This is a genomic window from Proteus faecis (genome assembly GCF_030286765.1).
In the GTDB taxonomy this organism is placed as follows: domain Bacteria; phylum Pseudomonadota; class Gammaproteobacteria; order Enterobacterales; family Enterobacteriaceae; genus Proteus; species Proteus faecis.
Window position 1 is genome coordinate 115,344 of sequence record NZ_JASVWV010000009.1, and the last position, 57,671, is coordinate 173,014.

At 37.9% G+C, this 57,671-nt stretch carries 53 protein-coding genes, 1 tRNA gene and 1 riboswitch (1 of these 55 only partly in view); of the genes, 36 read left to right on the top strand and 18 right to left on the bottom strand.

Going from position 1 to position 57,671, the window contains the following annotated elements:
* Positions 1-82: 82 nt before the first annotated feature.
* Positions 83-242: riboswitch (FMN riboswitch) on the bottom strand.
* A gap of 201 nt (positions 243-443) precedes the next feature.
* The gene (gene ubiK, locus QSH13_RS12595) at positions 444-764 is read left to right on the top strand and encodes a ubiquinone biosynthesis accessory factor UbiK (protein WP_286039231.1); all 321 of its coding nucleotides are present in this window, start codon (positions 444-446) and stop codon (positions 762-764) included.
* A 98-nt stretch (positions 765-862) separates the two neighbouring features.
* On the opposite strand, the gene QSH13_RS12600 is transcribed toward ubiK, so the two are convergent.
* Both QSH13_RS12600 and QSH13_RS12605 read right to left on the bottom strand, forming a co-directional pair.
* Positions 863-2,185, bottom strand: a complete 1,323-nt coding sequence (locus QSH13_RS12600; RefSeq protein ID WP_185901226.1) for a 6-phospho-alpha-glucosidase — start codon at positions 2,183-2,185, stop codon at positions 863-865.
* The gene (locus QSH13_RS12605; protein ID WP_286039232.1) at positions 2,185-3,813 is read right to left on the bottom strand and encodes an alpha-glucoside-specific PTS transporter subunit IIBC; all 1,629 of its coding nucleotides are present in this window, start codon (positions 3,811-3,813) and stop codon (positions 2,185-2,187) included. Before QSH13_RS12605 ends, QSH13_RS12600 begins: the two co-directional genes overlap by 1 nt.
* A 301-nt stretch (positions 3,814-4,114) precedes the next feature.
* On the opposite strand from QSH13_RS12605, the gene QSH13_RS12610 reads away from it, so the two are divergent.
* Positions 4,115-4,819: a GntR family transcriptional regulator gene (locus tag QSH13_RS12610; protein WP_109396231.1), complete on the top strand. Its 705-nt coding sequence runs from the start codon at positions 4,115-4,117 to the stop codon at positions 4,817-4,819.
* Positions 4,820-4,911: 92 nt separating this feature from the next.
* Here QSH13_RS12610 and hldE read toward each other — a convergent pair whose 3' ends face one another.
* The 3 genes from hldE to QSH13_RS12625 form a co-directional block, all read right to left on the bottom strand.
* Entirely contained in the window at positions 4,912-6,336 is a 1,425-nt protein-coding gene (gene hldE, locus QSH13_RS12615) for a bifunctional D-glycero-beta-D-manno-heptose-7-phosphate kinase/D-glycero-beta-D-manno-heptose 1-phosphate adenylyltransferase HldE (protein WP_109396232.1), read from the bottom strand.
* A gap of 96 nt (positions 6,337-6,432) precedes the next feature.
* Positions 6,433-9,273, bottom strand: a complete 2,841-nt coding sequence (glnE, locus tag QSH13_RS12620; protein WP_286039233.1) for a bifunctional [glutamate--ammonia ligase]-adenylyl-L-tyrosine phosphorylase/[glutamate--ammonia-ligase] adenylyltransferase — start codon at positions 9,271-9,273, stop codon at positions 6,433-6,435.
* A 26-nt stretch (positions 9,274-9,299) separates the two neighbouring features.
* Entirely contained in the window at positions 9,300-10,223 is a 924-nt protein-coding gene (locus QSH13_RS12625; RefSeq protein ID WP_109406921.1) for a CYTH domain-containing protein, read from the bottom strand.
* Positions 10,224-10,442: 219 nt separating this feature from the next.
* Here QSH13_RS12625 and QSH13_RS12630 point away from each other — a divergent pair, with 219 nt between their 5' ends.
* Positions 10,443-11,063, top strand: coding sequence for a TIGR04211 family SH3 domain-containing protein (locus QSH13_RS12630; RefSeq protein ID WP_109396235.1), 621 nt, complete (start codon positions 10,443-10,445; stop codon positions 11,061-11,063).
* 26 nt (positions 11,064-11,089) lie between these two features.
* A complete protein-coding gene (locus QSH13_RS12635; protein ID WP_109396236.1) occupies positions 11,090-12,328 on the top strand; it encodes a multifunctional CCA addition/repair protein in 1,239 nt (412 codons plus the stop codon).
* Here QSH13_RS12635 and folB read toward each other — a convergent pair whose 3' ends face one another.
* Positions 12,329-12,679 carry a bifunctional dihydroneopterin aldolase/7,8-dihydroneopterin epimerase gene (folB, locus tag QSH13_RS12640; RefSeq protein ID WP_109396237.1) on the bottom strand — a complete coding sequence of 117 codons (351 nt, stop codon included), beginning with the start codon at positions 12,677-12,679 and terminating at the stop codon, positions 12,329-12,331.
* A 104-nt stretch (positions 12,680-12,783) separates the two neighbouring features.
* Between folB and plsY the strand changes: the two genes are divergently transcribed.
* Entirely contained in the window at positions 12,784-13,440 is a 657-nt protein-coding gene (gene plsY / locus QSH13_RS12645; RefSeq protein ID WP_006536028.1) for a glycerol-3-phosphate 1-O-acyltransferase PlsY, read from the top strand.
* A gap of 93 nt (positions 13,441-13,533) precedes the next feature.
* On the opposite strand, the gene tsaD is transcribed toward plsY, so the two are convergent.
* Positions 13,534-14,556: a tRNA (adenosine(37)-N6)-threonylcarbamoyltransferase complex transferase subunit TsaD gene (gene tsaD, locus QSH13_RS12650; protein ID WP_109396238.1), complete on the bottom strand. Its 1,023-nt coding sequence runs from the start codon at positions 14,554-14,556 to the stop codon at positions 13,534-13,536.
* A 340-nt stretch (positions 14,557-14,896) separates the two neighbouring features.
* Between tsaD and rpsU the strand changes: the two genes are divergently transcribed.
* From rpsU to QSH13_RS12705, 11 genes are all read left to right on the top strand, one after another.
* Positions 14,897-15,112 (top strand): 30S ribosomal protein S21, encoded by a 216-nt coding sequence (rpsU, locus tag QSH13_RS12655; protein WP_001144069.1) that lies wholly within the window; start codon positions 14,897-14,899, stop codon positions 15,110-15,112.
* A 112-nt stretch (positions 15,113-15,224) separates the two neighbouring features.
* Entirely contained in the window at positions 15,225-16,973 is a 1,749-nt protein-coding gene (gene dnaG / locus QSH13_RS12660; protein WP_109396239.1) for a DNA primase, read from the top strand.
* A gap of 186 nt (positions 16,974-17,159) precedes the next feature.
* Positions 17,160-19,016 (top strand): RNA polymerase sigma factor RpoD, encoded by a 1,857-nt coding sequence (gene rpoD, locus QSH13_RS12665; protein WP_109396240.1) that lies wholly within the window; start codon positions 17,160-17,162, stop codon positions 19,014-19,016.
* Between the two features lie 318 nt (positions 19,017-19,334).
* Positions 19,335-19,411 (top strand) — tRNA-Ile (locus QSH13_RS12670).
* A gap of 1,522 nt (positions 19,412-20,933) precedes the next feature.
* Entirely contained in the window at positions 20,934-21,485 is a 552-nt protein-coding gene (locus tag QSH13_RS12675) for a fimbrial protein (protein WP_196544800.1), read from the top strand.
* Between the two features lie 60 nt (positions 21,486-21,545).
* Entirely contained in the window at positions 21,546-22,070 is a 525-nt protein-coding gene (locus tag QSH13_RS12680; RefSeq protein ID WP_196544799.1) for a fimbrial protein, read from the top strand.
* Between the two features lie 23 nt (positions 22,071-22,093).
* A complete protein-coding gene (locus QSH13_RS12685) occupies positions 22,094-24,604 on the top strand; it encodes an outer membrane usher protein (RefSeq protein ID WP_286039234.1) in 2,511 nt (836 codons plus the stop codon).
* A 27-nt stretch (positions 24,605-24,631) separates the two neighbouring features.
* Positions 24,632-25,372, top strand: a complete 741-nt coding sequence (locus QSH13_RS12690; protein WP_196544797.1) for a fimbria/pilus periplasmic chaperone — start codon at positions 24,632-24,634, stop codon at positions 25,370-25,372.
* A 2-nt stretch (positions 25,373-25,374) separates the two neighbouring features.
* Positions 25,375-26,001, top strand: coding sequence for a fimbrial protein (locus QSH13_RS12695; RefSeq protein WP_196544796.1), 627 nt, complete (start codon positions 25,375-25,377; stop codon positions 25,999-26,001).
* Between the two features lie 11 nt (positions 26,002-26,012).
* Positions 26,013-26,561 carry a fimbrial protein gene (locus tag QSH13_RS12700; protein WP_286039236.1) on the top strand — a complete coding sequence of 183 codons (549 nt, stop codon included), beginning with the start codon at positions 26,013-26,015 and terminating at the stop codon, positions 26,559-26,561.
* An 11-nt stretch (positions 26,562-26,572) separates the two neighbouring features.
* Complete coding sequence (locus QSH13_RS12705; protein ID WP_196544794.1) at positions 26,573-27,439, top strand: MrpH family fimbial adhesin; 867 nt, start codon at positions 26,573-26,575, stop codon at positions 27,437-27,439.
* 229 nt (positions 27,440-27,668) lie between these two features.
* On the opposite strand, the gene QSH13_RS12710 is transcribed toward QSH13_RS12705, so the two are convergent.
* Positions 27,669-29,198 carry a methyl-accepting chemotaxis protein gene (locus QSH13_RS12710; RefSeq protein ID WP_109396248.1) on the bottom strand — a complete coding sequence of 510 codons (1,530 nt, stop codon included), beginning with the start codon at positions 29,196-29,198 and terminating at the stop codon, positions 27,669-27,671.
* Between the two features lie 788 nt (positions 29,199-29,986).
* On the opposite strand from QSH13_RS12710, the gene QSH13_RS12715 reads away from it, so the two are divergent.
* Positions 29,987-30,667, top strand: coding sequence for an HAD family hydrolase (locus QSH13_RS12715; protein WP_109396249.1), 681 nt, complete (start codon positions 29,987-29,989; stop codon positions 30,665-30,667).
* 67 nt (positions 30,668-30,734) lie between these two features.
* Here QSH13_RS12715 and QSH13_RS12720 read toward each other — a convergent pair whose 3' ends face one another.
* The 6 genes from QSH13_RS12720 to QSH13_RS12745 form a co-directional block, all read right to left on the bottom strand.
* The gene (locus QSH13_RS12720) at positions 30,735-31,310 is read right to left on the bottom strand and encodes a TerD family protein (protein WP_098941942.1); all 576 of its coding nucleotides are present in this window, start codon (positions 31,308-31,310) and stop codon (positions 30,735-30,737) included.
* A 79-nt stretch (positions 31,311-31,389) separates the two neighbouring features.
* Positions 31,390-31,968 carry a TerD family protein gene (locus QSH13_RS12725; RefSeq protein ID WP_006536043.1) on the bottom strand — a complete coding sequence of 193 codons (579 nt, stop codon included), beginning with the start codon at positions 31,966-31,968 and terminating at the stop codon, positions 31,390-31,392.
* A gap of 53 nt (positions 31,969-32,021) precedes the next feature.
* Positions 32,022-33,062, bottom strand: coding sequence for a TerC/Alx family metal homeostasis membrane protein (locus tag QSH13_RS12730; RefSeq protein WP_109396250.1), 1,041 nt, complete (start codon positions 33,060-33,062; stop codon positions 32,022-32,024).
* 34 nt (positions 33,063-33,096) lie between these two features.
* Positions 33,097-33,552: a tellurite resistance TerB family protein gene (locus QSH13_RS12735; protein ID WP_072064327.1), complete on the bottom strand. Its 456-nt coding sequence runs from the start codon at positions 33,550-33,552 to the stop codon at positions 33,097-33,099.
* Between the two features lie 25 nt (positions 33,553-33,577).
* The gene (locus tag QSH13_RS12740) at positions 33,578-34,744 is read right to left on the bottom strand and encodes a TerD family protein (protein ID WP_286039237.1); all 1,167 of its coding nucleotides are present in this window, start codon (positions 34,742-34,744) and stop codon (positions 33,578-33,580) included.
* Entirely contained in the window at positions 34,745-35,329 is a 585-nt protein-coding gene (locus QSH13_RS12745; RefSeq protein WP_109396252.1) for a TerD family protein, read from the bottom strand.
* Between the two features lie 323 nt (positions 35,330-35,652).
* On the opposite strand from QSH13_RS12745, the gene QSH13_RS12750 reads away from it, so the two are divergent.
* The 13 genes from QSH13_RS12750 (at position 35,653) to aes (ending at position 49,320) form a co-directional block, all read left to right on the top strand.
* Positions 35,653-36,720 carry an ATP-grasp domain-containing protein gene (locus QSH13_RS12750; protein WP_109396253.1) on the top strand — a complete coding sequence of 356 codons (1,068 nt, stop codon included), beginning with the start codon at positions 35,653-35,655 and terminating at the stop codon, positions 36,718-36,720.
* Between the two features lie 14 nt (positions 36,721-36,734).
* Positions 36,735-37,871, top strand: coding sequence for a phosphoribosyltransferase domain-containing protein (locus QSH13_RS12755; protein ID WP_286039238.1), 1,137 nt, complete (start codon positions 36,735-36,737; stop codon positions 37,869-37,871).
* Entirely contained in the window at positions 37,864-38,634 is a 771-nt protein-coding gene (locus QSH13_RS12760) for an HAD family hydrolase (protein ID WP_196544790.1), read from the top strand. The genes QSH13_RS12755 and QSH13_RS12760 overlap by 8 nt, the downstream gene beginning before the upstream one ends.
* A gap of 2 nt (positions 38,635-38,636) precedes the next feature.
* On the top strand, positions 38,637-39,713 hold the full coding sequence (locus tag QSH13_RS12765; protein WP_109396256.1) for a cysteine protease StiP family protein: 1,077 nt from the start codon (positions 38,637-38,639) through the stop codon (positions 39,711-39,713).
* Entirely contained in the window at positions 39,713-40,657 is a 945-nt protein-coding gene (locus QSH13_RS12770) for an HpcH/HpaI aldolase/citrate lyase family protein (RefSeq protein ID WP_006536055.1), read from the top strand. The genes QSH13_RS12765 and QSH13_RS12770 overlap by 1 nt, the downstream gene beginning before the upstream one ends.
* Before the next feature lie 282 nt (positions 40,658-40,939).
* Entirely contained in the window at positions 40,940-41,428 is a 489-nt protein-coding gene (locus QSH13_RS12775) for a tellurium resistance protein TerW (RefSeq protein ID WP_109396257.1), read from the top strand.
* 507 nt (positions 41,429-41,935) lie between these two features.
* The gene (locus QSH13_RS12780) at positions 41,936-42,574 is read left to right on the top strand and encodes a vWA domain-containing protein (protein WP_072064334.1); all 639 of its coding nucleotides are present in this window, start codon (positions 41,936-41,938) and stop codon (positions 42,572-42,574) included.
* A 17-nt stretch (positions 42,575-42,591) separates the two neighbouring features.
* Positions 42,592-43,233, top strand: a complete 642-nt coding sequence (locus tag QSH13_RS12785) for a TerD family protein (protein WP_036913867.1) — start codon at positions 42,592-42,594, stop codon at positions 43,231-43,233.
* Positions 43,233-43,871 carry a vWA domain-containing protein gene (locus QSH13_RS12790; RefSeq protein ID WP_072064336.1) on the top strand — a complete coding sequence of 213 codons (639 nt, stop codon included), beginning with the start codon at positions 43,233-43,235 and terminating at the stop codon, positions 43,869-43,871. The genes QSH13_RS12785 and QSH13_RS12790 overlap by 1 nt, the downstream gene beginning before the upstream one ends.
* A 105-nt stretch (positions 43,872-43,976) precedes the next feature.
* Positions 43,977-45,017: a TerY-C metal binding domain-containing protein gene (locus QSH13_RS12795; RefSeq protein ID WP_109396258.1), complete on the top strand. Its 1,041-nt coding sequence runs from the start codon at positions 43,977-43,979 to the stop codon at positions 45,015-45,017.
* Positions 45,017-46,513, top strand: coding sequence for a PP2C family serine/threonine-protein phosphatase (locus QSH13_RS12800; protein WP_286039240.1), 1,497 nt, complete (start codon positions 45,017-45,019; stop codon positions 46,511-46,513). Before QSH13_RS12795 ends, QSH13_RS12800 begins: the two co-directional genes overlap by 1 nt.
* A gap of 27 nt (positions 46,514-46,540) precedes the next feature.
* Positions 46,541-48,040 carry a helix-hairpin-helix domain-containing protein gene (locus QSH13_RS12805; protein WP_109406912.1) on the top strand — a complete coding sequence of 500 codons (1,500 nt, stop codon included), beginning with the start codon at positions 46,541-46,543 and terminating at the stop codon, positions 48,038-48,040.
* A 311-nt stretch (positions 48,041-48,351) separates the two neighbouring features.
* Positions 48,352-49,320, top strand: coding sequence for an acetyl esterase (gene aes / locus QSH13_RS12810; RefSeq protein ID WP_109396261.1), 969 nt, complete (start codon positions 48,352-48,354; stop codon positions 49,318-49,320).
* On the opposite strand, the gene QSH13_RS12815 is transcribed toward aes, so the two are convergent.
* Entirely contained in the window at positions 49,317-50,030 is a 714-nt protein-coding gene (locus QSH13_RS12815) for an NUDIX hydrolase (RefSeq protein ID WP_109396300.1), read from the bottom strand. The genes aes and QSH13_RS12815 overlap by 4 nt on opposite strands.
* Positions 50,031-50,183: 153 nt before the next feature.
* Here QSH13_RS12815 and QSH13_RS12820 point away from each other — a divergent pair, with 153 nt between their 5' ends.
* Positions 50,184-51,203 (top strand): SPFH domain-containing protein, encoded by a 1,020-nt coding sequence (locus QSH13_RS12820; protein WP_109396262.1) that lies wholly within the window; start codon positions 50,184-50,186, stop codon positions 51,201-51,203.
* Entirely contained in the window at positions 51,203-52,147 is a 945-nt protein-coding gene (locus tag QSH13_RS12825) for a diacylglycerol kinase catalytic domain-containing protein (RefSeq protein WP_109396263.1), read from the top strand. Before QSH13_RS12820 ends, QSH13_RS12825 begins: the two co-directional genes overlap by 1 nt.
* Before the next feature lie 8 nt (positions 52,148-52,155).
* Here the strand turns inward: QSH13_RS12825 and QSH13_RS12830 are convergent, their stop codons facing one another.
* Complete coding sequence (locus QSH13_RS12830; protein ID WP_162556451.1) at positions 52,156-52,329, bottom strand: hypothetical protein; 174 nt, start codon at positions 52,327-52,329, stop codon at positions 52,156-52,158.
* Positions 52,330-52,403: 74 nt separating this feature from the next.
* On the bottom strand, positions 52,404-52,706 hold the full coding sequence (locus tag QSH13_RS12835; protein ID WP_072064343.1) for a phage holin family protein: 303 nt from the start codon (positions 52,704-52,706) through the stop codon (positions 52,404-52,406).
* Positions 52,707-53,284: 578 nt separating this feature from the next.
* Here QSH13_RS12835 and QSH13_RS12840 point away from each other — a divergent pair.
* From QSH13_RS12840 to dhaM, 4 genes are all read left to right on the top strand, one after another.
* The gene (locus QSH13_RS12840; protein WP_109396264.1) at positions 53,285-53,545 is read left to right on the top strand and encodes an Ogr/Delta-like zinc finger protein; all 261 of its coding nucleotides are present in this window, start codon (positions 53,285-53,287) and stop codon (positions 53,543-53,545) included.
* Between the two features lie 270 nt (positions 53,546-53,815).
* Positions 53,816-54,880, top strand: a complete 1,065-nt coding sequence (dhaK, locus tag QSH13_RS12845) for a dihydroxyacetone kinase subunit DhaK (protein WP_109396265.1) — start codon at positions 53,816-53,818, stop codon at positions 54,878-54,880.
* A gap of 29 nt (positions 54,881-54,909) precedes the next feature.
* Complete coding sequence (gene dhaL, locus QSH13_RS12850; protein WP_286039241.1) at positions 54,910-55,542, top strand: dihydroxyacetone kinase subunit DhaL; 633 nt, start codon at positions 54,910-54,912, stop codon at positions 55,540-55,542.
* Positions 55,543-55,570: 28 nt separating this feature from the next.
* Positions 55,571-57,019, top strand: a complete 1,449-nt coding sequence (gene dhaM, locus QSH13_RS12855) for a dihydroxyacetone kinase phosphoryl donor subunit DhaM (protein WP_109396267.1) — start codon at positions 55,571-55,573, stop codon at positions 57,017-57,019.
* Positions 57,020-57,122: 103 nt separating this feature from the next.
* On the opposite strand, the gene QSH13_RS12860 is transcribed toward dhaM, so the two are convergent.
* On the bottom strand, positions 57,123-57,671 hold the 3' portion of the coding sequence (locus tag QSH13_RS12860) for an MrpH family fimbial adhesin (protein WP_109396268.1). It continues 303 nt past the right edge of the window; only the last 549 of its 852 coding nucleotides appear in the window; its start codon lies off the right edge, out of view; it ends in the stop codon at positions 57,123-57,125.

Here is a 57,671-nt window from a genome sequence, read left to right on the forward strand (position 1 = left end):
GGCAGTCTTAGGAGTGGATCTCTGCTTAGTAAAAACACAAGCAGAAACAACAGGAATGGATACAATGATCCTACTGATGCTATTTTATTCTCTCCCATCCAGACTTTAACTGTCGGCTCCAGAATTACACTGGATCTGCTGACCTTTGCACTACAATAGCAATACAAAGCGCTCGCGGGCTTTACCTAACTATTTAGGTATCTACCGCCGGTGGGGACTTTCACCCCGCCCTGAGATTAACGGTGAAACTATACGCTTTAAAATTATAAGAGGCAATCATCAATCGGTGACAATCTTTGTTTCATCACATAATCATTTTATGACATACGGTTATTTAACGATTTATAATAAAAAATAACAATAATCTTGATATCTGGTTTTATTCCCTCTGTCCTCATATTACACTTAGCCTCAGCTTTCTATTTTATTTGTGAGGATTTCCCATGTTGGACCCGAAAAAACTTGAACAAGTTGCGCGCCAAATCCAAAACGTACTGCCACAAGGCATTAAAGATTTTGGTGATGATATCGATAAAAAAATCCGCACTGTTCTGCAATCTCAATTAAACAAATTGGATTTAGTCAATCGCGAAGAGTTTGATGTACAAACTCAAGTCTTATTGCGTACTCGTGAAAAACTTAATCGTTTAGAACAACGTTTAAATGAGCTAGAAGCGGGTCTGCAAGCAAAACCTCAAGCTGAAGTTATCCAAGTTGAAGACGTTGAAATTGTGGTAGAAACTCAAGCAGAAAATAAAGCTTAATCTATTACTTTATTGCTTATTTAAGTCATAAAGCAAAAACCCTGTATCTCACAAAGACACAGGGTTATTTTTTATCTACTCACTATACTTATTAGCAACTATTTTAATTCTGGCCAATACTCTTTATTCGCTTCAATTAAATCATCTAAAATTGCTTTTGCAACAGTCGCACTAGGGACTGTTTTAGACATCGTAATCGCCTGCCAAAGTTTCAAATATGATTTTTCAATCCATGCTTCTACCACTAATTTTTCAACTGCAACTTGTTGGCTCATCATCCCTTTTTGGAATAATGGAATTTTACCCATAACTAAAGGCTCTGGCCCATGACTTCCAACAATACAAGGGATCTCAACCATTGCCTCTGGATCAAAGTTTATAATTGAACCATTGTTAGGAACGATCAATAACATTCTTTCTTGAGTATTAAACGCAATAGCAGTTGCCAGATCAACAATGTAAGAAGCGTGCTCATCAATCTCAAGATGCCCTGCTGATGATTTACCCGCACTCGTAATGGCACGACAAGCGCTAAATACATTCTTTTCTCTGTGCTCCATCACTTCATTTGCACGAGTATGATGAGGATCAGAATGCGCAACGACATAATCTGGAAATAAATAATATTTCAAGTAAGTGTTTGGCATTGTTGATGGATCTAACGCCCAGACATCTTTTGCTTTACCGAATGTATCATTCCAACTCGCTTCAACCGGCTCACCAGCCACTTTTGGAATATATCCATGTTCAGCAACATGTTTACGAATAACAGGCAATAAATCATTACCCTGCAGATCTTCAACCTGAGTCCACCAGCCAAAGTGATTTAAACCGTAGTAACGAACCCGCATCTCTTTGCGTGATTTTAATCCTGCAATTTGCGCCATACGTGACTCAATGCCAATTGGCATATCGCAAATATTTAAGATCTTCGCATTAGGTTTTAAACGACGAGTAGCTTCAGCGACAATAGCCGCAGGGTTAGAATAATTTAGCATCCAAGCATTTGGTGAATATTTTTCCATATATTCAACTAATTCTAAAACACCACCAATAGAGCGCATACCATAAGCAATACCACCAGGCCCACAAGTTTCTTGTCCTAATACACCATGACGCAAAGGAATTTTTTCATCTTTTTCACGCATTGGATATTTACCAACACGGATATGTGCCATAACAAAATCAACATCCGTAAAGGCAGTCTTAGGATCTGTGGTATAGCAAAACTCAATTTCAGGTGCTTTTTCAGTCAGAATTATTTCACACGCTTTAGCAATGATTTCTTGCCGCTCGGCATCGTTGTCATAAAATTTGATGGCTCTTAGTGGAAAACGTTTTAAATTCTCCAGTAGCATCAAAATAATACCGGGTGTAAATGTACTACCGCCACCTGCAATTACGACTGAGAACTTCTTCATTATATAGCCTCCGACAAGGTGATATTTTGTGAATCGTCTTTCATTAGTTGTTCAATCTTGTCTCTCACTTGAGAAACGTGTAGCCCGATAATAATTTGTAATGCATGACCTTTACGCACTACACCATGTACACCGAGCCCTTTAAAATAAGCATCCGTTTCAACTATCTCGTTATCTATTACTTCAATACGTAAACGTGTTGCACAGTTATTTAAGGATTTGATATTTCTGCTTCCCCCCAAGCCTTCGAGAATACCTTTAGGCAATGCAAGTTTGCGGTCTTCTTTTGCTGTTTTTGCACTATCTGAATTTTGTGATTTTTTATTTTTATAATCTTGTTTGCTATAAAGTTTTATCTCTTCGTCATCTTCTTCTCGGCCTGGTGTTTTTAAATTAAGTTTTATAATTAATGTTCTAAACACCACAAACCAAATCATCGTAAAAATTAAACCTATGACTATTTGTGTGATAATCATTCCGTAATGGTTATGGAACATTGGGATCCAATTCATAGGAAGGAAATTATCGATGATCCCCCCACCCATATTTCCAACAACGCCAAAGTGATAAAGCGTTGTCGCTAATGTGGCGGCTAACACGGCATGAATCGCAAACAATAACGGTGAGATAAATAAGAATGTAAACTCTAAAGGCTCTGTTATTCCCACAAATACCGCGGTCAATGCAGAAGGTATAAGTAAACCTGCAATTTTGGCTCTATTTTTAGGTGCAGCAGTAAAATAGAGAGCCAACGCTATACCAATAGAACCAAAGACCTTGCTATTACCATGTAGCGCAAAGCCACCTTCAGGAAATAACTCTTTTAAAGATTGAGTGCTTTGGCTGAAATATTGCATATTTTGAGCCCAATCAACTTGAATACCATGTTCAGTGACTGCTGGGCCAAAAATAAAAGGTCCGTAAATAAAATGGTGTAAACCAGTAGGAATTAAAATACGCTCAAGAAAAGTATATATCCAAACACCCAAAGAGCCTGATTCAACCATAAATACTTGCAAAGATTGAATACCAATTTGCACTTTAGGCCAGAAAAATAACGTTAGCCATGCTAAGGGCAACATGACAAAAAAACTAATTAATACAACATAGGATGTACCTTGAAATATACCTAGAAATACAGGAAGCTGTTTCTCGAAATAACGATTGTGTATACCTGTTACAATACCAGCAATAATAATTGCACCAATAATACTGGTATCTAATGTTTTAATACCTGCAATCATGGTAAGGCCACTATTTCCACCGACTTCATTTGTAAAGTCCACACCAAAATAATTGCCCCAAACAATCCCCATTGCATTAATAAAATAATTCCAAGTGAGAAAACTCACCATAACAGCAAGGCAGGCTCTTGCTTGTGCTGTTTTTGCTAAACCTATGGGTAAACCAATTGCAAAAATAAGAGGCATATTACGAAAAACAGTCCATCCTCCCTCTTCAATAATATGAACAATTTGAGAAAATAAACTATCGGGTCTTAATAAATCTTCACTAATAAATAATGGATTCTGTAATAGAATTGCAATGCCTACAACAATACCTGCAAAAGGAAATAGCAGGACAGGGGTAAACATGGCTCCACCAAATCTTTGTATTTGACTGAGCATAAAAATATCCTCTTATTTACTGCTACTGAGATAACATGCTATTTAATTTATTTTTATTCTGTAAATTTAGATTAGATTCTTTTCTCTTTATTCTCTCACTAGAAATGAGGTATTCGTGATCTGATTCATATTAATCTTTTAAGCAAAGTGATCTATCTTTTAGTAAAAAAGCAGATCACTTTTTATTTCTTGATAACGTTCACATTTTCAACCTATAAATTATTTTTCTATATATCAAAAGATTAGACTCAGATATTCTAAATATAGAAAGCCGTTTTTTAGAATAAAAAGAGGTATAAAAGTGATCTATAAAGACATTGCAAAAAGCCTAAGAATTCAAATAAATTCGGCTGGATATCAAATTGGTGACACATTACCGTCTGAAAAGTTATTAGCAGAACAATATGATGTTTCAAGAATGACTATCCGTAAAGCAATAGACTTACTGGTTATCGCAGGTTTATTAGAACGAAAACAAGGCTCAGGAACTTATATTAAAGAGAAAGATGTTCATCATGAAAATGCAAGCTTAAAAGGTTTTGTCGAATTAATGGCAAATACAGGCCACAATGTAAGAAGTGAAGTTATAGAGTTTAGTGTTATTCCCTGTCCTTTATCTATCGCCAGTAAACTACGAATTAATTCAAATGAACGTATTTTTTATTCAAGGCGAATACGTTACGTTGATAATAAACCACTTATTGTTGAAGATAGTTATATGCCTGTTAAATATTTTGGTAATTTAACATTAACACATTTAGAAGGTTCTAAATTTGATTTTATTGAAAATATTTGCCAAATAAAAATAGCAGGAAGTTACGAGACATTTCATCCTATAATGCCAGAAAACAATATTTGTCAATTATTAAAAATAGAGAATAACATACCAATATTAAGACTCAGCACATTATCATACAGCACCCATGGTGATTATATAAACTATTCAATAATGTATAGAAATACCCAAGATTATATTGTTGAGTATCATTTAAAACGAGAGCAATAGTTATTAATAAATAATATTAAAAAATAACAAATAATCACCATAGCAAAAAAGCACCCCGTAGAGTGCTTTTTAAACTTAATAAAGGCGCTTAATTATTTCTTTTTAATCGCATTAATAATATTTGTTGTAGAAATGCCGTCTTCAAAATTCAGCACTTTTACTTCACCACCTGCGGCCCAAACTTCTTTGCTACCAGCAATATCTTCAGGCTTATAATCACCACCTTTAACTAAGATATCTGGTAATACAGAAGCAATTAAACGCTGCGGGGTATCTTCTTCAAATGCAACAACCCAGTCTACTGCACCTAAAGCGCCGAGCACGGTCATACGTTGCTCTAATGGATTAACAGGACGAGTTTCACCTTTTAAACGCTTCGTTGAAGCATCGCTATTTACAGCAACAATCAAACGATCACCTAATTTGCGTGCATTTGCTAAATAGCTAACATGACCAGCATGCAGAATATCAAAACAACCATTCGTCATAACAATACGCTCACCGCGCTGACGCGCTAATTCGACGGCTTGTTTTAATTGCTCTTCTTCCATGATACCAAAACCGTTGTCAGAACGGCCACGAATAGCATTTTCAAGCTCAATAGGTGACACTGTTGATGTTCCTAATTTACCGACAACAACGCCAGCTGCTGCGTTAGCAAGGAAACAGGCTTCACTTAAAGGTTTGCCAGCAGCTAAAGAGGTTGCCAATACACCAATTACCGTATCACCAGCCCCAGTAACGTCATAGACTTCTTGTGCTTGAGTTGGTAAATGCAATGGTGCTTCATTTGCTCGAAGTAAACTCATTCCGCGTTCTGAACGAGTGATCAACAACGCTTCAAGATCTAAATCTCGAACTAATTGAGTTCCTTTTTCTACCAGCTCTTCATCGGTTTTACAGGCACCAACCACTTGTTCAAATTCAGACATATTTGGCGTTAATAGTGTCGCACCACGATAACGCTCAAAATCTGATCCCTTAGGATCGATTAATACAGGTACACCCGCTTTTTTCGCCAGTTGGATCATCTCTTGAACATGAGAAAGCGCCCCTTTGGCATAATCTGATAAAACCAATGCGCCAATAGAAGGTAATGCTTGCTGAATACGTTCATAAATAGGTTGAGGATCAACGTTGCTAAACCCTTCTTCAAAATCAAGACGAATTAATTGCTGATTACGAGAAAGAACACGTAATTTTGTGATTGTTGGGTGTGTCGCAACAGAGACAAAATCACAACGCACATTGACCTGATTTAATGTATTACTCAATGCTTTTGCGGCTTCATCAATACCTGTTAAACCCACTAAACGCGAATTAGCACCAAGAGACGCAATATTCATTGCAACGTTTGCTGCACCACCTGGTCGCTCTTCTGTGGTATCGACCTTAACCACTGGCACTGGGGCTTCTGGTGAAATTCGACTTGTTGGTCCATACCAATAGCGATCTAACATGACGTCACCGACAACCAACACATTGGCCTTATTAAAATCCGGCAGCGTTACTTTCATCCCATACTCCACATTTATTTTCAAAATAAGCCGAAATAATACCATAACTTGTTAGGCAAAAAGAGATACACATAAAGACTTCATGCCAACAAACTATTACTCTTGTTCACCAAGCCACTTCAGTTTGCTTTTTAATACACACTCTCGCTCTGCGATAAAACAATGATTATCCACAATGGCAGGCAATGCTTGTAACGCCAGATGATGCAATTCATTACGCAATGTGACATAAGCATGTGTTAAAGCGAGAGCTTCATCTTCATCCATCACTTGATGCTTTGCCATTAGCTCAAAAATACGCACATTATCAGACCAACGAGTTAAAACAGGGTATTGATGAGAAAAACGCAATACTAAATATTGCGCGATAAATTCAATATCGGTAATACCACCAGATGAGGTTTTTAAATCAAACTTGTCCGCTTGTGTTGGTGCAAGGTGTTGCACCATTTTTTTACGCATATCGCGGACTTCATTTTGTAATACAGTAGCATCACGAGAAAGACACAGCGTTTCATGACGAATACGTGAAAACATCTGTTGTAATTCATCATCACCATAAATCATTCGAGCGCGAATTAAAGCTTGATGCTCCCAAGTCCAAGCTTCATTTTTCTGATATTCATCAAAAGCTTGAATAGTACTCACCAACATACCCGACTCACCCGAAGGGCGTAAACGCGCATCGACTTCATACAACACGCCAGAAGATGTTCTGGTACTAAACAAATGGATAATACGCTGTGCTAAACGCAGATAAAATTGGCGAGCATCGATCTGTTTTGCCCCAGTTGTGAGCGTATTTATTGGACAATCCAATAAAAAAACCAAGTCCAAATCAGAGCTATATCCTAACTCCCATCCTCCCAATTTACCGTATCCAATCACCGCAAAGCCCAATCCATCACGATGAGCTAAATGTTCAGGCTCACCATAACGTTTCACCATATATGACCAAGCCTGATGAACAACAGCATGAATAATAGCTTCAGCTAAATAGGTTAAGTGATCGCTAACCTTCATCACTGGCAATACCCCAGTAATATCTTCAGCGGCGATACGCAGTAATTGAGCTTGCTTAAACTGGCGTAATGCTTCTAATCGCTGTTCTTCATCTTCTTCTGGTACACGTAATAAATATTGACGTAATTCATCACGATAAGCATCTAACGGTAGCGGTTGATAGAGTGAATTAGGATCGAGTAATTCATCTAATAACAAAGGGTGAAGTGCTAATTGTTCCGCGATCATCGGAGATGCTGCACAGAGTCGTATAACATGGGTTAAAACTTCATCCGACTCTTGCATCAACTCCAAATACGTTGTGCGACTTACAATGCTTAATAGCAACGGAGTGATCCGTTTTAACGTGACTAATGTTTGAGGTTGCTGACAAATTTTAGCCAATAGTTTTGGCATTAAGGTATCAAGAACATCGCGTCCTCTCGGTCCTATTGTTCGCTTGCCAATATCTTGGCGAAAATTCTGCAACGTCTGATTTATTGCCTCAAGCACCTCAATGGTTAATGTTTCATGAAATAATGACGACGTTTCAGGTAAGCGTCCAAGTAACCAAAGACGCTTAAATTCAGAGATATCATCTTCATCATCATTTTCATCTTCTTCACCAATTAATTGCGTGAAAATCACAGAAACAGCCTGCATCTTGTGATTAATTTCTTGATAAAGCGTTTCCCAATCCTCAAATCCCATTGCAACAGTTAACCGTGCTTTATCTTCTTCATTTTCAGGTAAGGTTTGAGTTTGTTGATCGTCAATAGATTGCAGTAAATTTTCTAATCGACGAAGGAAAAGATAACTTTCAGAGAGTTGAGCCGTTTCTTGTGACGTTAATAACTCAAGTTTAGTGATGACATTGAGTACTGTTAACAATGAATTACTTTGTAACTCAGGCTCTCTTCCCCCACGAATTAGCTGGAACACCTGAGTAATAAATTCAATTTCACGAATACCACCAGAGCCTAATTTTATATTATCAATCATGCCACGACGACGAACTTCTCGACTTATCATGGATTTCATATTTCTAAGTGATTGAATAACACTAAAATCAATATAACGACGGTAAACAAAAGGACGCAACATTTGTCGTAAAACTTGGCAATACTCTTTCTTCTCTGCACCTAAAACACGCGCTTTGATCATCGCATAGCGTTCCCAATCACGCCCTTGCTCTTGATAGTAATCTTCCAGAGCGGCAAAGCTCATGACCAAAGGCCCACTTTCGCCAAAAGGGCGTAGTCGCATATCTACACGATAGACAAAACCATCAATGGTGTGCTGATCCAAAGCCTTAATAAGCTTTTGGCCTAAGCGAGTAAAAAACTGTGCATTATCTAATTCTCGGCGTCCACCCTGTGTAAATCCATTTTCAGGATAGGCAAAAATCAAATCGATATCAGAAGAAAAGTTAAGTTCAAATCCACCTAATTTTCCCATTCCTAAAATCAGTAATGGCTGGGGTTTTCCCTCATTATCACAAGGTGTACCCCATTGTTGGCAACACTGCTGATAAAGCGTATCTTTCGCGACACAAATTAATGTTTCAGCCAATACGCTCAAATGTTTTAGCACACAAGGAATATCGCCTAATTGAAAAAATTGTAGCCATGCAATACGCACTAATTGTTGATGACGAAATTGGCGTAAAATCCTCATCACATCATCTTCATTATCAATATTGGCTAATTTTGCCGTTAATTGAGACTCGTAACTCTGCCATTCAATACAGGTTGGTGGATTTTGCCTGATATCAATCAACCATTGAGGATTAACACGTAAATGCTCTGTTGCAAAAGGGCTAAAAGCAAAAAACTGTTGCTCTTGTTGATTAAAAGGCGCTAGCGCATTTAATTGAGAAGAGAACCCGCACTGTGCTTTATTCCACAATTGTTGAAATACACCGATAACAGACATAAATAGACTCTCAAGTTGTCAGGAAATTAAGCAATAGATAGTAACCACGCCATAGAAGATAACTTAAAGTTCAACCATAAAACATGATAATAGTCGGTTGCTGTTGTAAATGTTAACGGCGAAATGCCATTGAGCGACTGTTGCATAGATTCAGGTAAATCAGACTGTTTTTTACACCAATCTGAAAATAACGCCAACATTGCAGGCATAGTAATTGTCGGTGGTGTTGGGTTAGCAAAGATAGCTTCTTCTAATGCTTGTATTGCACTTAACCATTTTGTGAGTTGCTGAGCGGTTGTGTCACTCGGAGAAAGATTTACCACACTTAACGATAAATCTGGTTTATCTTTCGCCAGATAATAACCTCTAGCTGCTTTACTGCGAGAAGCAAGACGTAATCCCCCCTTTTCCCCCAAATAAGCCGCTAATGCGATAACATCTGATACATGACCTTTTTTAAGTTCTAACTCGAACTCTTCAATCGGCAACTCATATTGATGAGTGCGAATAGCACCTTTATCTAACACCACTTCAATTTGGCTATCTTGAAAATCCACCAGCCAGATTTCGCGATAAAAATCAGTATTAAACAGCACATCAAGTTGCGTTTCTAATTGAGCAAGATCGGTATTTTCAGGCCAGATTTCTGCAGGAAAGCGGGCCAGCTCTAGTTTGGGCTGTGCTAATTCCACGTTATATTCTGGACGTTGATGCAAACCTGCAACGACTTTACCCGCTGTTTTAATTGTCATTTCATAACGTTCATCAACACCACGAATACGCAGCCCCATATTCCAACGACGAATTTGATTATCTGTCGTCTCAAAGTAAAGATTAGTCAGCTTTTTGGGTGCAGAGTGCTGATGAGGTAGGCTCAGAATGCGCTGAATAATATGAGGAATAGCGGCAGGTATGGCACTCATTTTGAGTTCAGTTTCTAATTGGCTCATTCTATTTCCCTTAAGTAAATCAATTGATTAGTAAAATATTTGACGCATTTTCATTTTGCAAGTGATAGCCTAATAACAATAATGAATAAAAGGCAGATTATCCCTATATTCTACCAGTTAAGAGTGTTCTCATTCTGGTTTACTATTTGCTTACGCAAACTTTACTCTTTAGTATCAGTAAAAATATTCTCTTGTATAGATAAAAAAGTTGAAAACATAATGCGAAAATTACCCTTACTTTTTCTTTCCTTACTTGGCTTAGGCGTTTCTCTGAGCTCACACGCAGAAACTCGTTATGTTTCCGATGAATTATCCACTTATGTACACAGTGGACCTGGAAATCAGTATCGAATTGTTGGCTCTTTAAATTCGGGCTCAACTGTGACTGTACTTTCTCGTAATGCAGCAACGGGTTATGTACAGATTAAAGACGATAAAGATCGTACCGTTTGGTTACCAGAAAACCAACTTAGCACACAGCCAAGTATGCGTACTCGTATTCCTGCTATGGAAAAAGAGATCCAAACACTGCGTGATAAATTGGCGAATATCGACCAAAGCTGGAACCAACGCACCATTGATATGCAAAATAAAGTTTCAAACAGCGATGACATCATCAATGGCTTGAAAAAAGAAAATGAACAAATGAGAACAAAGCTCGCTGTCGCAGAGAAAAAACTCGATTTTGCTAATCAACAATTAGATGATAGACAACGCGATATTATCTTACAGTGGTTTATGTATGGTGGTGGAGTGGCTGGTGCAGGTCTTATCTTTGGTCTGATCCTTCCACATATTATTCCTCGTCGTCGTAAACGCAATGATCGTTGGATGAATTAAGATCCACACAAAGGAATAGAGATCCCGTGAAAATATATCTTGTTGGTGGCGCAGTGCGTGACCAACTATTACAGATCCCAGTAAAAGACAGAGATTGGGTCGTTGTAGGTGCAACACCTCAAATGCTGTTGCAACAAGGCTATCAACAAGTAGGTAAAGATTTTCCCGTTTTTCTTCATCCTGATACACATGAAGAATATGCACTTGCACGTACGGAACGAAAATCTGGATCAGGTTACACGGGATTTACTTGTTATGCAGCTCCTGATGTCACATTAGAAGACGATCTTGCACGCCGTGATCTCACTATAAATGCCATTGCGTATTCTACAAATGGTGAATACATTGACCCTTACCATGGTATAGATGACATTAATGCACGATTGCTTCGCCACGTCTCTGATGCCTTTTCAGAAGATCCTTTAAGAGTTTTGCGGGTTGCACGTTTTGCTGCACGGTTTGCACCTTTAGGATTTAATGTTGCACCAGAAACACTGCAATTAATGAAGACAATGGCACAAAGTGGCGAGTTAAATGCACTGACTGCAGAACGCGTTTGGAAAGAGACTGAAAAAGCTCTTGAGAGTCCCGCTCCTCAAGTCTATTTTGACGTTTTACGTCAATGTGGTGCTTTAAGCGTTCTTTTTCCTGAAATTGATGCTTTATTTGGTGTACCGGCTCCTGAAAAATGGCACCCAGAAATCGATACAGGTATTCATGCCATGATGGTACTGAATATCGCCAGTCAATTAACAGATGATATTGCGGTACGCTTTAGTGCCTTATGTCATGATCTAGGAAAAGGATTAACACCTCCAGAGAATTGGCCACATCACCATGGACATGGTCCAGCGGGCGTTCCTTTAGTTGAAGCTTTGTGCCAACGCTATCGTATTCCTAATCATATCCGTGATTTAGCTCGTTTAACGGCAAGATTTCATGATCATATCCACCGTATTGATAGAATGCGCCCTTCTAAAATAATCCGCTTATTTGATGCTATTGATGCATGGAGAAAACCTGAACGCGTTGAACAATTAGCTATAGTAAGTGAAGCTGATGCCAGAGGACGTCTAGGGCTAGAAAATCTGGTGTATCCACAACGCACATTTTTTTGCCAAGCTTTCACTATTGCAAATAATGTGGATATTAAGCCAATTATTGAAAGTGGATTAAAAGGAAGTGCAATACGAGAAGCATTAACAAAACAGCGAGAAGTTGCGATTATTAAATGGAAATCGCAACTTAATCAAGAAAGCAAGTAATTAAGCGCAACGCTCAATAATCACACCCACATTTGTAGCTTGCGCAACGGCTCCTGGCTTCGCTAATTTAATTTTTACTTTAGGTACAGCAAATTGAGTTATCAATAGCTGTGCCACTTCTTCCGCAACACGCTCAACTAATTCAAAACGTCGACTCTCTACATAATCAATGATTGCATTGCTCACACTGGCATAATCTAAACAATGAACAACATCATCAGTTTGGGATGCGCGTTTGTTATCCCATTCCATTTCGATATCGAACACTAATTTTTGTTTTATGGTTTTTTCCCAATCATAAACACCGATTGTGGTTATTACTGATAATTGCTCAATAAATACGATATCCATCACGTCATCTCTTATTTTTTCTGTTCATCGGATACCACTTCCGATGAAATATGCGTATTATCCATACATGCCTAACGAACTTACATAAACATTGGAGAATACAAATGAGTGCTAACGCACTTGGAATGATCATCTTCGCCTACTTGTGCGGCTCAATCTCCAGCGCGATATTGATTTGCCGACTGGCAAGATTACCTGATCCAAGAAAATTTGGCTCTGGCAATCCCGGAGCGACCAACGTCCTACGCATTGGTGGAAAAGTCGCCGCAGCAGCCGTTCTTATCTGTGACGTCCTAAAAGGGATGATCCCTGTTTGGCTCGCCTATTACTTAAATGTGCCTCCTTTTTACCTCGGCATTGTTGCCATCGCCGCATGTCTTGGGCATATCTACCCTGTTTTTTTCCACTTTAAAGGGGGAAAAGGGGTTGCAACCGCCTTTGGTGCCATTGCCGCGATTGGCTGGGATTTAAGTGGCCTTATTGCTGGAACATGGTTACTCACCGTATTACTTAGTGGTTATTCATCACTTGGCGCGATTATCAGTGCATTACTCGCCCCTTTTTATGTTTGGTGGTTTAAACCAGAATTCACTTATCCCGTTGCGTTATTATCATGCCTTGTACTTTACCGCCATCATGACAATATTCAACGTTTATGGCGCGGTCAAGAGAGTCGAATTTGGCAAAAATTGAAGAAAAAAACGGAAAAAACAGAAAAAGAGATCATTCAAGAAGCTAAAGAGCAAGAAAAAGAAGATTAATTACATTGCGATTCAAATATCCCCAAAAACAAAAAGCCACTTATAAAAAAGTGGCTTTTTAACAAAGAGATGGAGTCTAAATACTCAAATAAATTATTGCTTATCAAGCGCAGGTAATTCAGCTAAAGGCCAACGTGGTCTTACTGTCACACTTAATGGGCCTTCTGTACCGCCTTTAAAACGGATCATACCGGCCAACGCAATCATTGCACCATTATCTGTACAAAGCTCAGGGCGAGCATAAAAGACTTCTCCACCGATTTGCTTCATAACAGCTTCCATTTTTGCTCGTAATGTACGGTTTGCACTCACTCCGCCGGCCATCACTAAACGCTTAAAACCCGTTTGTTCTAAGGCTCGACGACATTTTATTGCTAACGTATCAACAACCGCATCTTCAAACGCGCGTGCAATATCCGCACGCGTTTGGTCTGTATCATCATTTTGACGGATAGTATTAGCTGCGAAGGTTTTTAAACCGGAGAAACTAAAATCAAGTCCTGGTCTGTCTGTCATTGGGCGAGGAAACACAAAGCGGCCTTCTGTACCTTGTTGCGCCATTTTCGATAATACTGGGCCACCAGGATAATCTAATCCCAACAATTTTGCCGTTTTATCAAAAGCCTCACCAGCAGCATCATCAATAGATTCACCTAATAAGGTGTATTCGCCAATTCCTGTCACACTAATTAACTGTGTATGACCACCAGAAACCAGAAGTGCCACAAATGGAAACTCGGGCGTTTTTTCTTCAAGCATTGGTGCTAATAAATGGCCTTCCATATGATGAACAGGAATAGCAGGAACATCCCACGCAAATGCTAATGAGCGCCCAATTGTTGCGCCAACAAGCAATGCGCCGACAAGACCTGGACCGGCAGTATAAGCAACCGCATCAATATCTTTTGCTGTAAGATTGGCTTCTTTAAGCGCAGCTTGAATAAGTGGCACTGTTTTACGGATATGATCTCGTGAAGCCAACTCAGGAACTACACCACCATAATCGGCGTGCAATTTAATTTGGCTATAAAGTTGATTTGCTAATAGACCGGCTTTATCATCGTAAATTGCGATACCGGTTTCATCGCAAGATGTTTCAATACCTAAAACTCGCATGACGCTTCCAAATTCTTCATCGCTGATCTGCGTAATAAATCAATTGTATCATTATTTCGGTGATTTTATACGCCTCCACAACATCTTTTACATACCAGCATGTGACAAATTCCTTTTTCTGGTCTATAATTATCCACCTATTTTAAGTGATTTAAATGTGTGGTTAGCGACTTTCGCTTTTTGTGCTTATTAAAAAGACACAAAAGTGAGAGTTTGCGTTTCAATTTTGTGCATCTCTTTACAAAGTGCCCTGCTTTGAAGTAAAATTCCGCACCATTTTAAATGTCGGCTGGCTTAAATAATGCCAGCGCAAACCGATTTCTATTGAGGTGAGAGGCACATGCCGGTAATCAAAGTACGTGAAAACGAGCCATTTGACGTTGCTCTTCGTCGTTTCAAACGCTCTTGTGAAAAAGCAGGCGTATTAGCAGAAGTTCGTCGTCGTGAGTTTTATGAAAAACCAACGACTGAACGTAAACGTGCTAAAGCATCAGCAGTAAAACGTCACGCTAAAAAATTAGCTCGCGAAAACGCACGTCGTACTCGTCTGTACTAATATATTGCGGCTTATACCGCAACATATGCAGACACAGTAGTCGCAGTTAAAGGCCGTGCTTTCTTCCGAGAGCGCGGCTTATTCTCGTTCAACAACAGGCGTAAAAGGGCTTATGGCTGGACGAATTCCACGTTCATTTATCAATGATTTGCTAGCTCGAACCGATATCATCGATCTTATCGACGCTCGCGTGCCGTTAAAAAAACAAGGCAAAAATCATTCAGCGTGTTGTCCGTTTCATAATGAAAAAACGCCCTCTTTTACAGTAAATAGCGACAAACAGTTTTACCACTGTTTTGGTTGTGGCGCGCATGGCAATGCTATTGATTTTTTGATGAATTACGACAGGCTCGATTTTGTCGAAACCATTGAAGAGTTAGCAGCAATGCATGGGTTAGAAGTTCCTTATGAATCAGGAACAGGCAGTAGCCCTATTGAACGACATATAAGACAAAATCTCTATCAAGTGATGGAGAAATTGAATCAGTATTATAGTAGCGCTCTCAATAAACCTGATGCACAGGAAGCAAGAAACTACCTTGCGCATCGTGGGCTTAGTGAAGATATTATTACCCGTTTTTCTATTGGATTTGTGCCAACCGGTTGGGATAATGTCCTAAAACGTTTTGGTCAAAGTGCCGATAATAGAGCCTTACTTCTTGAAGCGGGTATGGTAATCACTAACGATAATGGTCGCACTTATGATCGTTTTCGCCAACGAGTCATGTTTCCTATCCGAGATAGACGTGGCCGAGTTATTGCCTTTGGTGGGCGTGTTTTAGGTGATGATTTACCTAAATACTTAAACTCACCAGAAACAGAGATTTTCCATAAAGGTCGTCAACTTTACGGGCTTTATGAAGCACAACAATCTAATAATAACGTCACAAAGCTATTAGTTGTTGAAGGTTATATGGATGTTGTGGCATTAGCGCAGTTTGGTATTGATTATGCCGTTGCCTCATTAGGAACCTCCACCACTGCAGAACATATCCAGTTGCTTTTTCGAACAACGGATAACATTATCTGCTGCTATGATGGAGATAGAGCTGGACGTGATGCTGCATGGCGAGCATTAGAAACCGCCCTTCCTTTTTTAAATGATGGCCGCTCTTTACGTTTTATGTTTTTACCCGAAGGTGATGATCCCGATTCTCTGGTTCGTCGTGAAGGTAAAGAATCTTTTGAAAAACGTATGGAACAAGCACATTCATTATCAGAATTTTTATTTGATTCACTCGTTCCACAAGTGGATCTGAGTACTCAAGAAGGCAATGGTAAGCTATATAGTTTAGCCAGACCATTAATAGATAAGATCCCAAGTGAAACTTTACGTCTATATTTATTAAGAGAGCTTGGTAGCTTAACGGGCAATCCCGATATTGAGCAGATGGATCGTTTATTTGGCAGAACGCCGGTTAATCACGAATTATCGTATCAACCGACAAAATTACGCACAACACCGATGCGTATATTGATTGCCCTATTGATACAAAACCCAGAATTCTCTAAATTAGTGCCCCCTCTCGAGGGATTAAGTACAGAAAAAATCGCAGGTTTATCGCTTTTTATTGAATTAGTTTCTGTTTGCCAAGCACAACCAGGCCTGAATACAGGACAGATTATCGAACTCTATAGAGAGAATAAATTCGGTAAACAGCTTGAAAAATTGGCAATGTGGAACGATATAGATATAGATGAGATTGCAGAAAAAACCTTTACAGACACGTTAGATCATATTTTTTTAACCGCAATGGACGAACGTTTAAACGCGCTTATTGCGAAAGAGAGAACAGAAGGTCTAACGCAAGATGAACGCGAAGAAGTCCAATTGATAATACAGGCACGCGTTAAAAAGTAAATACAAAATTAAGATTAAAAACACGGCTTAATTGCCGCTATCGGTAGGTACTAAAAACCTACATTTGCTACGCTGAGGGGACCGTAGCAATCGACAATGAAAATGCCCCTCCGTAGTTATTGTTGGCTAAACAGTTATCGCCGACCGACACCAACCCAAATTACTTTGAAGTGTGGATACCGTCTTATGGAGCAAAACCCGCAGTCACAGCTGAAGCTACTTGTTACTAAAGGTAAGGAGCAAGGCTACCTGACCTATGCTGAGGTCAATGACCATCTGCCGGAAGATATCGTCGATTCAGATCAAATCGAAGACATCATCCAGATGATTAACGACATGGGCATTCAGGTTATGGAAGAAGCACCTGACGCCGATGATCTGATGCTGGCAGAAAATTCAAATGATACTGATGATGATGCTGCAGAGGCCGCAGCTCAGGTACTTTCTAGTGTAGAATCTGAGATTGGCCGTACAACCGACCCTGTGCGTATGTATATGCGCGAAATGGGTACAGTTGAACTGCTCACCCGGGAAGGTGAAATTGATATCGCAAAACGCATTGAAGATGGCATTAATCAAGTTCAATGTTCCGTTGCAGAATATCCTGAAGCAATTACTTATCTTCTTGAACAGTATGATCGTGTTGAAGCAGGCGAAGCACGTCTTTCAGACTTAATTACTGCGTTTATTGACCCTAATGCCGAAGAAGTGGCAGAAAGTGAAGATGTCAATTTAGGCAAAGAAGATGATGAAGTTGCCAATGACGCTGAAGACGAAGATGAAGATGAAGACGAAGATGGCGACAATGACAGCGATAGCGATGACGATAACAGCATCGATCCTGAATTAGCACGCCAGAAGTTTACTGAGCTTCGTGAGCAATACGAAAAAACTCGCCAAACTATCAAGGCGAAAGGTCGCAACCACAAAGATACAGAGCTTGAAATCTTATTGTTATCTGAAATTTTCAAACAGTTCCGTTTAGTACCGAAACAGTTTGATTATCTGGTTAACAATATGCGCGAAATGATGGACAGAGTCCGTGCTCAAGAACGTCACATCATGCGTCTTTGTGTTGATCAAGTTAAGATGCCAAAGAAAAACTTCATTACACTGTTTACAGGTAACGAAACCAATGACACATGGTTTACTGCTGCTCGAGCAATGAATAAGCCTTGGTCTGAAAAGCTGGCAGGTATTGAAGAAGAAGTACAACGCAGCTTACAAAAACTGCAACAAATTGAAGTTGAAACTGGACTGACAATCGAACAGGTTAAAGATATTAACCGTCGCATGTCTATCGGTGAAGCAAAAGCACGTCGTGCGAAAAAAGAGATGGTCGAAGCGAACTTACGTCTCGTTATCTCTATCGCGAAAAAATATACCAACCGTGGCTTACAGTTCCTTGACTTAATTCAGGAAGGGAATATCGGTTTGATGAAAGCGGTTGATAAATTTGAATACCGTCGTGGTTATAAGTTCTCAACTTATGCAACATGGTGGATCCGTCAAGCAATTACTCGTTCAATCGCTGATCAGGCGCGTACAATCCGTATCCCTGTTCATATGATCGAAACGATTAATAAACTGAACCGTATCTCTCGTCAAATGTTGCAAGAGATGGGACGTGAGCCTTCACCTGAAGAGCTTGCAGAACGTATGTTAATGCCTGAAGACAAGATCCGTAAGGTACTAAAAATCGCTAAAGAACCTATCTCCATGGAAACCCCAATCGGTGACGATGAAGATTCACATTTAGGTGATTTTATCGAGGATACGACTCTCGAATTGCCACTGGATTCTGCGACATCAGAAAGCTTACGTTCAGCAACTCACGAAGTGTTAGCTGGCTTAACACTGCGTGAAGCGAAAGTCCTGCGTATGCGTTTTGGTATTGATATGAATACCGACCATACCTTGGAAGAAGTGGGTAAACAGTTTGATGTTACCCGTGAACGTATCCGTCAGATTGAAGCGAAGGCACTGCGTAAATTACGCCACCCAAGCCGTTCTGAAGTATTACGTAGCTTCCTTGATGAGTAATCAACTTACTTTTCAATAAAAGTTATAATGAACGCCTGTGATATCACAGGCGTTTTTTTATGGGGATTTAGCTACGATATCTACAATCTCTTTAAACTACGAGAGATTTCACCTACACCTATTTATAAAAAATAGCCTTATTATTTATATTTTTGTATCTGCACGCATGCCTATTAATGGATCGTTACGCTATCCTATTGATATCATAGTTATTCTCTGTTTTATCTTTTTATTGTTTAGATTGAACAGAATTTGCGCATACAGTCATCCAAAGGCTAGACCTAGTGCAAAATGGCACGTATAATCACACTCCATTAAGGCCCCTTAGCTCAGTTGGTTAGAGCAGGCGACTCATAATCGCTTGGTCACTGGTTCAAGTCCAGTAGGGGCCACCAAATTTAGCTGTTAAATCAGCGCATGAAGCCACTTCTTAGCAAGTGGCTTTTTTGTTTCTATGGACAAAACTGAGTGTTGCACTATTTTTTCTAATTATCCGCTATAACCTTCTATAAAACCCCTACTCCACATTTTGATATCACTCATCCATCTTTGTTGTTCAATATCCTCAATGTCAATTCCTAGAGAATGATAGCTGTATTTAAGGTGTCTGTATTTAAGGTGTCTGTATCGAATTCACTCTTTACAAGAAAAGTGATATCTCTTTTTATATTTATACTTTTATAACTATATTCGAATATCTGAATTAGAATATCTGGATCTTTTTTTGATTTATTCAACTCTGAGATGATAAAGCGAAATGGTAAATAACAGCTGAAATACCCCCCCTTATTTTATCAATTCTAAATTTTCATGAATTTATTTTAGATAAAAAATCGAGTTTTGAGTTATGGATAATATCTAATAATTCCTAGTATCATAAAAAACGCCTCAATATAAAATAAATCATAAAAAGAACATTTCATAAAAAGTTAATTGTTAAATTAAACTGTTTTTTATTTAAAATAAATCTCACTTACTACTTTATAGTGTAAATAATTAAAATAAACTTATTTTTTTACAAAAATAAACAACAATTTAATTGTGTATTATTCATAATATTTGATCATTGTTATATATTTATAAAAAAATAAAAAAACAAACAAAACGAGTATTTTAATATTTTTAAAATAACGCAACCACATGTTATATTTATAAAATATAAAAACATACTTATACGACAATCTAATAGAGAACAACTATTAATGACTTAAATAGAAAAACAATAAATTAACATACACTTATTGAGTGTTTTGTTTTTTATGGAATATTACAATTACCTACTTTTCACTGTCTTGATTTTATAAAACATCTCGAGTAACTTATTTAGTCGAGAACATAATGAAGTGAATTATTTTATTATTTCCATTAAAAATGACTAGGCAATTAATAAAATAATATGAATAGGTAAATAGGCTATGTGATTGTTATAATAAATGTGACATTAGACTTTTTCATAAAAATAGTTGGAAAATAAACAAATAGAGTTCGCAAAAACATGTTTAATGGATTAATAACGGGTAAAAAACGGGCCAAGCTATTAAACACCAAAAAACAAGCACTTAAATTTAGATATAAATGTAATGTTTGTAATATTACAGCCAATACATTCATTATTATACTTATATCCTAAACGTCTCTATTAATAATGAACTCTTGAAACGAAGAGTTTCTTTAATATTTTTATTTTAATTAATAGTTAATGAACATTGCACACTAAACAAGTGTTATTTTATTTTCACATCAAGCTAAAAATTTAGTCTATTGGTATTACCTTAATGAGTAAACATAATATTCCTTAAAACTAAAAGGAATATTATGTTTGTATTGTTATGGAGATAAGATGCTTATATCCATCATTATTTAAAGTGTTCATCCGATAAAGTTAATAAGATGTTACTTATATTATAGAGGAAAAGTATGAAAAAGGTTATTGTTGCTACTTTAATTACTACTGCCGTAGCTTTAAGTTCATCAGCATTTGCTGCTGGTGGACAAGGTCAAGGTTCTGGTGAAGTTAAGTTCCACGGTTATATTATTGATGCTCCATGCTCAATAGAATCAAAAAACCCAATCGAAGTTGATTTTAATCAAATATCTCGTAAGGTACTGGCAGCTAATGAAAACACCGGTGAAAGTCATATTGAAACATTTAACATTGAATTAGCTGACTGTGATATCTCTGACTTAGTTGATAAACAAGTTACTACTACATTTAGCTTCACTGATGCTGGTCAAAATACCAACTTAATTGGATTTGCTGGCAAAGATAATATGGGTGCTGGGATTGTAATTACTTCTGGTGGCAGCAAAGTATTGAACAACGTTGCCACTAAACCACACAAATTAAGTACTGGTCCTAACACTCTACAATTCGCTTCTTATGTGAAAGGTCTAGGCGGTACAGGTGATGATGCTATTAAAGTCGGTGAATTCTACGCAACCGCTAACTTTACTTTAGCATACCAATAAGAAATAGCAGGTCAGTTTTATTTAAATAAAACTGACCTGTTCTACTAATTGGAACTATTAATGAAAAAATTGATATCTCTTTTATCATTATTATTAGTCACTTCATATACGTATTCGTCCACAGAACAAGGACATGGTCGAGTTGATATGAGGGGAACTATAGTTGAGACACCTTGCTTAATTGATACGGGAAGTGCGGATCAATCTATAGATTTAGGTATTATTCCTATTTCATATATATCCCAATATGGTGCATCTCCAGAAAAAGCATTTTCAATTAAATTGATAGATTGCCAGTTGGTGTCAACAACAAAAGAAAACTTTCAATGGGAAAGTTTCGATGTGACTTTTGATGGAGCTAATAATGGTAATTATTATACCGTTAATGGAGACGCAAAAGGTGTTGTTTTGCAAATAAAAGATACCAGTGAGCAGTTAGCTATACCAGGGAAGAGTATGGATAAAATACAGATCTCGCCTGGGGATATGTTTTTAAATTATAAATTAAGACTTATTGCTGATGGTTCTGATATAAAAGCTGGTGATTTTCATACTATTATTATTTATAGAATCAGTTATTACTGATTCTAATTATTCGGATAATTATAATGTTATTATTGAAAATAAAAAATGTATTAGTAAAGAAACTGATCATAATAAGTGCTTTTTTTATTTTTAATCCGGCATATTCAAACACATTTGAATTTAGTTCGAATATGTTTAATTTAGAAGATGGCGAAAATATTGATGTCACCCAGTTTTCTAAATCAGGGTATATCCTACCTGGAACCTACACATTAAAAATTCAGCTTAACCAAAATGTTATTGCTGAACAACCAATCACCTTTTATGCTGATGAATCTCGAGAAACAGGTAGTTCAGTCTGTTTATCACCAGAACAAGTGTCATTATTAGCCCTAAAACCAGAAATACTAAAACAAATCACTTGGCTAAATGATGGAAGTTGCCTTGATTGGAGTTCACTTTCTGGTGCAAGTTATACTGGTGATCTCGGTACATTGACATTACATATTAGTATGCCTCAAGCCTATATTGAATATTCAGATTCAACATGGGAGCCTGCTTCACGTTGGGATGAAGGTATATCTGGACTTATATTTGACTACAATTTAAATGCTAAAACAAATAGACCCCATAAGTCAGGAAATAATACATATTCATTAAATAGTAATGGTGTTGCTGGTATTAACTTAGGTGTTTGGCGTGTTCGTGGTGATTGGCAAGGACGTTTAAACCATGGTACGGGATCTCAAGATGCTGTAAATACAGATTTTAAGTGGAGCCGATTTTATGCTTATCGTGCAATCTCCCAGCTAAAAGCTAAATTAACGTTGGGAGAAGTTTATTTAGAATCTGATCTATTTGATACATTTAGATTTATTGGTGCGGTATTAGGTTCTGACTTATCTATGTTACCACCGAATTTACGTGGATATGCTCCAGAGGTTAATGGTGTCGCACAGACCAGTGCTCAAGTCATTATTTCGCAACAAGGACGAATTATTTATCAGACCCAAGTTGCTGCCGGACCTTTTAGTATTCAAGATTTAAGTAGTGCAGTTAGTGGTACTTTAGACGTTAGAGTTGAAGAACAAGATGGACGAGTTCAAGAGTATCAAGTTAATACTGCAACAATCCCTTATCTAACTCGCCCTGGACAAGTGAGATATAAAGTCGCTTTTGGACGCCCAGCAGATATGGATCACCGAGTTAATGGGGATGTGTTTGCCTCAGGTGAGTTCTCATGGGGTGTAACAAACGGTTGGTCATTATTTGCAGGTAGTATTAATAGCCAAAATTATAATGCGTTTTCTGTTGGTTTTGGACGTGATTTACTTGCCTTTGGTGCACTATCATTTGATGTAACTCAATCTATTGCTAAGCTTTATAATGGTGGTGACAAAGATAAGTACCAAGGTCGTTCATATCGAATCAGTTATTCGAAAAGATTTGATGATATAGATAGCCAAATACAATTTGCTGGATACCGTTTTTCTGAACGTGATTTTATGAGCATGTCTCAATTTTTAGATGCTCAACATAATAATGGTATTCGGGAAAATCACCAAAAAGAATTATATACCATTACACTAAGTAAAAACTTTAGAGATTATCGACTTTCAACAGGTTTAAATTATCGTTACCAAACATATTGGAATCAGCCAGACCAAAACCGTTATGATTTCACTGCAATAAAATATTTTGATATCGGTAATTATAAAAATTTATCTTTATCATTAAGTCTCTTTAAAAATAAAAGTAATTGGGGTAATGACCAAGGTGCTTATGTAAGTATGACCATGCCTTGGGGAACTGGTGGTAATTTAAATTACAGTTCAAATATTGATAATGATAATAATATTTCAAATAGCGTTGGTTTCTTTAATCGCATTGATGAAAATACTTCATATAGAATAAGCGCGGGTAATCAACGTAAAGGTAGTCTTGCTAATGCTTATATTTATCATGAAATGAATAATGCTAAGTTAAGCGCGTCAGCAGATTATGTTCATAATCAATATACTGCATTTGGTTTGAATGTTCAGGGTGGTTTGACTATGACAATGAATGGTGGGGCCATGCATAGAAGTAGTTTACCTGGTGGTACACGTCTGTTAATTGATACCGACGGTGTTGCAAATATCCCTGTTCAAGGATATAGCACTCCTGTCTATACAAATGTTTTCGGCAAGGCTGTCTTACCTGAAGTAAATAGTTATTATAAAAATAAAATTAAAATTGATATTAATAACCTTCCTGAGGATGCTGAGGTTAATGACAACGTATTATTAGCAACGTTGACTGAAGGTGCTATTGGTTATCGTAAATTTGAAGTTAATTCAGGTATGAAATTAATGGTTGTTATTAGATTAAGTGATGGAAGTTATCCTCCTTTTGCAGCTCAAATAACGAATTCGAAAGATAGAAATACCGGCATAGTAGGTGAATTCGGTAATGCTTATATAACAGGTATTAATCCAAGTGAATCAATGACTGTTAGCTGGGGTGGAAATAAAAAATGCCAAATTAATTTCCCTGATAAAATAGAAAACAATGGCCAATCTTTAATACTAGCATGTTCCAATGTTGTGGAATAAAAAATTAATTTTAATAGAGCTGACGTTATGACTATTCTAAATAAAAATTTTTGTATCGGGTTATTATGTGTTATTTCCACGAGTGCACAAGCAGCACTTTCCTTAGACCGTACACGAGTGATATTTGAAGGAGATAAAAAATCTGTTTCTTTGAATGTTGCAAATACAAGTGAAAAACTACCTTATCTTGCTCAAGCGTGGATTGAAAATGATAAGGGCGTTAAAATCCAGTCACCCTTTGTTGTTGTTCCTCCTGTACAGCGAGTTGAACCTGGAAAACCGACACAAGTTAAAATAGAAGCTATTAATGTCTTACAAACATTACCACAAGACAGAGAAAGTATTTTTTATTTTAACCTAAGAGAGATTCCACCTAAGAGTGAAAAAGCTAATGTTTTACAACTAGCGTTACAAACTAAAATTAAGCTTTTCTATAGACCAGAAAAGTTAATTATGAGTGGAACGGATATTATTAATAATCCATGGCAAGAAAAAGTAGTGCTACAAGAAAATAGTAGTAACTACACTATTGAAAATCCAACGCCGTATTATGTTACTATTGTTAATATAGCAAAGGATGAAAAAAGCAAAACAGACCCTAATTTTAATCCAGTTATGCTAGCGCCATTTGGTAAAGATACTATAAGTGTTAATCCATCAGTATTAGGTTCTAAACCTGTGATTACGTATATTAATGATTATGGTGGACGTTCTCAGGTATCTTTTTCTTGTGTAAGCAATAAATGCGCTGTAAAAGAAAAAGGCTGATAATGAAACTATCAAATTTTATTTTGTATAAAGTTGTTGGATTAGTTGTTTTTTCTTTATCTTTAAATGCAATGGCACAAAAAGATCCAAATCAAACACTATTCCGACCGTACACTAGTACTGAAGGTATTGATGGTGCTAAAGGGCAACTTTATGTTTATGGCTCTCTTGTTGAAAGTTCTTGCAAGTTAGCAATGACATCTAAATATCAAGAAATTGATTTAGGTGTTATTGGTACTGCTGAACTTCAAAGTATTGGGAAGATCGGTAAATCAATACCTTTTTCTATTGAATTAATAGATTGTATTAGAACACCAGCAAGTGCAACAAATGAAAAGTCGGGTACTTCTTTTTGGAGTCATATTCAACCATCTGTTAAAATTAAATTTTATGCCAAAACAGTTCCTTTTTACCCTAATCTAGTTTCTGTTACTGGTGCAGAAGGTTTTGGTTTAGCTATTCTTGATAAAGATAAGAAAACAATATCATTGAATGAATATGCAACACCTGAGATTTTGCAGCCTGGGCAAAATATTTTAACTTACAATTTAGCACCAGTACGAATCTCTCAAGATTTAAAAGCGAGCAGCTATACAGCGATTATTTACTTTTTACTATCTTATGAATAGAGATATTTATTATGAAAATGATAAAAGAAATAATTTTAGTAATATTTGCTCTTATTTTTATACCTAATATTTCCTATTCTGCTTCTTCAGAAAATAATCAGACTAATATTTATGTTCATGGTTCAATATTAAATGCTCCTTGTAAAGTAAGAAATAAGATTATAAATGTAGAATTTGGCGATATTATTGGCAAATATCTTTATATACACGATAGAACACGTAGTATTCCTTTTTCTATTGAATTAGATGATTGTAAAACTAATATAGCCAATTCTGTTATTGTTACTTTTACTGGAAGATCTTCTTCCGGTGAGGGACTAGATGGTTTTCTTGCATTAGATAGCAGTAGTGTCGCCACTGGGGTTGGGATTGGGATAGAAACAGATAATGGAAAATTTTTACCCCTAAACCAAAGTACAAAGGCTATGAATTTAATTAGTGGCTATAACGCTTTAGCTTTTAAAGCCTTTGTTAAAGGTGATGATAGAGTGTTAAGGAATAAGTCGCTAGGTTTTGGTGAGTTTTTGGCGACAGCGACATTCGTATTGGAATATCCATAAGGTCATGTATTATGAGAAAGTTATTTGTATTGCTATTATTTTTCCCCATGCTGTCTTTTGCTAATAATGCTTGGTATGTAAGTATTCCTAATTATAGAATTAATCCCGGTGCTGAGTGGGGTAAACAGTTCGAATATACTGCGGTGTTGTATCTAAGTGAGGAGGGTTTAAATTCGAAAGAACCCTTAAATGCTAATTGTTTGAACGGATGTTGGATAGGCGTAAATACACAAACTTTATCTCATGGCATTGAAGATAAGCGTTATCTCGATGTTGGACAAACAAAGACTTTTTTTAAAGGTACAACTGTTGGTGACGCTTTAACAGCACTCTATAAGAATATCGGGACCTACTATTATGTACATCAGTCATCAGCACCAAATAGAACAGCCGAAGGTACCGTATGGTGTGGTGCAATTGGTATATCTGACTCGGGTAGTGGTGATGGTATGTCATATAAAATAATGGCTGGAGGGGAATGTGGTAGACTACCTAATCCACCTGATGTGGAATGTTCTTTAGAAACCGCGGGTATTGATTTGGATCACGGTGAACTTGTTGTAGATGAAGTGGCAGGAAATACTGTGTCTGGTGAATTTGTCATTCGCTGTAACTATGAAGCCAAGATGTATTTATCGTTAATGAGTCCTAATGAAGAAAATAGCAATCCTTATATAGGCACTAGATTAAAATTAAGACAAAATGAACTATATAGCATACTCACTATTAATGATAAACCAGCTGTAGATAGGACTCCATTTAATCTATCTGCCAATGATAACAGATTTACAGTTACCTCCACTCTTTTCACTCCTACCGGTCAAGTAGAGCCTGGACCATTCTCAGGTTTTGCTTTTGTTATTATGTCGTATATGTAAAAAATTTTAATACATTTCATTTCGAGTGAGTTATTGTATAAAAGTTGTTTGTTTAAACTTTTATACAAAACTCACTTTTTAAAAACCGACCTTTTTATTTGATATATTTTTATTTCTCACTATCAACAGATCTCCCATACTGATAGAACAAAAAGGAAAAAGCTCACTCTACTACCTCGCTCAAAGTGAGCTTATTTTACATACGATATTAACTAACTAATTTAACCTATTAGTCTTGTTCTTTAACCTTAAAGACCGACACTTTATCTGTTAAATTTTGTGCTTTCTCATCTAGAATCATCGTAGAAGTCGCGCCTTGTTCAACTAAAGCGGCATTTTGCTGAACAACAGAATCCATTTGGTTAATAGCGACTGCGATCTGTTCAATACCCACTTTTTGCTCTTCTGATGCAATACTAATACCTTGCATAATATCGCTGACTTTAGTAATAGAAGAAACGATATCTTGCATATGCTCACCCGTTCTATTCACTAATTCACGACCATGAGCCACATCCGCAACGGATTCTCTAATTATCTGGTTAATTTCACGTGCCGCATCTGCACTTCTTGCTGCTAAGTTTCTCACTTCTGTTGCAACAACCGTAAATCCACGGCCTTGTTCACCTGCTCGAGCAGCTTCAACAGCAGCATTTAATGCCAGAATATTCGTTTGGCTTGCTATGTTATTAACCACATCATTGATTTCAGCGACTTTTAATGTTCCTACCTCAATCTTCTTCATTGAGTTAATGGCATCATTCATAATGTTAGAGCCATCAATTGCTAAATCGCGGGTTTCTGCGGTAATCGAGTTTGCTAAAATCGCATTATCAGTATTATTTACTACTGCGATTTTTATCTCTTCCATACTTGCTGCTGTTTGTTGCAGAGCACTTGCTTGCTCCTCTGTACGTGAAGAGAGATCTTGGTTGCCCGAAGCAATTTCAGCCGAACCTTTTTTGATCTCTAGTGCTTCTTCTTTAACAAGTTGAATAGTCGATGTTAGTGCAGTTTGCATGTCACCCACATTAGAGAACAAGGTGCCAAACTCATCATTTCGTTTCTTAGGTAGAGTAAAACTTAAATCTCCCTCTCCCACTTTCTGTAAAATGGCTGAGAGTGTATTTAAATTAAAGATAAACGTTTTATTGACCCAACGGATAACGATATAAAGAAGAACAAGAATGATCCCAAGGGCAATAATAGTCGTGTAAAGTGACAACTGTACCATCCAAGCTTGCTGCGCTTTAATGTCATCATTTACACCTTTAGTGATAATAAGATATTCATCAAAGAGATCAGATAAGCGATTAAAATCATTGGAGAGGTTTGATTCTGTGTAATCTAGCGTATCGATAGGTGCAATCAGTTCATCGAGAAGATAATAGAATAGCACTGATAGTTGTTCTGAATTTCGTTGAGCATCAGGACTTATCTTCTTCACTCCTACCCAATGTGTAATCGTTGCTTTTGATTTTGTCGCCAGCGCTTTTGCTTCAGTAACAAGTGATTTAATTGTTTCTTGTTTATTCTCATCCGTCATTGTTTTCAACAACATTAGGTAGTTGACGTGAGAACGAATGGTCGCTAATTCATACCTTGCTTCTTGCACATTATTCAATCTGGTATTCAAGGAATCCAATGATGCGAAGTTTTCTTGCATTCTATAAATAAAAAACGACGACAATACAGATGATAATAAGAAAATAGCTAATAGTATGATAGAACCTACTTTAGCTGATCTTTCAATACTCATGAAATAATCTACCCCGGCAATAAAATATTACAAATGTACTCATTTATCGGCACGAAATAGATTTTATTTACTCATTAATCAGAATTATCAATACAAACACTTATTACAAATCTCAATCAATGATACTCATTAGTCTTTTACTCTGTTTTTAAACAGTTAACTAAGATAATATTCCATAATGAAATAGTATTTTAGTGTTATTAATTGACGGGTAACTAAGTTTTGACTTTGATTAAAACTAAAAAATAAGTAAAGAATTTAAACGCCGCACAAATTAATAAATATTGAATACTCTAGAAAAATAAAATTAACACAGAAAACTTCTTAAATTTTCAGCTTTTATTAGTTGTTTAAAGATTATTAATCATAAGTTTTACTTTACTATATTATGTCTATACAGTTTTAAACAATAAAAATAATGAATGGTGAACTAAACTACCCGCTTATCTACTCAAGTAGATAAACAAAATAGAATGTAATAAATAGATACCTAATAAATCATTAATTAGCCAATTTAACTTCAATAGATTATCCTCAAATAAAAGCGATAAGTTAATATTTTTATTTTTAATAATACTAATCCATCAATAGTTAATATCTACATTTAAAATAATCAGCTTATTGTTTTATAAAATATCTTTTATTCATTGTGTAAATAATTTGTACTTGTACACATAAAAAATAGTCATTTTGAATAACCAATAGACACACTGTCTCATTTTGAGAACAGTGATATAATAAGCTTAATGACCTTAAAAACTCTGATGATTTACGGAGCCTTATCCTGTATGCAACCCCAATTTGAAAACGCGAAAAACACCGTAAAAACGTTATCAGTGTTTGATTTTGATGGCACGCTAACCTATCACGACAGTTTTATCCCTTTTCTAAAATTCGCCTTTGGTAAACGTAAATTCTCACGCCGTTTGATTAAAATGGTATTACCAACATTGCGTTGTTTTAGACGCAAACTCACGCGCGATGAGTTAAAAGAAGTGTTGATTAAAACCTTCCTAACCAATATTGATGAGCAATGGTTAAAAGAAAAAGCAGAAGAATTTTGTAAGCTTTACTGGAGCAAATTAATGCGCCCTACAGGGTTACTAGCTGTTGCAGAAGAAGTGAATAGCAATGCTGAAGTAACGATTTGCTCTGCATCACCTGCAATGGTATTACAACCATTTGCTGACCGCTTAGGCATTAAATTAATTGGTACAACACTTGAAGTTGTTGAAGGTGTATTAACAGGTAAAATTATTGGTAATAACTGTCGTTGCGGTGAAAAAATCAAACGATTAGAAAGTGTTTATGGGGATTTAACACAATATCATTTAAGAGCTTGGGGAGACTCTCGTGGCGATCATGAATTACTTTTTGCCGCACAAGATCCTCATTGGCGCCACTTTCATACTGGTCGTCGTAAATCTAAACATTCACCTATCAAAGTAACCACAAAAAAAGAGTCTTAATGACTTGCTCTTTTCTTATCGACATAACAAATAGCCCCCGCAAAAGCGAGGGCTATATAATAGAGTCTTAGATATTTACGCCGTGCTGTGATGCTAATGCACTTAAGCCACCCGCAAAACCTTGACCAACTGCCTTGAATTTCCACTCTGCACCATGGCGATATAGCTCACCAAAGATCATTGCAGTTTCTGTTGATGCATCTTCAGAAAGATCAAAACGTGCAATTTCAGTGTTATTGTCGTTGTTATAAACGCGCATAAAACTGTTGCTAACCATACCAAAGTTTTGTTTACGGTTTTCTGCATCATAAATAGTAACCGCGAATACCAATTTTTTCACTTCAGCAGGGACTTTTGATAACGTGATTTTGACTTGTTCATCATCACCGTCGCCTTCCCCTGTACGGTTATCTCCTTGGTGTTCAACGCTTCCACATTGACTCACTTTGTTATTAAAGAAGATAAAACTAGCATCTGAAAGTACTTTTCCATCTTCACCTACCATGAATACTGACGCATCTAAGTCAAACTCTGCGCCATCTGTCACGCGGGCATCCCATCCTAGACCAACCATAGCAACCGACATTGTTGGTGCTTCTTTAGTCAGAGAAACATTACCACCTTTAACGAGGGAAACTGCCATATCAAAGCTCCTACTTTATTGAATAAACTGGCAATCATATCTTATGACTGCCAGTAGTTAGTATTTTATCGATCCGCTATCAAGAGGCATTAATACCGTATTGAGCACAAACTGAACCTAAGCCTCCCGCATAACCTTGACCTACAGCACGGAATTTCCACTCTGTACCATGGCGATATAACTCACCAAATAACATTGCAGTTTCCGTTGAGGCATCTTCCGTTAAGTCATAACGAGCAACTTCGATTTGGTTGTCATCATTAACCAAACGAATAAATGCACCTGATACTTGGCCAAAGCTTTGGCGACGTGCTTGCGCATCATGGATAGTGACAACGAAGATAACCTTATCGACATCATTTGGGATCATGTCTAATTTGATTTTCAGCGCTTCATCATCACCATCGCCTTCACCTGTGCGGTTATCACCGGTATGAACAACAGAACCATCAGCAGATCTTAAATTGTTATAAAAAATGAAATCGGCATCGCTACGCACTTTTCCATTTGCAGCTAACAGAAATACAGATGCATCTAAGTCAAAATCTTGACCATCTGTAGAACGGGCATCCCAACCAAGTCCGACAAGGACGTTTTTCATCGTTGGGGCTGCTTTGCTCAGGGAGACATTACCACCTTTAGAAAGAGAAACGCTCATTTTATAACCTCTTTAGTCTTGTTTTTAATATTCTGATTTTTCAAGAATATTTATTAATTTGTCTTACCTTCATCATCTTTTTTCTCTGGGAATAAGAAGCTTGCAATAATACCCAGAGCAAGAACACCTAGCACAACAAATAAGCTAGTTGTCGCGGAGATGCTGTATCCATGTTGCCAGATATGGTCTGTTGCATTTAAACCTAGTTTTACGGCAATAAAGAACAACAACACAATAACCGCTTTTTCAAGGTAAACCAGATACTGTTTTAACGCTTCTAACACGAAGTAAAGCGTACGTAAGCCTAAGATTGCGAACATCATTGCACTATAAACAATGAGGGGTTCACGGCTTACTGCGATAATAGCGGGAACCGAGTCGAAAGCAAACATCACATCGGAAAGCTCTACAACAGCCACACACAGCATAAGTGGTGTTGCATATAACGCAGCTTTTGTACCACGACCAATAGTAATTTCTTTGTTTTCTGGTTTTGCTAATTCAGCATCGACTTCTTTTTGTGTTAATAAGAAAGCGTGCCCAGTGATTTTTGGCCATATAGGGAAAAATCGTTTAACTAAGCGATAAGCAAGATGTTGTGAATAGTCTTCAATCTCTTCACTGTCATCACCGCTTTTCAGCATCATTACTGCCGTCCAAGCAACGATTAAGGCAAATACTATCTCAACATATGGTCCTAAACTTAACAGTCCTGTACCGATGGCAACAAAGATCCCACGGAAAACGATAGCACCGATAATACCCCAATAAAGAACGCGGTGACGGAAGCGATCAGGTACCGCAAACCAAGAGAAAATCGCCATCATGACAAACAAGTTATCAACGGAAAGCACTTTCTCTAATGCATAACCTGTTACGAATAAGCTCGCAACTTCTGCACCATGGTGAATATAAAGGAATCCTGCGAATACCATTGCAATGGCAACCCAGAATATAGACCAAAAGATGGCATTCTTTAACGTTACCGGCTTATCTGCACGATGCATAAATAAGTCGATAAAAATAGCGCCAATCGCAAGAACAACAAAGACAATGACAGTTTCTGTCGGAAAACCAATATGTGTGGATACCATAATAATTCCTGAACGGTTCCCTATATAAAATTAATTACAAACCAAATTCTGCGGGCTGAAAGCCTAATGCAATGGCAATAGCACGCACAGCTTCTTTTTCATCATTGTCAAAATCACCATCACTTTTCGCAACAGCAATACCGACACGAATAGCTAATTGCGCAGCTTCTGGCTGATCTTTCATTGCCAGAATATACTTCATGGTTTCGCCTTTACCGACTTCAGTATCGAATTCGAAACTCAAGATTAGCTTATTAAAGAATTCGATAACTTCAGAAGTATCAAAAACTTTAAGTTCATCCGATGCTTTTAAAAAACCAAGCATCTTCTGTTTTTCTTCAGAACTGACACCGTCACTAGCAATGGCAATACGCGCACATACTGCAACAGTACCTTGCATAAATTTTTTATTTTTAAAGCGACCAACTTGCTTGGCTAACTCAGAACGGCTTGTATTGAAACCTTCTTTTAATTTGTTAAAAAAACTCATGTTATTTTTCCTTATATCAACTTGATCACTTAGAACCCGCTGTCCAGCGAAATCCCCACCCATAGGCATTATCCATATCACGGTGGCCTTTAAAAAACTCATTGAGACGTTCAACTTTTATTGATCCGTTCTCATTAACTAGTCGGGCAATCGCACACATACCACGACCATTATTACCATCCGTTAAGCGAGTCTCGATAGGCGGTTGATCAGGTACATGAATGGTAACCACACCATCAGTCTTGCTCCAATTTGGTACACCTTCATAAATAAACGCGAAAATAAGCACTTGCTTAATATTTTTCCATTCACGTCCATTTACAAAGATCCATTCACCACCAGCAACATCTCCGGTACGATCATCACCTTGCAATTCAACATAAGGAATTCGATTAAAATCTCCAAAACCATTTCCTAATGCTTGAATAACGGACTTATGACCTTGCTGAAGTTCAACAAATGCACCTATATCTAAATCGATACCTTTGTTGCCTCCGAACAAACCACCTAATAACCCAGAGCCCCCACTTTTACTTTCGCGATGCCAATCAAGGTTGATTCGAATTTTACCGAAGTCATCTTTCTTCGTTAGGCTGATCGCTGGTTTCTCTTTAGTTAAAGAAACTTTACTTAAGTTCACCGGATTTGGTGCTGGTTTCGGTGCTGGTGCTGGTGCTGGTGCTGGTGCTGGTTCAGCGTCTGCAATATCAACACCAAAATGCTCAGCTAATGGCTGTAAACCGCCATTAAATCCTTGAGCGATAAAACGGAACTTCCAGCTACCATTACGACGATATAATTCACCTAAAATTAATGCAGCTTCAGAACGACCGTTAATATCAACATTACCATTCGCTACAACTTCGTTATTAGCATCAACTTGAATTGATAATCGTTGTAAATTTGCAATAGTTTGTTGACCGTCACAAGTCGCTGTAAACGCAATTTTTTCAACATCTGGACGTAAACGCGCTAAATCTACAGTGAAAGATGTGCTGTTTCCTGCTGTTGCATAGATAACCGTGCGATCATCATTCGCTGTCTGTCCATAAAACACCATATCGGTATCGCCATTCACTTTACCTGACGCATAAAGTCTAAAAGCGGACACATCAACAGGCGCACCCGATTGAATTCTAACGATTAATGTCTGATTAGGAACAGGTAAATTCCCACCTGGAGTCATATTCATTTATCGCACCACCGTAGCCACAATATCAGGCATCATGTCGTTAATAACACGACCTTTGCAAGGCGCACCAAACGCAGTGAAATCCCATTGACCATGATTACGTTGTAAAGAAGCAATCACGATACCGGTATGAGAACCTTGCTCTGTTAAGGTATAACGCACCAGTTCTTTGTTAGTTGCTTTATCAACAACACGACAGAATGCGTTTTCAACTTCATTAAATGTTTGTCCACGGAAACTGTTTACAGTGAATACCAAGTATTCAACATTTGTTGGTAAACGGTCTAAATCAACGAAGATTGTTTCATCATCGCCATCACCGTCACCCGTTAAGTTATCACCAGAGTGAATAACTGATTGGCAACTTGATTTTAATTTTCTAAACCAAATGGTATCGATTTGATTGCCACTTGCGTCAAGCAATACGCAACTTGCATCTAAATCAATAGAACCACCACCACCAAAAAGACCGCCTAATAATCCTTTTTTCTTAATCGGATCCCAGCCCAAACCAAACATTAAATGGCTCAGTGTAGGTGCTTGTTTACTGAGAGAAACTGTTTGATTCTTGCTTAATGAAACCATAATTAAATTCCTTCAGAGGTAGAGTGAAACAATAACGCCATTTGTGATTAATTCCATATTATGAAAATCATCATATCATGATGAAGTACATGAGCAAGACTATTTTTCTTATACAAACTTAAAGTTTTGTCAACTAATTGATATTAATAGCATTTAATTATGTAAAAATGTTAAAAACACAAAAAAATCATAATAATAACTCTATCAATAACCTGATTTTAAAATTAACTCAAATAAATCATATTATGATTGACACAGTTCTTCGAAATCTTCATGATTATAAGCATTGAACCCTACACTTTTATTTCACGGTATACAGAGTCATGAATAACACAGTTTGGTTTATGGAAGGTTTATCATCACAACGCGATATAATTCAAAGTGTTAAAGACTTTGCAAAACAGCAGCACCAAGAGATCTTTGTGCTCGCCTCTCATCGTCATACTCGAAATGAAATTTTATCGCTTGCTGATGGCGCTTTTTATGAACCTCTTGAAGAGACATTACGCTTAAAATTTATCGCTGATGTTATACAACAGCATCACGTTAGCGCCATTCACACGGGTCGTAATAGCATATGGTTTGAATTACACCGCCAAGAAATTGAGTCGTTAGGGGTAAAATTAACAACCGGAGCCACACAACTTGAACAGCTTCAATTAGCTGATAATAAAGTCGCATTTGCACAAGCGATGGAACAATGTGGGCTTCCAGCAGTACCTTCTATTTACATTGAATCTATTGATGAACTAGAAGCGCATATAAAAGAACCTCCTTTTGGCGAAATACCTTTATGTATCAAACCCGTAAAAGGGATTTATGGCATGGGTTTTTGGCGATTTGATAATCAAGTTTCACCAATGGCGCTGTTTAATCACCCAGAAAATCGCCAAGTCAATCCTCAACAATATCTTGAGGCATTAAAAGCGGTTGAACGTTTTGAACCTTTAGTCTTAATGCCTTATTTACCTGGCCCTGAATACTCCGTAGATATGGTGGTTGAACAAGGTGTTGTTATTGCTGCGGTTGCTCGGCGCAAAGAAGGGGCAATACAACATTTAGAAATTTCAGGTGAAGCTTATGAATTAGGTAAAGCGTGTGCAACAGCGATGAAAGCAGATGGGCTTGTAAATGTACAAACTCGACATAATCATCAAGGTCGCCCGCTGTTACTTGAAATTAATATGCGCCCTTCGGGGGGAATTGGTTATACCCAACATTGTGGAATTAATCTTGCCGGTATTTTTGCTTTACGCCAATTAGGATTAATGAGTATTGAAGAGGCTGTAGCCCAAAATAACCATTTTACACCAACAAAAATACGCTCAATCACCGATTCTATTGTTTTCGATTCAAGGTTAACAAATTTAATCAGTACGGATAATAATTAATAATGAAAAATAGTATGAGTGACTCATCCGTTTATCGTCGCCCTCTTTCTTGTGGCACATTAAGTGTGACGCCAAATTGTTCTATTGAGTTACTTGATGAATTATTTGATATTGCAGAAAGACGCAATCCTAAGCGTGCATTTTTATTTGTCAGTAAAGTATTAGGCCGGCATATCCCTGTTTCACCGAAAAAAATGCGTGAAATCTACCAAAAACTTGCCCGCCAATTTCCTGATTCACTCGAAGGCCCAGTTCTGTTTATTGGTATGGCAGAAACCGCGGTTGGTTTAGGTGCAGGTATTTTTGATGAAGTGAGAAATCGTTATCAACAGGCCATTTATTTAACATCAACGCGCCATCCTGTTGATAACGGTGAACTGCTATGTGAGTTTAAAGAAAATCATAGCCACGCAACTGATCACTTACTCTATTTACCTAAAACAGCAGAGCAACGCCAATGGGTACAACAAGCAAAAACCGTAGTATTAATTGATGATGAAGCGACTACGGGTAATACCTTTATTAACCTGTTGTCGGCACTACGTAAAGACGGTGGATTAACCCATATTGAGCAGGTTATAGCGGTAACTTTAACCGATTGGAGTGGTGATTCTATCGCTGAGCGCTCCCCATTACCGATTAAAACCCTCTCCTTAGTACAAGGGAAGTGGCAATGGGATGCCGATCCAAATGCGCCTTTACCTGTTATGCCTAATGTCAATATCACGGCTTCAGGGCAAGTTGCGATCACGGGTAAACAGAGTTGGGGTCGATTAGGCATGACAACGCCCGCAAGCGATCTGGGTTTATCGATCAATATTTCTTTGGGTGAAAAGATCCTTGTTTTAGGATCAGGAGAATTTGTTTGGGAACCGTTCTTATTAGCTGAACGTCTTGAAAAACAAGGCGCTATCGTAAAATATAGTTCGACAACACGTTCACCTATTTCAACCAATTTTGCCATTCAATCAGCAATTACATTCACTGATAATTATGGTTTAGGTATTCCAAACTTCGTCTATAACGTAGCACATCAACAATTTGATCGCATTTTGCTTTGTTGTGAAACCCCCGCCGAAAGTATTGATAGCCAACTGATTGAAGCCCTCAATAAAGTTGCACCTATTGTTGAGGTAATTAGTTATGACTAAGCCTGTTATTTTAACTGATCTTGATGACACTCTATTTCAAACACGTCGTAAGATGGTGGATGAATTAGCATTAGAACCTTACAAAGCTGGCGCGCTAGATAGAAGCTTAGAACCTCGTAGTTTTATGACTCAAGAGCAAGCCATGCTGGTAGATTGGATGTTAGAGCATGCAGATCTAATTCCTGTTACTGCGCGTGGAACGGAAGAGATTAGCCGAGTCACTATACCTTTTCATTCTTGGGCAATTACTACACATGGTGCAGTGATATTAACGCCAGAAGGCAATGCTGATACACAATGGCAAAACCACATCACTCAACGTTTAGCGCCATATACACAGCGTTTGTTGACGCTACAACAAGCAATTACGCAATTAATGGCGGAGCGAAATATTGATGGTTGGGCTCGTATTAACTATGAATACGGTGATTTGCCTATTTATTTAGTCATGAAGCATAACGATAGCACTCGATTAGACGAGTTATACGCCATAGGTGATGAGATAGAAAAAACATTCTCAACCGAAGGTTTTTATATTCATCGCAACAGCAACAATATTGCTTGGTTACCAGAGCCTATCGAAAAAGGCAAAGCTGTTACCTATTTGCTCAATCAATTAAAAGCTGAGCGTGGTGTTTTTCCTGTGATTGGACTCGGTGACAGCCTAAGTGACCATCGCTTTATGAAATTATGTAGTTGGTATGGACTTCCTCGTCAAAGTCAATTTGCGGATGCGATCAACACAAAAATTTTTGGAGAATAAACATGATGGATCATAAACCTTTTTCAGGATCTTATGTATCAGGAGATGTCGATTTTCTACTTCAACCGGTTAATATCGAAATGACGCCCGTTGAATTAAAAGAAGAGCTGATACAATCGGGTAAACGACACTATTCTGACATGCTAAGTCAAGAGCCAGAGCCAACTAAATGGCATTTAGATCTGTTTGAAAAAGCGCTAGAAACGGGTGCTACACGCTTAGCCACTGAAGTCATCATGTTGGCTAAATCATTGATTGAACGTTTTGGTGATACCCCAATTATCTTGACAAGCCTTGTTCGTGCAGGTGTTCCTTTAGGCGTCATGTTGCAACAAACATTGCGTAAAATGGGAAAAACCTCTTACCACTACGGCATTAGTATTATTCGAGATAGAGGCATTGATAGTGAAGCGCTTTCATGGATAGAACAACGTCACGGCACAGAAGGTATTGTGTTTGTTGATGGATGGACAGGAAAAGGCGCTATTACGGGTGAACTTATTCGTTCATTATCAGGACGGAAAGGTTATCCAAACCAACCTCGCCTTGTCGTCCTCGCTGATCCTTGTGGCTGTGCATGGTTAAGTGCCAGCGATGAAGATTGGCTTATCCCATTTGGGATCATGGGAGCACCTGTTTCAGGATTAATTTCACGTTCAATTTGGACTGAAAAAGGCTTTCACGGTTTTGTAGATTGCCAACATTTAAAACAGTATGAATGCAGTCGTTACCTTGTTGATACTGTCGGACAAGTCGTTGATACATTAATCAATAACGATATTCCATTAGCTACATTTAAAGAACAACAATCAGATTTAAAAAGACTGAGCGAAAACGTCGTTAGTTCACTTGCAAACAAATATGATATTTCAAATATCAATCGTATAAAACCTGGTATTGCTGAAGCCACACGCGCTGTTTTACGCCGTGTACCTGATCATATCCTTGTAAGAGAAATAACCGATCCTGATGTCGCGTTACTGGTTTATCTTGCGCAGGAAAAAAATATTGCTGTTATTGAAGCAGGGCAAGCGCTTGGTCAATATCGCGCAGTGACTATCATTAAAAAGGTGAAATAATGATTGAACGATTATCCCCATGGAATTTAGGGGCAACGCTTTATATGCCGGCAACACGGACAGATATCGCGACGACAATTATCAACCAGAAAATTGAAGGGTTACGCTCTTTAATTATCTGTTTAGAAGATGCCGTGAGTGATGCTGATATTCCTGTTGCATTAGAAAACCTAGCAGTATTATTAAATACTTTAGCAGAACACAAAAAAAACAGTGATTGTAGCCATTGGCCACTGCTATTTATTCGCCCTCGCCATACTGAAATGGGTCAATGGATCACTGAAAACCTTGATGTCAGTGCCATCGATGGCTTTGTTTTGCCTAAGTTTACGCAAGCTTCTCTGCCAGTTTGGTGGAAAATTATTGAAAATACGCAGTTATGTATGATGCCAACACTTGAAACAGAAGAAGTGTTTGATGTTATCCAAATGACAGAGCTTGCAAATCACTTACTCACTCACCCTTGCCATAACAGAATTATTGCATTGCGTATTGGTGGCAATGATTTAATGAATGTTATTTCTCTTAGACGTAATCGCCAATTAACACTTTATGATGGCCCAATGGGTTACGTGATAAAAATGTTGGTTGCTGTCTTTGGTGCTCGTCAATTTGCCCTCACAGCACCTGTTTGTGAGCATATTGATGATCACCACATTATGGATAAAGAGCTGGCACTTGATATTGCCAATGGTCTTGTAGGTAAAACAGCGATCCATCCAAAGCAAATTCATAAAATTGAACAAGCTCTCATGGTGTCTCAATCCGATCATTCAGATGCATTGCGTATTTTAAATTCAACGCAAGCCGTTTTTAAATCACAAGGTGCAATGTGTGAGCCAGCAACACATCGTCGCTGGGCATTGAGTATTTTAACTAGAGCTAAAATTTATGGTATTATTCCTAACCAACAAAATAATGCTCAACGTTTTAACGCGACGTAAAATACTCTATAACAGAGCAATAATCTCTATGAGATAAAATAATTATTTTGTATTGATTTCAATTTATAAGTTTCTAGTTAAAGCATATTATCTTTAACTAGAACTTATAAGAATAACGCGAACTTTTTTATTTAAAAAGTACATTTTTTATTTCAATTATTAATTTATACTACATTTAATAGGAAGCTTATTTTATTTATCCTTGTCAACACAGAACAAGAATAATAAAAATTATTGCTGACTATTTTAACACACGAATAACAGAATAAGTGGTAACTAAGCATGCAATTAAGCACCCGTCAGGTCAGAGTCTTTACACTGGCAACCCTTTTAAGCTCAGGAAAAAAGGTTCCAACCATTAAGATTATTTCTGCTCTTGAATGCTCAGAGCCTACGTTAACTCGCGTATTAAAAGAGATAAGAGATTCTTATGGTGCTGAAATAAAATACAGCAAAGCCTCTCGCGCGTATCAAATGACTGAACGAGGCCAACTCGATAGTAAAGCATTACGTCGTATGCGTGAAGCATTATCCGCCAGTGAATATCTTCGTCACAATGGAATGACAAGCCGAGTTTATCTCGATAAAGATAAAAAGAAATCAGTTTCACTTTCATTAAAAATGTCAGCATTACGCAAGATTGATAGATTATCTTATTTAAATAACTCCACACGTAGTGAAGCTGTAGAATTATTAGTTGATCACTATATTGAAAATTTAATTCAATCAACACTCGCAGAAAAAGCTAAGAAAGAAAAAGAATTAAAATAAATAATAAAAAGTAACTTGACGCTTCGGCATCAAGTTACTTTTTACAAAACAAAAAATATATAAATAACTCATTTAATGAATTTAATTTTCATATTAATACTCGATTTTATTTTCTTTTAAATAAATTTAAAAACCCCAAAACAAATATATTAATTAATTGAATTTATTGGCTTTTATAATTATTAGTATTTTTAATTAAATTGAGTATTTACACCTAATCATTATTAGCCATTCATTTTTTGTCATACTTATAAATACGGACTTAATAATATAGGTTTTCTTTAATAAAATTAAATCGCTTCGTCACTCGATTTAAGAGGGATAAACAGGCCAATTCCTCTTTTATTTTGCTTTTTATACTATCTTTATTCAGATTAATAATATTGGACAATCATCACTGCGTTTTTTCACCAATTTAATTAAACTAAGCATAATCTCAATTGAACACCTTCATGAGTCGGTTAGTATATTAATCGCTTGTTTCTATCTCACTCACAGGATAAATGCATGAGAAGATTGCCAGTTTACCTTTTACTTGATACATCAGGTTCTATGTATGGAGAACCTATTGCTGCAGTAAAAAATGGCGTTGAAATGCTCTTATCAACGCTACGCCAAGATCCTTACGCATTAGAAACCGCTTATATTTCTATCATCACCTTTGACTCAACCGCACAACAGATTGTGCCACTCACTGATTTAATCAATTTTAAAGTCCCTGATTTAGTCGCAAGTGGAACAACAGCATTAGGTTCTGCGCTCACTTTAGTTTCTAATCGTATTGAAAAAGAAGTACAAAAAACTACGGCTGAAACAAAAGGCGATTGGCGCCCATTGGTTTTCGTGATGACAGATGGCGCCCCCACGGACGATTGGAAAAAAGGCGTTGAGAAATTTAAAGCAGCACGCACTGGTGTTGTTATTGCGTGTGCAGCAGGACAATCAGCACAAACAGATGTACTAAAAAATATCACTGAAATTGTATTACAGCTAGATACTGCGGACTCCAATACGATTAAGTCTTTCTTTAAGTGGGTTTCAGCCAGTATTTCTGTGGGTAGTCAAAAAGTTGATTTAACTAAGAAAGATATTAGTGATCTTGATGACTTACCGCCACCGCCCCCTGAGGTTAACGTTGTACTTTAAATAAAAAAGGAATGAATATGTCTGTTAGTTTAAAAAAAGGACAAGGTGTTAGTTTAAAGAAAAATGAATATGACCTTTCCTCTGTTACTATCGGTTTAGGCTGGGATATCAACGAAGAAAAACGCGGATTTCTTGGTGGTCTCTTTGGTAAAAAAAGCGAAGAATACGATTTAGATGTTATCGCCTTTTTATGTGGCGAAAACGGCAAAGTTAACGATTTGGGTAAAATCGAAGGTGGACAACCTTCTCTCGTCAATGGCGATATTATTTTCTTTAATAGCCTACAACACAAATCAGGACAGATTTGGTTAACAGGTGATAATCGAACAGGCGCAGGTGATGGAGACGATGAGCAGATCATCGTGAAATTAAACACACTTGATCCTAAATTTACCAAAATTGTCTTTATTGTTCAGATTTACAATGGTCGAGAACGACAACAACACTTTGGTAAAGTACAAAATGCCTTTATTCGCGCTGTTGATGCGAAAAATATAGAAATGGCACGTTTTGATTTATCTGGAGGTGAAGCCTTCAACAATCAACGTTCAATGCTGTTTGCTGAATTGGTCAGAGAAGAAAATGGCTGGAAACTTAACGCCATTGGTGAGCCTTCGAGTTCAGATAGCTTTATTTCTTACTTAAAGGACTTCACCTAATGAGAAGACTCCCTGTTTACCTGTTAATTGATACCTCAGGATCAATGAGAGGAGAATCTATTCATGCAGTTAACGTAGGGATACAAACAATGCTTAATGCATTGAGACAAGATCCTTACGCATTAGAAAGCGTGCATATCTCTATTATTACCTATGATAACGAAGCACGTGAATTTATCCCATTAACTGCATTAGAAGATTTCCAATTCTCTGATATCACCGTACCTAGCTCTGGCGGCACTTTCACGGGTGCTGCGCTAGAATGTTTAATCCAGTGTGTCGATCGAGATATTAAGCGTTCCGATGGTGACCAAAAAGGTGACTGGCGTCCTCTTGTCTTTTTGATGACGGATGGCACACCTTCTGATGCTTACGCTTATGGTGAAGCGATTAAAGAAGTGAAAAAACGTTCATTTGGTTCGATCATCGCTTGCGCTGTTGGCCCTAAAGCCAAACATGATCACCTTAAAGAACTCACGCCTCAAGTGGTCGCTTTAGAAACGCTAGACTCCAACGCTTTTTCTGGCTTTTTTAAATGGGTTTCCGCCAGTGTTGCATCCGGCAGTTCAAGTGCAGGTGTGAATACGGATAAAGATACTCTACCGCCACCACCTCCTGAAATCCAACTAGTATTATGATCCACAAAAGCAAAGCGCTTCAAAAGGCTTTGCTTTTATTTTATTCAGGCTTTGGTTTATCCATCACAATACATAATAGCCACGATAAAGTGATAAGGTATAACAATGAGAAGGTTACCCATTTTCTTTGTTTTAGATTGTTCAGAGTCTATGATTGGTGAAAACCTAAAAAAGATGAATGACGGTCTAACGACGATAATTAGCGATTTAAGACGAGACCCACACGCCCTTGAAACCGCCTATATTTCTATTATTGCCTTTGCTGGCGTTGCAAAAACGATTGTTCCACTCACTGAAGTCATCTCTTTTTATCCTCCTCAACTTCCTTTAGGAGGAGGCACGTCATTAGGTAGTGCATTACGAGAACTTTCTCACCAAATCGACACTCAAGTAAGAAAAACCACGCTTGAGCAAAAAGGGGATTGGAAACCCGTCGTTTACCTTTTAACAGATGGCAGACCTACCGATGATTACGCACAAGAGATCAAACGTTGGAAAGCACACTATGCCAACAAAGTTAACTTAATTGCAATTGGATTGGGCTTAAGCGCAGACTTACATGTACTGTCACAATTAACTGAAAATGTGCTGTTATTTACCGAAGCACAAGACGGTGATTTTACTCGTTTTATTAAATGGATAACGATGTCAGTGGTTTCTCATAGCCGAAGTGTTGGCGAAGAGCCACCACCACTTCTAAATCAAACAGAACATATTGTTCGTCTTGCGAAAGATGATGTTGCTCGTGCTTATGATGAATCTTGTGTCACTTTTATCGGGCGTTGTAGCCACACGCGTTCACCTTATTTAATGAAATATGAACGCCCGCCGATGAAAGCATCAGGACTCGATTTTAACCTCAACCTTAATGGCTTTAACTTGACGGGGTGCTACACCTTAAATGAAGATTACTTTGCATGGAGCGATCTCAGCGCCACGGCATATCAAGTTAACACCAGCGAACTTCATGGTACACCCGGTTGCCCTTATTGTGGCAATGCAACTGCTTTTGCCGTTTGCCAATGTGGTAAATTACTCTGTGTAAATGGCCCTGAAACCGTTATTTGCCCTTGGTGTGATAACAGCATCACCTTTGGTGATAACAGCAATCAATCTGACTTTGATGTCACACGAGGTAAAGGCTAATGGATAAAAAAGCCCTACTCACAAAACTAATTATTGATAACACGCTGACACAATATCGCACGCCTGTACATGAAGAGCTGGTTATTGCGTTGTATGAAGATACAGAAATTGCTCAACACATTGATTTTATTATTGATAAAATCAATGCTAAAACGGCAGAAAGAATAATACCGCAAGACAAAGTCCCCCCTATTCTTCTGTTATTGCCACCCGCTCGCAATTTAGCCTCTGAAGTAACATCATTACCAGAAGAGCTCTCATTAAAGCCAGGTCAAATTCCAACACACTCATCGACAATGCCTCCAGAAAAACCGATTATTCATCGCCCTACGGCAAAAATTACCCTTTCTAACGCAAAAGTAGGTACAGCGTTCAATTCCACACTCAGTATTGAACTAGATACCCTCGACATTGCCAAAATTGAATCGGTTGATTTTCCCGAAGTAGTTGGAATAAGTTTTGATCCTGAAAGTCGTTGCTTAGTGGGTACGCCAACAAAAAGTGGCAATTTCACATTGATTGTCCATTGGTCTGTAAATGCCATTCACTATCACAATGAAGTTTTATTAATCATCAACCCTGATCCTCGTAGCTTATGGCAAATCAATGAGCCTCCCGCAGATAGCCTTTATCCTAAAGCACATATTGATAGCAAACTTATTCTTGAAAAAGACATTCGTATTGTCGGTGCAAGCCGTCGCGGACGTTCGCACGAACATGCAGGCACATTCCGTGATGATGATTTTTATATTCATCACGATAACCAAAGCCAATGGAATATTTTAATTGTCGCAGATGGTGCAGGCAGTGCGCGCTATTCTCGTGAAGGCTCACGCATTGCTATCAATACCGTAAGCCACTATTTAAAATCGCAGTTAAGTTTGGAAAATAAAGCGTTTAAACCTCATCTTGAAACCATTCATCAATGGAATGACAGTAACGCAATTAATCAAGTGGGAAGCTTTTTCGCTCAACTCTTCCGTAATGCGGCCCAATTAGCGATTAATAACCTCAAAAATGAAGCTATTCATATTAATGAGCCGGTAAAATCTTTTTCTACTACGTTATTAGCCACCGTTTCTTTGCGTATCAATGATGAGTTATTTGCAGCCTCATTTTGGATGGGAGATGGTGCTATTGCTGCTTATGGTCCGGCAGGAAAAGTGCGTATTTTAGGTATTCCTGATAGTGGTGAATATGCAGGACAAACCCGTTTCCTTGATGATAGTGCGCTCAACGATGCTGAATTTAATCGACGCATTATTATTGGCAAATGGAAAGACATTTCACATCTTATTTTAATGACTGACGGAGTATCCGATCCGGTATTTGAAACGGATAATGGCTTACAAGATCCCAATAAATGGGCGGCACTGATTGATGAAATATCGCCTTGTTTAGCCTCTCCTGAAAATGCAGATAACGCATTGGCTGAATGGCTGAATTTCTTTTCAGCAGGCAATCACGATGACCGCACTCTGGTTGTGGCTTGGTAATCATAAAAGAGAGAATGGGTGAGTTTCATGGCAGAGATCATTACCTGTACAACACAAAGTGGAAAAACAGTTCAGTACGTCAATGAGATTATTGGCTCAGGCTCAATGAAAGATGTCTATTTTTCCCCTGACCGAACCTATGTTGTTGCCTTCTATAAAACAAAACAGAATGCACAAGCCAAAGATAGAATCGATATGATAACAGGCTCTTATCGACATAATATCTTCGAGCAAAGTGGTGGAGAATATTGGAAAAACCTTTTTTGCTGGCCAACTGATGTTGTCGAACATCAAGGAAAAATTGGTATTGTTGTTCCGACTTATCAATCCCACTTTTTCTTTAAATATGGCTCTAAAAACAATGACTTTCTTGCAATAAAGGGCCGAGAAAAAGAAGGTAAATGGTTTGCAAGTGCTAATAACCAAAATAAATTCCTCGATCCTCGTGAAAGAGGCAATCTATTAAATTACCTAAAAGTCTGTTTATTGCTCTCTCGAGCTGTACGCCGAATGCATGCGGCTGGCTTATGTCATAGTGATTTAAGCTATAAAAACGTCCTTATCGATCCTGAGCAAGGCCATGCTTGTGTTATTGATATTGACGGATTAGTGGTCCCCGGTAAATACCCTCCTGATGTCGTGGGAACACCTGATTTTATTGCGCCAGAAGTGGTAAAAACCAGCCATTTACCGAAAGAAGATCCTAACCGAATCTTGCCAAGTATCACGACAGATAGACACGCACTTGCGGTATTAATCTACATGTATCTATTTTATCGTCATCCATTACGGGGCGGTAAAATTCACGATCTTGACGATGAAATGCGAGATGAAACACTCTCTATGGGTGAAAAAGCGTTATTTATTGAGCACCCAACTGATCGTAGCAATGCTGTAAAACTGAATCAGGTAAAACCGTCATCGCTACCTTGGGCTGATCCTGAAAAGATCCCATACACAATTATGGGACCCTACCTAACGCCTCTTTTTGAAAGAGCCTTTATTACTGGATTACACGATCCTTCACAACGCCCTACCGCTGATGAATGGGAGACGGCTTTAGTCAAAACGGTAGATTTAGTTCAACCTTGTCAAAATAAAGATTGTGAACAGCAATGGTATGTTTTTTCTGGAAAAACACAGCCCGTCTGTCCTTATTGTCATACACCTTATAAAGGTCAATTACCGATTTTAAACCTCTACTCCTCACGTAAAGCGGGCAGTTTTAGACCTGATGATCACCGCTTAATGGTCTGGAGTAATCAATCACTCTTTCCATGGCACGTTAATCGTCTTATTGCCCCAAATGAGCGAACCACCGATGAACAGAAAAAACGTGTCGGTTATTTTGTTTATCACAATTCAACATGGTGGCTTGTTAATGAGCGTATTGAGGGATTAATGGTATTGCCAGAAAAAAAACGGATAGCCATTGGCGATAAAATTGCCCTAACTGATGGATTGCAATTTGTATTATCGACAGAAGAAGGCGGACGACTGGTTGTAGTGCAATTAGTCTCAAATTAATAAAACAAGAGAATAATCTGTTTAGTTTGTTGTGGGTTATTCTCTGTTTATCAATTCAATCTTTATACTCATTTTTATTTCGACTGCTGAGCTGAGCGCTATGATTATTTTTATTCCTAACAGCATCATTTAGTTAAGAAAAATTGTTGAATCAATCCTATTTTAGCCATTTTATTTAAATCTAAATCAGATCGCATAATTACACCTCTTACTCTTTCTATTTAGTACTAATGTTCAATATTGGATAACAAGATCCCAGTTTATTAAGCCCCAGTGTTTACAATACCGCACAGTGATAATTGGAGGGGCTAATGAAAACTAAAAATAAAATCAACGTACTAGAACTTATTTCGCCAGAAATGCAACAAGTTATGCAATTTTATGCAGATAACCCACAACCTGCACCAGAAAGTCATGACTACCCTTCTATGCGCCTTGCTTATAATCAAGATAGACGTTATTGGAATGCAGATGCACCAGAAATGTTTAGTATTCAAGATATTTCGGTTAATACTTCTTATGGAAAAATATTAACACGTCTTTATCAGCCCAAAGAAAAAACACCTGCAACACTCTATTATCTTCATGGCGGGGGGTTTATTTTAGGGAATTTAGATACCCACGATCGCATTATGCGACTGCTTGCCTGCTATACTGGTTGTGCTGTTATTGGTATTGACTATTCACTGTCACCAGAAGCGCATTACCCGCAAGCTATTGATGAATCGGCACAGATTTGTCAGTATTATCATCAAAATGCAAAACGCTATAATATTAATACACAACATATTGGTTTTGCTGGTGATTCTGCGGGTGCAATGCTATCTCTGGCCTCCGTATTATGGCTACGCGACAGACAAATTCACTGTGGTAATATTTGTGCTACTTTACTTTGGTATGGATTATATGGCTTACGCGATTCCACCAGCCGTCGGCTTTATGGTGGTGAATGGGATGGATTGCGCCAGCAAGATCTCGAAGAATATGATAATGCCTATTTAACCGAGCTTGGTAGTCGTGATGCACCTTATTATTGCTTGTTCAATAATGACTTAACACAAAATATTCCCCCTTGCTTTATCGCCAGCGCTGAGTACGATCCGCTTATTGATGATAGCTTGACGCTATTTAAAACCCTAAAAGCCCACCAACTAGATTGTGAATATAAAATGTATCCCGGCACATTACATGCCTTTTTACATTATTCACGCATGATGAAAATCGCAGATGACGCCATTCGAGATGGCGCCGATTATTTTGTTAAACAACTCAAGAATTAAAACTCAAGATTACGAATAAAACGATAATCTGCTGACGCCTCTTTAAGTCGATACAGACTTGCGGGGCGTCCTCTCTCTGCTCGTTTTTCTCCCGTATCAATCAATAAATCTGCTTGTTCGATGCGTCGTCTAAATGATTTTTTCTGGATCTCTTTACCTATCAGAATTTCATGGACATGTTGCAGCTCTGGCAAAGTAAAGACTTCTGGCAATGCAAACCCAGGAACAATTGAATAGAGTGATTTTTGTTTTAAACGCTCTCTCGCTTGTGCAATTAATTCATGATGATCAAAAGCTAAGCATTGTTGTGCAACCTCATCGATAGGACACCACATTACTGAATCTACGGTATCAATATGTGCTTCACACACTTGATGTGCAATCAATGCGGTATAACAGACCGTCACAGACCAACCTCTTACATCACGCTGGTTATTTCCTACTGAACAAAGTTGCTCAATATAAGGGGGGATCACACCTGTTTTCTCTTTTAATTTTCTTAGCACAGTATCTTCAAGGCATTTGTCCTGTAGTTCATCGACAAATCCACCGGGTAAACCCCATTTTCCTTTTTCAGGGTGTTCCCCTCTTTTCACCAACAATACTTTTAGCTGCTCTTCATGATAAGTAAACAGTACAGCATCGACGGTGATAAGTGGGGATAGGAAATCTCGGCGGTTATAGCTGGCTAAAAAATCTTGTTCATTCATGGCGTAAGCTTTATTAGAAAACGATAAAACTATTTTAAGCTTAAACAGCAAAAAATCAAATTTTGTCATAAAGACACTAAATAAGTTGACAAGCATAGTGTCGATAGGACACAATTCAATTATTGTCATAAGGACACTAATTAGAGGAAGACTATGTTTAACTTAAATTACTTTAAAGCAGACTCATCAACATTCATTATCAAATCCGTCAATGGTAACGTGCGCCAACAAGGTAAAGGGTTGAGTTTTTGGTATAATTCAGCCACAACCTCTATTGCTGCATTACCTTTAAACGCTCAAGAAGCTCCTTTTATTTTTAACTTCCAAACCTCGGACTTTCAGGGTTTACGCATTCAAGGGCAAATCTCATTTCAGGTTAAAGCGCCTGAAAAAGCCGCAGAAGTACTCAATTTTAACTTGAGCAAAAACGGCAAATCTTATGCCTCTGAAGATCCACTAAAACTCAGCGATCGTGTTGTGCGTATTGCACAAACCTTAATTCAAGCAAAGATCCAAAGCACACCACTTAGAGAAGCGTTATTACTCAGTCAATCATTAGTCACTTTAGTGATGGAACAATTAATCGAACACCCATCATTAGAAGCATTAGGTATTGCGATTTTAGATGTCTCTATTGCGGCAATCACTCCATCACCAGAAACCTTAAAAGCACTCGAAGCCGAAGCAAGAGAATCCTTACTGAAAGAAGCTGATGATGCGATTTATGCTCGCCGTAAATTCTCAGTAGAACAAGAACGCACCATTAAAGAAGCTGAATTAGAAACCGATTTATCCGTTCAACGTAAACGTCAAGAAATTGAAGAAGCACGCCTAGAAAATGAACGTACATTATTACGAGAGCAAGCAGAGATTGAAAAAGAGCGCCTTGAAGCGAAGGTTAATGCAGAAGCAAAACGCAAAGAACTGGTTGCGTTAAGTGCTGAAAATCAGCGAACACAATCAGAAGCCGATGCTTATGCTATTGAAGCGACCATGCGAGCTTATCGTGAATTGCCGGTTGAAAACCTAAAAGCCATGGCACTGGCAAAAATGGACTCACAACAATTAATGGCAATGGCATTTGAAACCTTAGCACTAAATTCGGGGAAAATTGGCGAATTGAATATTACACCTGATTTATTTAGCCAATTTATGAAAAAAGGGAGTAAATAATGCAACGTAGCGAAGATTTTCGTTTTGTGCTAGTGATGAGAAAAAGCCGCTTACAGGAATTAATTGAGCGTTTTAATACTTGGTCACAAGCCAAATTCTATCTTGAACACAACAATGTTGAGGTAAAGGATTACCTCAATGAACACAATTTATATCAAAAACAACTAACAGAAGCTGAACTGATTTTAAAATCATTAGGACGTTTTCAACTTTTAGAGAGAAGTTTATTACCTAGCTATCAATTCTCACCCCACGACATTGTGGTCGTGATCGGTCAAGATGGGCTGGTTGCTAATACATTGAAATATCTTAATGGACAACCCATTATTGCCATAAACCCGGATCCATCAAGATGGGATGGTAAATTATTACCTTTCGAAATCGGACAATTAAAAGAGACAGTTATTAATACTATTAATAAAAAAATGCCATTTAAAACAGTTACTTTTGCACAAGCAACAACCAATGATGGTCAATCATTATTAGCGGTTAATGACTTATTTATTGGTCCTAAAAGCCACACCTCTGCACGGTATATTTTGCAATGGAGTGGCACCCAAGAAGCACAATCTTCATCAGGCATTATTATATCAACAGGACTGGGATCTACAGGTTGGTTTCAATCTATTCTTGCTGGTGCGATGGCAATTACAGGAGAAACTTCGCACCCTCTGTTACAAGGTTTTAGCTGGAGTGAACGAAAACTACAATTCAGTGTAAGAGAACCGTTTCCAAGCAGAACAACAGGCGTGTCACTGACTTTTGGCACTATTGAGCCAGATTCACCGTTACAATTAGAATCTTTAATGCCAGAAAATGGCGTAATTTTCTCTGATGGTATTGAAGATGACTATTTACAATTTAATGCGGGTTGCATTGCCCACATCGGTATCGCAGACATACAAGGGCAATTAATTAGCCCAAAAGGATATCAACATATTTAGATTCATTGTTAAAGAAAAAAGTGAAGATCAAGACAAGCATCCCTGTTTGCTTGATCTTCGATTGCCGTTATTAACATCCGTTGTTCTAACGTTATATTGTCTCGATGCCATCCTTGAGCAATCCAACCCAAACTAAACGCCAGTCGTGCAATCCATGCATATAACGCTTGTGTGTTGAACATGACCTAACTCCTTCGTCATTCGAGACAAAACTGACTTTATCGACTTTTATTATGATGAAAACATATTGCACTTTTTACTTGGTATCCTCTTTTTCTTTCCCTGAAAAAAATTGATTACCTCGTTTACGTAACCAGATTTCAACTAACTGATAACCCACAATACCGAGCGCTGAGCCGATCCCCATTACTGCGACAGAATCAATTCCAGGCCATAAAATAAGCAGTGCACCAGCAACAACAGAAACCGCCGAGCCTAAAATAATTTTCCCGATAAACAATCTTAATGTCATTGTTTCATTCGCAACGAGCATCTTTCCTAATGCAATAAAAGCGCCCACTACCACTAACGATATCAATGTGCTGTCATATTCATCCATGAATACACCTCATCTCTGATCACACTTTCTTTACCCGTAAAAAGAACCCTCTCCTCCCAACATTCATCAGATAATCTGTAAAGAATTAGCAGTAAGCCACGACCTTGTGTAACTGAATAAACTCCCGATTGAGATAAACGTAAGTTCCTTTTATTTCAACGATACGCCACATCCATTTGCGATAAACAACAGGCGATCCAGTTATATTACTGCTCACATCCTTGTTAACTTGTAATAGACTTCTTGTCTCTTGTTTTCTACTCACACTGAAAACAAACAAAAATAATAAACAATAAATTCAATATGTTGCTTATCTCCATCTGATTTAACGTGAAGCCATTATCTACAAAGTTTGTATTTCAGGCTAGTAAGTTTGTTCGGTTATTGTCGGTTATCAAGCCTTAACCGACAATAACCGAACTATTTACACCACTCGAAACAAATTAACTTGTTTTAAATCCCTTTAAACAACCACAAAACAAATATTTATATAAAAAAACAATAAATAGGCTGGTTATAATACAATTTTAAGCTAATATAGAAGGTATCCGATAGCCCTTAGTAAAGAGAAAAACAATATGCGTGTCTTAACTATCTTTTGTCCTGAATGTGGTGAAAAAGCGCTTATAAAGAAAAGTAATCGTAAACACAAAGAGTTATCCGATCTCTATTGCGCTTGTCGTGATCCTGAATGCGGGCATACCTTTGTTTTAAACCTCACGTTTAGTCACACCCTTATGCCAAGCGCAAAAAATAAGGATACGTTGTTATTAGATGTGATTAAAAATCTTTCTCCAGAGCAACGAGATAAAGCATTAACGCTTTTGCAAGACATGTAACCATCACGAACAGATACTCTTTTTTCATTTATTTTTATGATCTTGCTCCCATTCTGACAGGTTATTTGACTAACCTATTCTTATAGAAAGATAAATGATGTAGATTCATTTTTAAGCTAAATAAAAATAATTCTTATGTTTTAAATAAAACAAACACGCCTATTGATGCTGTGTTTGCTAATCCTTTAATAAATAATTTGTCAGCCCCCAAACCAGAACCCCTATTTCTAGTTTGAAGACTAAACACAAATTTCAAATGGAGCATTTAAGATGAAAAAGCTGATTAATCGAGTTGATGATGTGTTATCTGAACAACTACAAGGCTTTGCAAAAGCCCATCCTGAAATCAAACTTCATCCCTCCTCTTTTTATGTCACGCGAAAAGATGCTCCAGTAAAAGGTAAAGTTGCACTATTGTCCGGCGGTGGTAGCGGGCATGAACCTATGCATGCGGGTTTTGTGGGTAAAGGAATGCTTGATGGTGCATGTCCGGGTGAAATATTTACGTCACCAACACCAGATAAAATGTATGACTGCGCCAAAGCGATTGATAGCGGTGAAGGTGTTTTAATGATCGTGAAAAACTACACCGGTGATGTCCTTAACTTTGAAACCGCAACAGAACTGCTTCATGACGATGGTGTAAAAATCGCAACGGTATTAGTTGATGATGATGTAGCGGTAAAAGATAGCTTATATACCGCAGGACGCCGTGGTGTTGCCAATACCGTTTTAGTAGAAAAACTACTGGGCGCGGCAGCGGAAAGAGGTGACACTCTAGATGAACTGGTTAAATTAGGTCACCACATTAATAACAATGGTTTTTCTATCGGTATTGCCTTAGAAGCCTGTACGGTTCCAGTCGCAGGAAAACCCTCTTTTACTTTACCTGAAAATGAAATGGAGTTTGGTGTCGGTATTCACGGTGAACCAGGTATTGACCGTCGTAAATTTACTTCCCTCAATGATACTGTTGATGCCATGTTTAATACCTTAATTGAAAATGGCCACTATCAACGAGTGATCCGCAATTGGGATCGTGAAAACGGCACATGGATCGATGAAAATCAGGAAAAACAGCCGTTAAAATCTGGCGATCACGTCATTGTCTTAGTTAATAACCTTGGTGCCACACCACAATCTGAACTTTATGGTGTTTATAACCGTTTAACTCAATGCTGTGAAAAATTTGGCTTGACCATCGAACGTTCTTTAATCGGTTCTTATTGTACTTCGCTCGATATGACAGGGATCTCAATAACGTTATTAAAAGTTGATAATGAATTACTGACCTTATGGGATGCCCCTGTGAATACACCAGCGATGGTGAAATAAGTCTTTAATAACAAGAAAAGGAACAATAAATGGCTTTAACACATGCTCAAATTATTCTTTGGTTACAACAATGTGCACTGCTATTTGAACAAAACAGTGATTATTTAACCGATTTAGATCGTGAAATTGGTGATGCTGACCACGGTTTAAATATGAACCGTGGCTTTAGAAAAGTGCAAGAAAAACTACCTGAATTTGAAGGACAAGATATTGGCACAATCCTTAAAACCACAGGCATGACATTGCTCTCAAATATCGGCGGAGCAAGTGGCCCACTATTTGGCACCTTCTTTATTCGCGCAGCCAAACCTACGGCTTCATTGCAAAACCTAGAACTTAATCAACTTGTTGAAATGGTAACAGAAGGTGTAGAAGGCATTGTAAACCGAGGAAAAGCAGAGCCAAATGATAAAACTATGTGTGATGTTTGGTGGCCTGTAGTTGAGTCATTAAAACACTCAAGTGAACAAAATCTTTCTCTCAAAGAAGCCCTCAATCAAGCACAAATTGTCGCTGAAAAAGCGGCTGAAAATACCATTCCGATGCAGGCTCGAAAAGGGCGAGCAAGCTACTTAGGCGAGCGCAGTATCGGACATAAAGATCCCGGCAGTGCTTCTGTGGTACTAATGATACAAGCCCTTGCAAATAGCATTAATGCATAACTGACCAAGCAACCCATAAAGGTCTACCATGATAAATATCGTTATTGTTTCTCATAGTAAACATCTCGCTGATGGTGTGGCAGAACTTGCCAGTCAGATGCTTAATCCGACTCATTGCCAACTTGCTGTTGCCGCGGGTGTCAATGATGAAGAACATACCATTGGTACTGATGCCGTTAAAATTATGACGGCGATAGAATCGCTTTCACCAGCACAATCTATTGTTGTGATGATGGATTTAGGTAGTGCAATACTAAGTGCAGAAACTGCTATTGAGTTACTTGATCCAGAGCTAGCAAAAAAAGTCACTCTCTGCTCAGCGCCTTTAGTTGAAGGAACGCTTGCTGCAGTTGTAGCGGCATCTTCAGGTGCATCACTGGAAAAAGTGATTGAAGAAGCTTCAAATTCTTTATATCCAAAGAAAATTCAACTTGGTGAAAATTTCGTTCAACCTAAAAGTGATATTAATGCCCCTGCCAAAATTCACGGTAAAGAGGCAAGTTGGGTAGTCCGTAATCCTCATGGTCTACACGTCAGACCGGCCGCAACGTTAGTTGAGGTACTTTCTGCTTTTCAGGCTGATTATCAATTAGTTAAAGGGGATAGACGTATTAATCCCCTCAGTTTAAATCAGCTTTCATTAATACAAATTCGCCAAGGTGATGAGATAACACTCATTGCCTCTGGTGAACAAGAAGAGGAAGCGATTGCGGCTTTTCTTGAACTCGCCCAAAATGGCTTTGGAGAGGAGCTATCTTCTGATTCTAATACCATTACATTAAAAGGTATGTTAGCCCCCGTCACCCCAATTAAAGCCCCTGCTTTTATTTGGCATGAAATAGAGCTCTCGCCAATCGAAAACTTATCTGAACCGATGGATATTGATGCTCAAATCAGCAAACTTAAATTTGCAATAAAAAGCACTCTAAAAGCACTACAACAGAGTGCCAATAAAGCTAGCGAAAAATTAGGTGAGCATATCGGTGCCATTTTTAACGGCCATATCATGATGTTAGATGATGATGAATTAATCACAAGTGTGATTGATCGCATCAAAGAAAAGAAGATCAGTGCCCAGCAAAGCTGGTCGGATGAAATGCTAGAAAGAACACAGTTGTATTGTGCTCTCACCGATCCTTATTTACGCGCACGTGAACTCGATCTTCGTGATCTGCGTAATCAAGTGCTTTATCATTTACAAGATAAAACTCGCCCAAGCTTTACCCCTTCACAACCCGCAATCTTGGTCGCCAAAGAGATTTTTCCTTCCACATTAATTCAATTGGAATATAAAAAATTCGTGGGAATAGCGTTAGCTAAAGGCGATGTCCTTTCTCACAGCGCCATTATCGCGACTGAAATGCATTTACCAATGTTAGTAAATTTGGGGCCTGAACTATTAAAAGTAACTGAATCTCAGATGCTAAAATTAGACACAAATAAAGGCGAGTTAAGTATTGAACCAATAATGCCATAACCCTTTTTTCAATTCATCCACACAAAAAAACCCGCACAATAATGTGCGGGTAAGTCAACGAAAAACGCTATCGATAATAGGTCATTATTGACTCTTATAATTATTAAGGTATTGATAATACCAATGTTGTAGCACCACTAAAGTTACCTAATGAAGGTGTGCCATAAGTTTGAAGCTTTGACCTCACTCTCACATAAGTATATTCGTTCTTTATTGTATCAACCTGTGTTCCAATTGACGCAGGTGAACCATTTAACGTTAAAAAAGAGCGAATGCTACCATCAGGTTTTAAGTTTAAAAAATGGTCATCCATCGAGCTGGTAATTTTTACTGGCATAGTTTCATTACAAGTGAGCGCAAATTGTTCTTCCACCTCATTACCATTAACTTGTGTCACATCAAGTACACCATGTGAAATAGTAAGATTATTAGAAATAAATGCACATTTTCCTTCAGGCGGTGGAGCAATACCACATACGCCACCAGGTACCATTCTTCCGCTACCACCTGTTGGGCTACTTGTCATAAAGAAAGCGATACATTCATCAACGGTTACAGATCCCGCATGAGTACTATAATTCACATAAGGGAATGTCAGACCGCATTGATTAACAGCCACATCGCGTATTTCAGCCATAGAGCTTAAATGTTG

Excerpts from the sequence above, each read along its gene's own strand:
- QSH13_RS12630 (WP_109396235.1), top strand. The coding sequence starts at position 10,443 with ATGCGAAAATTACCCTTACTTTTTCTTTCCTTACTTGGCTTAGGCGTT.
- QSH13_RS12685 (WP_286039234.1), top strand. The coding sequence starts at position 22,094 with ATGTTATTATTGAAAATAAAAAATGTATTAGTAAAGAAACTGATCATA.
- QSH13_RS12680 (WP_196544799.1), top strand. The coding sequence starts at position 21,546 with ATGAAAAAATTGATATCTCTTTTATCATTATTATTAGTCACTTCATAT.
- dnaG (WP_109396239.1), top strand. The coding sequence starts at position 15,225 with ATGGCTGGACGAATTCCACGTTCATTTATCAATGATTTGCTAGCTCGA.
- QSH13_RS12740 (WP_286039237.1), bottom strand. The coding sequence starts at position 34,744 with ATGAATATGACTCCAGGTGGGAATTTACCTGTTCCTAATCAGACATTA.
- QSH13_RS12710 (WP_109396248.1), bottom strand. The coding sequence starts at position 29,198 with ATGAGTATTGAAAGATCAGCTAAAGTAGGTTCTATCATACTATTAGCT.
- QSH13_RS12780 (WP_072064334.1), top strand. The coding sequence starts at position 41,936 with ATGAGAAGATTGCCAGTTTACCTTTTACTTGATACATCAGGTTCTATG.
- QSH13_RS12775 (WP_109396257.1), top strand. The coding sequence starts at position 40,940 with ATGCAATTAAGCACCCGTCAGGTCAGAGTCTTTACACTGGCAACCCTT.
- glnE (WP_286039233.1), bottom strand. The coding sequence starts at position 9,273 with ATGTCTGTTATCGGTGTATTTCAACAATTGTGGAATAAAGCACAGTGC.
- folB (WP_109396237.1), bottom strand. The coding sequence starts at position 12,679 with ATGGATATCGTATTTATTGAGCAATTATCAGTAATAACCACAATCGGT.
- QSH13_RS12795 (WP_109396258.1), top strand. The coding sequence starts at position 43,977 with ATGAGAAGGTTACCCATTTTCTTTGTTTTAGATTGTTCAGAGTCTATG.
- QSH13_RS12625 (WP_109406921.1), bottom strand. The coding sequence starts at position 10,223 with ATGAGCCAATTAGAAACTGAACTCAAAATGAGTGCCATACCTGCCGCT.
- QSH13_RS12830 (WP_162556451.1), bottom strand. The coding sequence starts at position 52,329 with ATGTTCAACACACAAGCGTTATATGCATGGATTGCACGACTGGCGTTT.
- dhaL (WP_286039241.1), top strand. The coding sequence starts at position 54,910 with ATGGCTTTAACACATGCTCAAATTATTCTTTGGTTACAACAATGTGCA.
- ubiK (WP_286039231.1), top strand. The coding sequence starts at position 444 with ATGTTGGACCCGAAAAAACTTGAACAAGTTGCGCGCCAAATCCAAAAC.
- hldE (WP_109396232.1), bottom strand. The coding sequence starts at position 6,336 with ATGAAAGTAACGCTGCCGGATTTTAATAAGGCCAATGTGTTGGTTGTC.
- QSH13_RS12725 (WP_006536043.1), bottom strand. The coding sequence starts at position 31,968 with ATGAGCGTTTCTCTTTCTAAAGGTGGTAATGTCTCCCTGAGCAAAGCA.
- QSH13_RS12690 (WP_196544797.1), top strand. The coding sequence starts at position 24,632 with ATGACTATTCTAAATAAAAATTTTTGTATCGGGTTATTATGTGTTATT.
- QSH13_RS12790 (WP_072064336.1), top strand. The coding sequence starts at position 43,233 with ATGAGAAGACTCCCTGTTTACCTGTTAATTGATACCTCAGGATCAATG.
- QSH13_RS12735 (WP_072064327.1), bottom strand. The coding sequence starts at position 33,552 with ATGAGTTTTTTTAACAAATTAAAAGAAGGTTTCAATACAAGCCGTTCT.
- dhaK (WP_109396265.1), top strand. The coding sequence starts at position 53,816 with ATGAAAAAGCTGATTAATCGAGTTGATGATGTGTTATCTGAACAACTA.
- QSH13_RS12820 (WP_109396262.1), top strand. The coding sequence starts at position 50,184 with ATGTTTAACTTAAATTACTTTAAAGCAGACTCATCAACATTCATTATC.
- QSH13_RS12715 (WP_109396249.1), top strand. The coding sequence starts at position 29,987 with ATGCAACCCCAATTTGAAAACGCGAAAAACACCGTAAAAACGTTATCA.
- QSH13_RS12730 (WP_109396250.1), bottom strand. The coding sequence starts at position 33,062 with ATGGTATCCACACATATTGGTTTTCCGACAGAAACTGTCATTGTCTTT.
- QSH13_RS12835 (WP_072064343.1), bottom strand. The coding sequence starts at position 52,706 with ATGGATGAATATGACAGCACATTGATATCGTTAGTGGTAGTGGGCGCT.
- QSH13_RS12770 (WP_006536055.1), top strand. The coding sequence starts at position 39,713 with ATGATTGAACGATTATCCCCATGGAATTTAGGGGCAACGCTTTATATG.
- QSH13_RS12755 (WP_286039238.1), top strand. The coding sequence starts at position 36,735 with ATGAGTGACTCATCCGTTTATCGTCGCCCTCTTTCTTGTGGCACATTA.
- QSH13_RS12805 (WP_109406912.1), top strand. The coding sequence starts at position 46,541 with ATGGCAGAGATCATTACCTGTACAACACAAAGTGGAAAAACAGTTCAG.
- QSH13_RS12700 (WP_286039236.1), top strand. The coding sequence starts at position 26,013 with ATGAAAATGATAAAAGAAATAATTTTAGTAATATTTGCTCTTATTTTT.
- QSH13_RS12800 (WP_286039240.1), top strand. The coding sequence starts at position 45,017 with ATGGATAAAAAAGCCCTACTCACAAAACTAATTATTGATAACACGCTG.
- QSH13_RS12745 (WP_109396252.1), bottom strand. The coding sequence starts at position 35,329 with ATGGTTTCATTAAGCAAGAATCAAACAGTTTCTCTCAGTAAACAAGCA.
- QSH13_RS12815 (WP_109396300.1), bottom strand. The coding sequence starts at position 50,030 with ATGAATGAACAAGATTTTTTAGCCAGCTATAACCGCCGAGATTTCCTA.
- rpsU (WP_001144069.1), top strand. The coding sequence starts at position 14,897 with ATGCCGGTAATCAAAGTACGTGAAAACGAGCCATTTGACGTTGCTCTT.
- plsY (WP_006536028.1), top strand. The coding sequence starts at position 12,784 with ATGAGTGCTAACGCACTTGGAATGATCATCTTCGCCTACTTGTGCGGC.
- QSH13_RS12720 (WP_098941942.1), bottom strand. The coding sequence starts at position 31,310 with ATGGCAGTTTCCCTCGTTAAAGGTGGTAATGTTTCTCTGACTAAAGAA.
- tsaD (WP_109396238.1), bottom strand. The coding sequence starts at position 14,556 with ATGCGAGTTTTAGGTATTGAAACATCTTGCGATGAAACCGGTATCGCA.
- QSH13_RS12605 (WP_286039232.1), bottom strand. The coding sequence starts at position 3,813 with ATGCTCAGTCAAATACAAAGATTTGGTGGAGCCATGTTTACCCCTGTC.
- rpoD (WP_109396240.1), top strand. The coding sequence starts at position 17,160 with ATGGAGCAAAACCCGCAGTCACAGCTGAAGCTACTTGTTACTAAAGGT.
- QSH13_RS12600 (WP_185901226.1), bottom strand. The coding sequence starts at position 2,185 with ATGAAGAAGTTCTCAGTCGTAATTGCAGGTGGCGGTAGTACATTTACA.
- QSH13_RS12825 (WP_109396263.1), top strand. The coding sequence starts at position 51,203 with ATGCAACGTAGCGAAGATTTTCGTTTTGTGCTAGTGATGAGAAAAAGC.
- QSH13_RS12750 (WP_109396253.1), top strand. The coding sequence starts at position 35,653 with ATGAATAACACAGTTTGGTTTATGGAAGGTTTATCATCACAACGCGAT.
- aes (WP_109396261.1), top strand. The coding sequence starts at position 48,352 with ATGAAAACTAAAAATAAAATCAACGTACTAGAACTTATTTCGCCAGAA.
- QSH13_RS12840 (WP_109396264.1), top strand. The coding sequence starts at position 53,285 with ATGCGTGTCTTAACTATCTTTTGTCCTGAATGTGGTGAAAAAGCGCTT.
- QSH13_RS12760 (WP_196544790.1), top strand. The coding sequence starts at position 37,864 with ATGACTAAGCCTGTTATTTTAACTGATCTTGATGACACTCTATTTCAA.
- QSH13_RS12785 (WP_036913867.1), top strand. The coding sequence starts at position 42,592 with ATGTCTGTTAGTTTAAAAAAAGGACAAGGTGTTAGTTTAAAGAAAAAT.
- QSH13_RS12695 (WP_196544796.1), top strand. The coding sequence starts at position 25,375 with ATGAAACTATCAAATTTTATTTTGTATAAAGTTGTTGGATTAGTTGTT.
- QSH13_RS12675 (WP_196544800.1), top strand. The coding sequence starts at position 20,934 with ATGAAAAAGGTTATTGTTGCTACTTTAATTACTACTGCCGTAGCTTTA.
- QSH13_RS12765 (WP_109396256.1), top strand. The coding sequence starts at position 38,637 with ATGATGGATCATAAACCTTTTTCAGGATCTTATGTATCAGGAGATGTC.
- QSH13_RS12705 (WP_196544794.1), top strand. The coding sequence starts at position 26,573 with ATGAGAAAGTTATTTGTATTGCTATTATTTTTCCCCATGCTGTCTTTT.
- dhaM (WP_109396267.1), top strand. The coding sequence starts at position 55,571 with ATGATAAATATCGTTATTGTTTCTCATAGTAAACATCTCGCTGATGGT.